At 72.6% G+C, this 57,671-nt stretch carries 44 protein-coding genes, 1 tRNA gene and 2 pseudogenes (1 of these 47 running past the window's edge); 25 read left to right on the top strand and 22 right to left on the bottom strand.

All coding sequences use genetic code 11. The features are described 5' to 3' along the window. From IE107_RS29610 to IE107_RS29575, 8 genes are all read left to right on the top strand, one after another. Positions 1 to 101, top strand: the 3' end of a protein-coding gene (locus IE107_RS29610) for an N-acetylglucosamine kinase (protein ID WP_189547427.1). It extends 874 nt beyond the left edge of the window; 101 of the gene's 975 nt are visible here — the last part of the coding sequence; its start codon lies beyond the left edge, outside the window; it ends in the stop codon at positions 99 to 101. A gap of 350 nt (positions 102 to 451) precedes the next feature. Further along, a complete protein-coding gene (locus IE107_RS29605) occupies positions 452 to 1,843 on the top strand; it encodes a GlnX family signal transduction membrane protein (protein ID WP_373302525.1) in 1,392 nt (463 codons plus the stop codon). A gap of 11 nt (positions 1,844 to 1,854) precedes the next feature. Then, complete coding sequence (locus IE107_RS29600; protein ID WP_189547426.1) at positions 1,855 to 2,910, top strand: glutamate ABC transporter substrate-binding protein; 1,056 nt, start codon at positions 1,855 to 1,857, stop codon at positions 2,908 to 2,910. Positions 2,911 to 3,013: 103 nt separating this feature from the next. After that, complete coding sequence (locus IE107_RS29595) at positions 3,014 to 4,339, top strand: hypothetical protein (protein WP_189547425.1); 1,326 nt, start codon at positions 3,014 to 3,016, stop codon at positions 4,337 to 4,339. A gap of 61 nt (positions 4,340 to 4,400) precedes the next feature. Next, complete coding sequence (locus IE107_RS29590) at positions 4,401 to 7,148, top strand: serine/threonine-protein kinase (protein WP_189547424.1); 2,748 nt, start codon at positions 4,401 to 4,403, stop codon at positions 7,146 to 7,148. Beyond that, a complete protein-coding gene (locus IE107_RS29585; protein ID WP_189547423.1) occupies positions 7,145 to 8,479 on the top strand; it encodes a protein phosphatase 2C domain-containing protein in 1,335 nt (444 codons plus the stop codon). The genes IE107_RS29590 and IE107_RS29585 overlap by 4 nt, the downstream gene beginning before the upstream one ends. A 122-nt stretch (positions 8,480 to 8,601) precedes the next feature. Next, positions 8,602 to 9,960: a vWA domain-containing protein gene (locus IE107_RS29580; protein ID WP_189547422.1), complete on the top strand. Its 1,359-nt coding sequence runs from the start codon at positions 8,602 to 8,604 to the stop codon at positions 9,958 to 9,960. Between the two features lie 130 nt (positions 9,961 to 10,090). After that, positions 10,091 to 11,326: an FHA domain-containing protein gene (locus IE107_RS29575; protein WP_189547421.1), complete on the top strand. Its 1,236-nt coding sequence runs from the start codon at positions 10,091 to 10,093 to the stop codon at positions 11,324 to 11,326. A 20-nt stretch (positions 11,327 to 11,346) separates the two neighbouring features. Here IE107_RS29575 and IE107_RS29570 read toward each other — a convergent pair whose 3' ends face one another. Further along, positions 11,347 to 12,327, bottom strand: a complete 981-nt coding sequence (locus tag IE107_RS29570; protein WP_189547420.1) for a methyltransferase domain-containing protein — start codon at positions 12,325 to 12,327, stop codon at positions 11,347 to 11,349. A 138-nt stretch (positions 12,328 to 12,465) separates the two neighbouring features. Between IE107_RS29570 and IE107_RS29565 the strand changes: the two genes are divergently transcribed. From IE107_RS29565 to IE107_RS29540, 6 genes are all read left to right on the top strand, one after another. Then, entirely contained in the window at positions 12,466 to 12,870 is a 405-nt protein-coding gene (locus tag IE107_RS29565; protein ID WP_189547419.1) for a globin, read from the top strand. Between the two features lie 185 nt (positions 12,871 to 13,055). Then, entirely contained in the window at positions 13,056 to 16,373 is a 3,318-nt protein-coding gene (locus IE107_RS29560) for an FtsX-like permease family protein (RefSeq protein ID WP_189547418.1), read from the top strand. 1 nt (position 16,374) lies between these two features. After that, on the top strand, positions 16,375 to 19,212 hold the full coding sequence (locus IE107_RS29555; protein ID WP_229867341.1) for a permease-like cell division protein FtsX: 2,838 nt from the start codon (positions 16,375 to 16,377) through the stop codon (positions 19,210 to 19,212). Then, positions 19,209 to 20,171 (top strand): ATP-binding cassette domain-containing protein, encoded by a 963-nt coding sequence (locus IE107_RS29550; RefSeq protein WP_189547417.1) that lies wholly within the window; start codon positions 19,209 to 19,211, stop codon positions 20,169 to 20,171. Before IE107_RS29555 ends, IE107_RS29550 begins: the two co-directional genes overlap by 4 nt. A 112-nt stretch (positions 20,172 to 20,283) precedes the next feature. Beyond that, positions 20,284 to 21,834, top strand: a complete 1,551-nt coding sequence (locus IE107_RS29545; protein WP_189547416.1) for an alpha/beta hydrolase — start codon at positions 20,284 to 20,286, stop codon at positions 21,832 to 21,834. Then, positions 21,831 to 23,027, top strand: a complete 1,197-nt coding sequence (locus tag IE107_RS29540) for a serine hydrolase domain-containing protein (RefSeq protein ID WP_189547415.1) — start codon at positions 21,831 to 21,833, stop codon at positions 23,025 to 23,027. Before IE107_RS29545 ends, IE107_RS29540 begins: the two co-directional genes overlap by 4 nt. 89 nt (positions 23,028 to 23,116) lie before the next feature. On the opposite strand, the gene IE107_RS29535 is transcribed toward IE107_RS29540, so the two are convergent. From IE107_RS29535 to IE107_RS29500, 8 genes are all read right to left on the bottom strand, one after another. Beyond that, positions 23,117 to 23,797 carry a DUF8010 domain-containing protein gene (locus IE107_RS29535; protein WP_189547414.1) on the bottom strand — a complete coding sequence of 227 codons (681 nt, stop codon included), beginning with the start codon at positions 23,795 to 23,797 and terminating at the stop codon, positions 23,117 to 23,119. Then, positions 23,794 to 24,216, bottom strand: a complete 423-nt coding sequence (locus tag IE107_RS29530; RefSeq protein WP_189547413.1) for an acyl-CoA thioesterase — start codon at positions 24,214 to 24,216, stop codon at positions 23,794 to 23,796. The genes IE107_RS29535 and IE107_RS29530 overlap by 4 nt, the downstream gene beginning before the upstream one ends. Positions 24,217 to 24,221: 5 nt before the next feature. Next, entirely contained in the window at positions 24,222 to 25,886 is a 1,665-nt protein-coding gene (gene ettA / locus IE107_RS29525) for an energy-dependent translational throttle protein EttA (protein ID WP_189547412.1), read from the bottom strand. Positions 25,887 to 26,017: 131 nt separating this feature from the next. Continuing rightward, positions 26,018 to 26,164: a hypothetical protein gene (locus tag IE107_RS29520; RefSeq protein WP_189547454.1), complete on the bottom strand. Its 147-nt coding sequence runs from the start codon at positions 26,162 to 26,164 to the stop codon at positions 26,018 to 26,020. Positions 26,165 to 26,272: 108 nt separating this feature from the next. Then, entirely contained in the window at positions 26,273 to 27,718 is a 1,446-nt protein-coding gene (locus IE107_RS29515) for a Cys-Gln thioester bond-forming surface protein (protein WP_229867340.1), read from the bottom strand. A gap of 249 nt (positions 27,719 to 27,967) precedes the next feature. Beyond that, positions 27,968 to 28,504: a single-stranded DNA-binding protein gene (locus IE107_RS29510; RefSeq protein ID WP_189547410.1), complete on the bottom strand. Its 537-nt coding sequence runs from the start codon at positions 28,502 to 28,504 to the stop codon at positions 27,968 to 27,970. A 99-nt stretch (positions 28,505 to 28,603) separates the two neighbouring features. Then, positions 28,604 to 30,499, bottom strand: coding sequence for a YfjP family GTPase (locus IE107_RS29505; protein ID WP_189547409.1), 1,896 nt, complete (start codon positions 30,497 to 30,499; stop codon positions 28,604 to 28,606). Continuing rightward, positions 30,496 to 32,148: a dynamin family protein gene (locus tag IE107_RS29500; RefSeq protein ID WP_189547450.1), complete on the bottom strand. Its 1,653-nt coding sequence runs from the start codon at positions 32,146 to 32,148 to the stop codon at positions 30,496 to 30,498. Before IE107_RS29500 ends, IE107_RS29505 begins: the two co-directional genes overlap by 4 nt. Positions 32,149 to 32,476: 328 nt before the next feature. On the opposite strand from IE107_RS29500, the gene IE107_RS29495 reads away from it, so the two are divergent. Both IE107_RS29495 and IE107_RS29490 read left to right on the top strand, forming a co-directional pair. Then, positions 32,477 to 32,549 (top strand) — tRNA-Arg (locus tag IE107_RS29495). A gap of 858 nt (positions 32,550 to 33,407) precedes the next feature. Continuing rightward, a complete protein-coding gene (locus IE107_RS29490) occupies positions 33,408 to 33,815 on the top strand; it encodes a hypothetical protein (RefSeq protein ID WP_189547408.1) in 408 nt (135 codons plus the stop codon). A gap of 226 nt (positions 33,816 to 34,041) precedes the next feature. Here the strand turns inward: IE107_RS29490 and IE107_RS29485 are convergent. From IE107_RS29485 to IE107_RS29455, 7 genes and pseudogenes are all read right to left on the bottom strand, one after another. Continuing rightward, positions 34,042 to 34,140, bottom strand: a pseudogene (locus IE107_RS29485) (4a-hydroxytetrahydrobiopterin dehydratase); the annotation flags it as partial. A 223-nt stretch (positions 34,141 to 34,363) separates the two neighbouring features. Then, positions 34,364 to 35,875, bottom strand: a complete 1,512-nt coding sequence (locus IE107_RS29480; protein WP_189547407.1) for an FG-GAP and VCBS repeat-containing protein — start codon at positions 35,873 to 35,875, stop codon at positions 34,364 to 34,366. Positions 35,876 to 36,213: 338 nt separating this feature from the next. Continuing rightward, complete coding sequence (locus IE107_RS29475) at positions 36,214 to 36,681, bottom strand: anthrone oxygenase family protein (RefSeq protein ID WP_189547406.1); 468 nt, start codon at positions 36,679 to 36,681, stop codon at positions 36,214 to 36,216. 42 nt (positions 36,682 to 36,723) lie between these two features. Then, positions 36,724 to 38,325 carry a vWA domain-containing protein gene (locus tag IE107_RS29470; RefSeq protein WP_189547405.1) on the bottom strand — a complete coding sequence of 534 codons (1,602 nt, stop codon included), beginning with the start codon at positions 38,323 to 38,325 and terminating at the stop codon, positions 36,724 to 36,726. A gap of 132 nt (positions 38,326 to 38,457) precedes the next feature. Beyond that, the gene (locus IE107_RS29465; RefSeq protein WP_189547404.1) at positions 38,458 to 39,336 is read right to left on the bottom strand and encodes an ABC transporter permease; all 879 of its coding nucleotides are present in this window, start codon (positions 39,334 to 39,336) and stop codon (positions 38,458 to 38,460) included. Beyond that, positions 39,333 to 41,993 carry an alpha/beta fold hydrolase gene (locus tag IE107_RS29460; protein WP_189547403.1) on the bottom strand — a complete coding sequence of 887 codons (2,661 nt, stop codon included), beginning with the start codon at positions 41,991 to 41,993 and terminating at the stop codon, positions 39,333 to 39,335. The genes IE107_RS29465 and IE107_RS29460 overlap by 4 nt, the downstream gene beginning before the upstream one ends. Positions 41,994 to 42,144: 151 nt before the next feature. After that, positions 42,145 to 42,867 carry a DUF981 family protein gene (locus IE107_RS29455; protein WP_189547402.1) on the bottom strand — a complete coding sequence of 241 codons (723 nt, stop codon included), beginning with the start codon at positions 42,865 to 42,867 and terminating at the stop codon, positions 42,145 to 42,147. A gap of 220 nt (positions 42,868 to 43,087) precedes the next feature. Between IE107_RS29455 and IE107_RS29450 the strand changes: the two genes are divergently transcribed. Then, positions 43,088 to 44,251 (top strand): DUF3103 family protein, encoded by a 1,164-nt coding sequence (locus IE107_RS29450; protein ID WP_229867339.1) that lies wholly within the window; start codon positions 43,088 to 43,090, stop codon positions 44,249 to 44,251. A gap of 75 nt (positions 44,252 to 44,326) precedes the next feature. Further along, positions 44,327 to 44,509, top strand: coding sequence for a hypothetical protein (locus tag IE107_RS29445; protein ID WP_229867337.1), 183 nt, complete (start codon positions 44,327 to 44,329; stop codon positions 44,507 to 44,509). Between the two features lie 81 nt (positions 44,510 to 44,590). Here IE107_RS29445 and IE107_RS29440 read toward each other — a convergent pair whose 3' ends face one another. After that, positions 44,591 to 45,196 carry a DUF4291 domain-containing protein gene (locus tag IE107_RS29440; RefSeq protein WP_189547400.1) on the bottom strand — a complete coding sequence of 202 codons (606 nt, stop codon included), beginning with the start codon at positions 45,194 to 45,196 and terminating at the stop codon, positions 44,591 to 44,593. A 224-nt stretch (positions 45,197 to 45,420) separates the two neighbouring features. On the opposite strand from IE107_RS29440, the gene IE107_RS29435 reads away from it, so the two are divergent. Next, a complete protein-coding gene (locus tag IE107_RS29435) occupies positions 45,421 to 46,149 on the top strand; it encodes a VC0807 family protein (protein WP_189547399.1) in 729 nt (242 codons plus the stop codon). 123 nt (positions 46,150 to 46,272) lie between these two features. Next, positions 46,273 to 46,695: a hypothetical protein gene (locus IE107_RS29430; RefSeq protein ID WP_189547398.1), complete on the top strand. Its 423-nt coding sequence runs from the start codon at positions 46,273 to 46,275 to the stop codon at positions 46,693 to 46,695. Positions 46,696 to 46,761: 66 nt separating this feature from the next. Here IE107_RS29430 and mmsA read toward each other — a convergent pair whose 3' ends face one another. The 5 genes and pseudogenes from mmsA to iolC form a co-directional block, all read right to left on the bottom strand. Further along, on the bottom strand, positions 46,762 to 48,261 hold the full coding sequence (mmsA, locus tag IE107_RS29425; RefSeq protein WP_189547397.1) for a CoA-acylating methylmalonate-semialdehyde dehydrogenase: 1,500 nt from the start codon (positions 48,259 to 48,261) through the stop codon (positions 46,762 to 46,764). A 12-nt stretch (positions 48,262 to 48,273) separates the two neighbouring features. Next, a complete protein-coding gene (gene iolD, locus IE107_RS29420; protein WP_189547396.1) occupies positions 48,274 to 50,154 on the bottom strand; it encodes a 3D-(3,5/4)-trihydroxycyclohexane-1,2-dione acylhydrolase (decyclizing) in 1,881 nt (626 codons plus the stop codon). Then, complete coding sequence (iolB, locus tag IE107_RS29415; protein ID WP_189547395.1) at positions 50,151 to 51,035, bottom strand: 5-deoxy-glucuronate isomerase; 885 nt, start codon at positions 51,033 to 51,035, stop codon at positions 50,151 to 50,153. The genes iolD and iolB overlap by 4 nt, the downstream gene beginning before the upstream one ends. A 116-nt stretch (positions 51,036 to 51,151) precedes the next feature. After that, positions 51,152 to 52,036, bottom strand: a pseudogene (locus IE107_RS29410) (Cgl0159 family (beta/alpha)8-fold protein); the annotation flags it as partial. Continuing rightward, complete coding sequence (gene iolC / locus IE107_RS29405; RefSeq protein ID WP_189547394.1) at positions 52,033 to 53,028, bottom strand: 5-dehydro-2-deoxygluconokinase; 996 nt, start codon at positions 53,026 to 53,028, stop codon at positions 52,033 to 52,035. The pseudogene IE107_RS29410 and the gene iolC, both read right to left, overlap by 4 nt. A gap of 132 nt (positions 53,029 to 53,160) precedes the next feature. Here iolC and IE107_RS29400 point away from each other — a divergent pair, with 132 nt between their 5' ends. The 5 genes from IE107_RS29400 to IE107_RS29380 all read left to right on the top strand — a co-directional run. After that, positions 53,161 to 54,108, top strand: coding sequence for a sugar phosphate isomerase/epimerase family protein (locus IE107_RS29400; RefSeq protein WP_189547393.1), 948 nt, complete (start codon positions 53,161 to 53,163; stop codon positions 54,106 to 54,108). Positions 54,109 to 54,213: 105 nt separating this feature from the next. Continuing rightward, positions 54,214 to 54,636, top strand: coding sequence for a peptidoglycan-binding domain-containing protein (locus IE107_RS29395; RefSeq protein WP_229867335.1), 423 nt, complete (start codon positions 54,214 to 54,216; stop codon positions 54,634 to 54,636). Between the two features lie 151 nt (positions 54,637 to 54,787). Continuing rightward, the gene (locus IE107_RS29390; RefSeq protein ID WP_189547392.1) at positions 54,788 to 55,774 is read left to right on the top strand and encodes a PrsW family intramembrane metalloprotease; all 987 of its coding nucleotides are present in this window, start codon (positions 54,788 to 54,790) and stop codon (positions 55,772 to 55,774) included. Positions 55,775 to 55,862: 88 nt separating this feature from the next. Next, entirely contained in the window at positions 55,863 to 56,171 is a 309-nt protein-coding gene (locus tag IE107_RS29385; RefSeq protein WP_189547391.1) for a heavy-metal-associated domain-containing protein, read from the top strand. A 121-nt stretch (positions 56,172 to 56,292) separates the two neighbouring features. Next, a partial coding sequence (locus IE107_RS29380) for a heavy metal translocating P-type ATPase (protein WP_189547390.1) occupies positions 56,293 to 57,671 on the top strand: 1,379 nt, incomplete at its 3' end.

Below are 57,671 nucleotides of genomic sequence, written 5' to 3'. Positions count from 1 at the left end.
TGGTGACCCAGCCGCCGGTGCTGGGGGCCGCGCTGCTCGGCCTGGACCACACGGGCGCGGCGGCCGCGGTGCACGAAAGGCTGCGTGCTCAGTACAGCTGACACGTCGGTCAGGATCCGAAGGGGCGTTCCGCCGCGTATTCGCGCGGGGGACGCCCCTCGCGCATCCGTCGCGTTCTCGCGCCACGGGACACCCTCGCGTACGGGAACCGTTCCGTGGTCCCGGACGTGTTCATGGGTGGGGAGATCGGTCCGCTCCGGGTACTGGTCCGTCGATCGGCTTGATCGGCGGCGCAGGCCTTGATCGAATGCGTGTGAGCGCGTCCGTGGGCCGATGCAGGATCCGGACTTCCTGGTGTGGATGTCGGTCCCTGCGGCCATACTTCATGGCCGGGCACCAGTCCCCGATCGGCCGGGGCCGGGCCACCGTCAGTGACCGAGGGGGAGGTCGAGTGACATACCCGCCGAGTGTGCACACGGCGCCGGAGCACGAGCGGGCACAGCCGCCCGTGGCCGCGACCGTACCCGCTCCGTCGCAGCGCGGCGTTCTGTCCGTGACGGCCGACAAGGTGCGGGCCGCGGCCACCACCGAGCCGGGCAGGCTCCAGATCATCGGGGCCGTACTGGCCCTGCTCGTCGTCGCGTTCGGGGCGGTGACGGCCTTCGAGATCGCCGACCGGGCGTCCGCCGCCGACGACGTGGTGGGCCGCAGCCAGCCGCTGAGCGCCGACGCGGCGGCCATCTACCGCTCGCTGGCGGACGCCGACACCGCCGCCGCAAGCGGTTTCCTGGCCGGGGCGCAGGAGCCGCGCGATGTCCACGACCGGTACGAGAAGGACATCCGGGAAGCGTCCCGCCTCCTGGTGAAGGCCGCGGCCAACACCGACGCGTCGACGAAGTCCGGGCAGGAGATCACCACGCTCAACGAGCAACTCCCCCGGTACACGGGTCTGATCGAGCGGGCCCGCGCCGGCAACCGGCAGGGCCTGCCGCTGGGCGGCGCCTACATCCGGTACGCCAATCAGCAGATGAGCAAGGTGCTGCTGCCGGCCGCGGAGCGGCTGTACGCGGCGGAGACCGGCCGGCTCGGCGAGGACAGCGACTCGGCCAGGGCCTGGCCGTTCTTCTCCCTCGGGCTCGGGGTCGTGGCGCTGACCGGGCTGGTCTGGGCGCAGCGGCGCAACTACCGCAGGACGAACCGGGTGTTCAACCACGGCCTGCTCGTCGCGACCGCGGCGTCCACGGTGCTGCTGCTGTGGCTGGCGGTGGGGCACACGGTGGCGCGGGCCGAGCTGCATGCCGCCGATGTCAACGGGCAGCAGTCCCTCGACGTCCTCAATCACGCGCGGATCGACTCGCTGAAGGCGCGCGCCAATGAGAACCTCACTCTGGTCGCCCGCGGCGCCGTGCTCACCGCGGACGGCAGGAACGACAAGTACGAGACCGACTACAACACGAACATGAAGGCCCTCGGCGAGGAGCTGCGGAGAGCCGGGAAGCTTGCCGACGACGACCAGGGGAGCGGACCGGTGGCGAAGGCCGTCGACGCCGTCTCCGAGTGGCAGGGCCGCCACCGGACGGCCCGCTCGGCCGACGACGGCGGCGACTACGAGGGCGCGCTGACGCTGATCATCGGTCCGAAGGACTCGACGGGTGAGTCCTTCGAGCGGGTGGACGACGCGCTGAAGCAGGCACTCGCCCATGAGCAGGGCGAGTTCACCCGGGCCGCGAAGAACGGGCAGGGGGCGCTGGGCGGGCTGCCGACCGGGGCCGCCGCGCTGGCAGCGCTGGCCGCCGTGGCCGCGATCGTCGGAGTCAACCGCAGGCTCTCGGAGTACCGGTGAGAGGGGGAGCGATGACCAGGAAGGGCGCGGGCCGGTGGTCCGCCCGCGGCAGGCTCCGCGGCTGGGGCGGGGTGACGGGCATGGCCGCGGCCTGCGCGATGACGGCCGCGCTCACCCTGCTGCCGCTCTCCCACGGCGGCGCCGAGGTCCTCGGCGGGGATGCCGCTGGGCCGGGCACCGCTCAGGCCGTGCAGATCACGGCCGACAACTGCACGGACCCGGAGGCGAGCCTTCCGCCGTCTTCCGGCAGCGGTCCGAACATCGAGAAGATCAAGAAGCGCGGAAAGCTGATCGCGGGCGTCGACCAGAACAGCTTCAGCTGGGGGTACCGCAATCCGGCGGCCGGCGAGGGCAAGGACAAGCTCGAAGGCTTCGACATCGATCTGGTGCGGGCCATCGCCGAGAACATCCTGGGCGACCGCGACGCGGTGATCTTCCGGGCCATCCCCACCAACCAGCGGATCGCCGCCCTGGAGAACGAGAAGGTCGATGTCGTCGTCCGGACGATGACCATCAACTGCAGCCGGCTCAAGCAGGTCTCGTTCTCCACGGCCTACTTCCAGGCCGGGCAGCAGGTCCTCGCACCGAAGGACTCGACGATCACCGGGTTCGACAAGTCCCTGACCGGCAAGCGGGTCTGCACCGCCGAGGGCTCCACCGCGTACGAGGCGCTGGAGAAGCAGTCGTTCGGCGCGGTCTTCAAGGACCCGCACGACGGCACCGAGGCGGACGAGGACCAGCTCACCGTCCCCAACCAGCTGGACTGCCTGGTGCGGCTGCAACTGGGCGAGGTCGACGCGGTGGTCACGGACAACGCGCTGGCAGCCGGCCAGACCGCCCAGGACCCGGCGGTCGAACTCAAGGGCGGCAAGCCGTTCACCACCGAGTACTACGGCGTGGCGGCGAAGCTCGGCGCCGACGATCTGGTGGCCCGGGTCAACCAGGTGCTGGTCGACTACCGCAGGGGTGGCGCGAACAGCCGCTGGATGCAGTCGTACCAGCGCTGGCTGGAGGACGGTCTGCCGGGGATGAAGTCGCCGCCGGCCCCCAAGTACCGGAGCAACTGACGCCGGGCCGGCCGGGTGGGCGCAAGGGAGCGGACCCGCCGGAGAGACAGTGGTACTGATCCTGCCGGGGCCCGTCCCGGCAGGAAGAGCGGAGAGGTGATCGATGGGCGTCGCGGGCCCCTTTCCCGGCCAGGCGGCCGGGCCCCCCGTCCCGGTCATGGACCGGGACGAGGCGGACCGTGCGCTGGCCCGGCTCGGCGCGGAGCACGAGGCGATCGAGACCTCGCTCCTCGCCCTCCAGGACCATGCGGGCCGCCGGCTCCTGGAGGGCGCCGAGCTGACCGGTGTCACCAGGGAGCGCTGGGCCTCGACCGATCAGGCGATCACGCTGCTGTGGGGGTATTTCGACGCCTACTCGGGGGCGCTCGCCCAGGCACGTGCGGTGCGGGCCCGCCGCCGCTTTCCCAACCGGGACGACCTGGTGGCCCTCACCGAGCTGCTGCGCGGCCAGGGCGTCACCGTGGCGCACGCGGCGGCCCGCCCCGATCCCTCGGTCAACGGCCCGGCGAAGCTCTCCGAGCGGTTCACGCTGGAGGAGCTGGTCGCCCGGATGAACGAGCTGTACGCCCGCTCGCTGGACATGGTCGTCGCCTCCGACTCCGTATGGTCCGCGCTGCCCGCCCGGATAGACCTGCTCGCCGCAGAGCTGCACCGCACCCGTTCGCTGGCGCACTCCGTGGGGGTGCGGCCCGGTGAGCACCCGGCGGGCGACGACCTGGAGGCGATCACCCACGAACTGGCCACGCTCCGGGTGCAGGTGATCTCCGATCCGCTCGCCTTCTGGCTGTCCGGACCCGGCAGTTCGGCGCCCGGCGGCGGCCGCCCCGACACGGCGCGCTACGACCGGGCGGCCCGCGCCCTGGACGACGTGCGCCGTGAGATCGAGGCGGTGCTCGCGGTCCGGCAGGACGCCGAGCAGCGCCTGGTCCAGCTGCGCGACGTCCTCTCCCGCGCGGACCGCACCCTGACCGAGGCCCGCGCGGCGCGCGGCGAGGTGCTGGCGAAGATCGCGGCCTCCGAGGTGCCGGCGGTCAGCGGCCCGGCGACCGTGCTCCAGGAACGGCTGGTCGCCGCTTCGGAGTACCGCAGACGTGCCCAGTGGCACCGGCTGTCCCCGCTCCTGGAGACGCTGGAGCGGGAGGCCGAGGAGGAATTGCTGCGGGCCCGCGAGTCGTTGACCGCGGTCACGGCCCCGCTGGCGGTGCGGGCGGAGCTGCGCGGCAGGCTCGACGCGTACAAGGCGAAGGTCGCCCGGCACGGTCTGGCCGAGGACCCGCTGCTGATCGAGCGGTACGACGCGGCGCGTCGGATGCTGTGGAGCGCGCCGTGCGATCTGCGGGTCGCCGGACAGGCGGTGCTGCGCTACCAGGAGGCGGCGGCCGAACTGCTCTCCCAGCACCGGGCGCCGGGGCCGGAGGACCGGCGATGACCACAGGTGCACGCAAGGCGGAAGGGCCGCTTCGGCGGCGGGGCGATCAGGGGGACCGACGATGAGTACGCAGTGCCAGCGCCCCGCGTGCGAGGGCAGTTACGAGGACATGGGCGGCGGTGAGCTGTACTGCGACACCTGCGGTCTGGCTCCGGTGGTGTCACCGGTCGAGCGGGGCCGGGAACCCGGGGACGGGATGGTGAGCTCGCCGCCCACCGGAATCGCGGTCGCCGGCGCGGGCAGCAGGAGCGGTTCGTGGTCCTCTTCCCGGGCGTCCTCGCGTTCGTCCCGCTCCTCCCGCTCGTCGACCTCCCGGCGTTCGGTGTCGGGGCGGCTCTCGCGTTCGCTGTCCGGCTCCGCCACCGCCCCCTCCGTCTCGGTGCGCTCCTCCGGTTCGTCCTCGGGCGCCTCCGCCCGGAGCAGGCTGGGTGTGGGCCTGGTGCAGGTGCCGGACGTGCCGCGTCCCGATCCGCGCTCGGCGGTGATGGAGAACCCCGAGGTGCCCGAGCGGAAGCGGTTCTGTTCGCGGTCCGACTGCGGGGCCCCGGTCGGCCGCTCCCGCGGTGAACGGGTGGGCCGCACGGAGGGGTTCTGCACCAAGTGCGGTCACCCCTACTCGTTCGTGCCCAAGCTCCGCGAGGGCGACATCGTGCACGGCCAGTACGAGGTGGCCGGCTGTCTGGCGCACGGCGGGCTCGGCTGGGTCTATCTCGCGGTCGACCGCGCGGTCTCCGACCGCTGGGTGGTGCTCAAGGGCCTGCTCGACACCGGTGACCAGGACGCCATGGCGGCCGCCATCTCCGAGCGCCGCTTCCTCGCCGAGATCGAGCACTCCAACATCGTCCGCATCTACAACTTCGTCGAGCACCTCGACCAGCGCACCGGTTCGCTCGACGGCTACATCGTGATGGAGTACGTCGGCGGAAAGGCGCTCAAGGACATCGCCAACGAGCGCCGCACCGCCGCCGGAAAGCGCGATCCGCTGCCGGTGGAGCAGGCGTGCGCGTACGGCATCGAGGCGCTGGAGGCGCTCGGTCATCTGCACAGCCGCAACCTGCTGTACTGCGACTTCAAGGTCGACAACGCGATCCAGACCGAGGACCAGCTGAAACTGATCGACATGGGCGCCGTCCGCAGGATGGACGACGACGAGTCGGCCATCTACGGCACGGTGGGGTACCAGGCGCCGGAGGTCGCGGAGGTCGGCCCGTCGGTCGCCTCGGACCTGTACACGGTCGCGCGGACGCTCGCGGTGCTCACCTTCGACTTCCAGGGCTACACCAACGTCTTCGTGGACTCGCTGCCGGACCCGGACAACATCGAGGTGTTCCGGTCCTACGAGTCGTTCTACCGGCTGCTGGTGCGGGCCACCGACCCGGATCCGGCGCGGCGGTTCGCCTCGGCGGCGGAGATGGCGGAGCAGTTGACGGGTGTGCTGCGCGAGGTGGTGTCGCTGCAGACGGGACGGCCGCGCCCGGCGCTGTCGACACTGTTCGGTACGGAAGTACGGGTCACGGACACGCAGTTGTTCCCCGAGCTGACGGACGATGTGTCCCGGCTGGGGGCCCGGGGCACCGCGTCCGGCCGCTCCGGGCGTCGGGGCGGGACGGGAGGCGCCGCCCCGGCCGCGGTGCCCGCCGCGCCGGGCGTGCTGCCCGCGGGCGCCCCGCCCGTTCCCGGGTACGCCGAGCCGGGGGCCGGTGCGCTGACCGCGCCGCCCACCCATGTCCGGGCCGGCGGCGCGCCGGCCCGAAGCGGCGAGTCCCTCGCGCACACGCAGGCCCGGGCCGCGATTCCGGGCCCGCGGGTCCCGGTCGGCGCCCCCGGCGCGCCGTCGGGGCTCCCCGTTCCGGACGGCCCCCGGCCGACCGGGCTCGACGTACGGTCCACCTCGCTCGCACTGCCGGTGCCCCGGGTCGACGCGAGCGACCCCAACGCGGGTTTCCTGGCCGGGCTGATGACCACCGCCCCGTCCGAACTGATCACCGCGCTGAACGCCGTGCCCGTGGCCTCGCTGGAGACCCGGCTGCGTGAGCTGCGCGCCCGCCTGGAGATGAACGAACTCGGTGCCGCGGGGCGGACCCTGACGGCACTGGAGGGCCAGTACCCCGACGACTGGCGGGTCGTCTGGTGCCGCGGTATCACCTCGCTGGTGACCGGTGACCACGAGAACGCGGCGCTCTCCTTCGACGCGGTGTACGACGCGTTCCCCGGCGAGCCGGCGCCCAAGCTGGCGCTGGGGATCTGCGCGGAGGTGCTGGGCCAGCTGGACAACGCCGCCGAGTACTACCGGCTGGTGTGGACGACCGACCCGAGCTTCGTCAGCGCCGCCTTCGGGCTGGCCCGGGTGCAGATCGCCGCCGGGGACCGGGCCGGGGCCGTCGGGACACTGGAGTCGGTGCCGGAGGCATCGATCCACTACACGGCGGCCCGGGTCGCCGCGGTACGTGCCCGGCTGCGCGGGAGGGCCCCGGACGAGCCGCTGATCGCCGATCTGATGGCCGCCTCCGACCAGGTCTCCGGGCTGGCCGGTCTCGGGCTGGACGCGGTGCGCCGGGAGCAGTTGTCGACCGAGGTGCTGGGCACGGCGCTCGACTGGGTGCTCTCGGGCAGCCCCGGGGCCCGGTCGCCCGCGCCTGCCGGGCCGACCGGGCCGAGAACGCTGCTCGGCAGTGAGCTGGACGAGCGGGGCCTGCGCTTCGGGCTCGAGCGTTCGTACCGGGTGCTCGCCAGGCTTGCGGAGCCCGGCGATGAGAGGATCGAACTGGTGGAGCGGGCCAACCGTTTCCGCCCCCGGACGTGGGTGTGAAAATGTCGCAGAAGCCCCAGGGGACCGCCCTGTCGAACTGTCCCGGCTGCGAGGAGCCGCTGGAGCCGGGAGACCTGTTCTGCGGTGCGTGCGGGTACGACCTGTCGGCCGTGCCCGCCGCCCCGCAGGACCACCCGACGATCGCCCTGAACGTGCCGGCAGAGAGCGGTACGGAGGCCGGCGCGGCGGAGGTCCGCTTCGACCGGCGGGACACGTCGGACGAACCGGCGGAACCGGGTGGACCGGCCGGGTCCGGCGGGTCGGCCGGATCGGGAGCGCCGGGCGAGTCCGGGGACTTCGAGCTGGCCGCGCCCGCGCCGCCGGCCGCCGCCCCGGCGTCCGCGCCCGACCCCCGTACGCCCGCCGCGGAGCCGTTGGCGGCCACGCCGCCGGCCGGTACCCGGGTGTGCGTGGCCTGCCGGGCCGGAAGTGTCGACACCGACGGCTACTGCGAGAACTGCGGTCACGCCCAGCCGCGCGAGCGCGACCACATGGAGCAGGAGCTCGGTTCGGTGGCCGCCGTCAGCGACCGGGGGCTGCGCCATCACCGCAACGAGGACTCGTTCGCGGTGTCGACCACCGCCCTGCCCGACGGTTCATGGGCCGTCGTCGCGATCGTCTGCGACGGCGTCTCATCGGCCAGCCGCCCCGACGAGGCGTCGGCGGCCGCCGCGAGCGCGGCCAACGAGGCGCTGCTGGAGTCGCTCCCGCGCGGCATCCATCCGCAGCAGGCGATGCACGAGGCGATCCTCGCGGCCGCCGAGGCCGTCAACGCGCTGGCGCAGGAGCCCGGCCGGGCCATGGAGCACGAGCGGCACCGCCACCAGAACGCCCCGGCGTGCACCCTGGTCGGCTCGGTCGTGGCGGACGGCCTGCTGGTCGTCGGCTGGGTCGGCGACAGCCGTGTCTACTGGGTGCCCGACGACCGCGCCAACCCGCCCGCCCGGCTGACCGAGGACGACTCCTGGGCCGCGCAGATGGTGGCGGCGGGGCTGATGAACGAGGCCGAGGCGTACGCGGACGAGCGCGCCCACGCCATCACGGGCTGGCTCGGCGCCGACGCGTACGAGCTGGAACCCCACACCGCTTCCTTCAAGCCGGACCGGTCCGGTCTCGTGGTCGTCTGCACGGACGGCCTGTGGAACTACGCGGAGTCGGCGGCCGAGATGGCCGCGGCGGTGCCGGCCGACGCGCACCAACGGCCGCTGCACGGCGCCCAGGTGCTGGTGGGGCACGCGCTCGACGGCGGGGGCCACGACAACGTAACAGTGGCTCTGCTGCCGTTCGCCGTGGAGCCGCAGGGGGCAGGATCGGCGTGCGGTACGCCGTGAGTCCCGTTCCGTAACGCTTGGTTCCCGTTCCGACCGTCCGCCGCGCGACCGCCGCCTTCGCCCGTTTTTCTTCCCTCACAGCTGTCTTCATCCGACACCTGGAGTCCCAAGGAGCCGACCAGATGGCCAACTTCGCCAAGTCGAACGTGCCGCAGTTCTCCGTCGAGGTGTACCAGAACGAATATCTGCCGGAAGGCGGACGCGAGGTCAACGCGATCGTCACGGTCACTTCGACCGGGGGCGGCACCACCGGCGGGGTCCCGCTGTCCGGTGCGGGCGTGACGCCCGCGCGCGCTTCCGGACAGGCACCGAGGGCCGCCGTGGTGATCATGGTCGACTGCTCCGGTTCGATGGACTATCCGCCGACGAAGATGCGCAACGCCCGCGACGCGACGGCCGCGGCCATCGACACCCTGCGCGACGGCACCTCGTTCGCGGTCGTCGGCGGTACGCATGTCGCCAAGGAGGTCTACCCGGGCAACGGCCGGCTCGCCGTGGCCGACGCGCGGACCAAGGCCCAGGCGAAGGAGGCTCTGCGCGCGCTCGGCGCCGGCGGCGGTACGGCGATCGGCACCTGGCTGCGGCTGGCCGACCGGCTGCTCGGCGCGGCCGACGTGGACATCCGGCACGGCATCCTGCTCACCGACGGCCGCAACGAGCACGAGGCCCCGGAGGACCTGCGGGCCGCACTCGACTCCTGCGCGGGCCGCTTCACCTGTGACGCCCGCGGTGTCGGCACCGACTGGGAGGTGAAAGAGGTCACAGCGATCGCCTCCGCGCTGCTCGGCACGGCGGACATCGTCGCCGACCCGGCGGGGCTGGCCGCCGACTTCACGCGGATGATGGAGAACGCGATGGGCAAGGAGGTCGCGGATGTGGCGCTGCGGCTCTGGACGCCCGTCGGGGTCGAGATCAAATTTGTGAAACAGGTCGCACCGACGGTGGTCGATCTGACAGGCCGGCGCACCGGGGCGGGCCCTCGCGCAGGGGACTACCCCACGGGTTCCTGGGGCGACGAGTCCCGCGACTACCACGTGTGCGTGCAGGTGCCGCAGGCCGGGATCGGGCAGGAGATGCTGGCGTCCAGGGTCTCGCTGATCCTCCCCGACCCGTCGGGCGGGGCTCCGCAGACGCTTTCGCAGGGCCTGGTCAGGGCCGTGTGGACCGAGGACATGGCGGCGTCCACCTCGATCAATCCGCAGGTCGCGCACTACACCGGCCAGGCGGAACTGGCACAGGTGATCCAGCAGGGACTCGATGCCCGCAAGTCGGGAGACTTCGACGGCGCGACCGCGAAACTGGGCCGCGCGGTGCAGCTGGCGTCGGCGTCCGGAAACGAGGACACTGCGAAACTGCTTTCGAAGGTGGTGGACGTCGTGGACGCGGCGACCGGTACTGTGCGACTGAAGGCCAAGGTCGCGGACGCCGACGAGATGACACTCGAGACGCGCTCGACCAAGACCGTTCGCGTCAAGAAGTGACCACCGAGCCGTACAGCGAAAAGTACAGAGCCGCATAGTCGAACCCCCCGGCGGAATGCTCCGCCGGGGGCGAAGAGCAGGAAAAATACGCCGGCCCCGGGGCCGGCCCAGGAGAGGGGGAAGCGCCGACATGCCGACCTGCCCGAACGGACACCAGTCGGGTTCCGATGACTGGTGCGAGGTCTGCGGCCATCGCATGACCGGCGCGGGCGCGCCTGCGGGCGCGGTCCCCCCGCCGCCGCCTCCGCCGCCCGCGCCCGGACACGGCTACCCGCCGGGCCCGGGAGCCGACGCGACCCAGCAGGCGGAGCTCTGCCCGCAGTGCCGCACGCCCCGCGAGGCGATGGCGCCGTTCTGCGAGGAGTGCCGCTGGAACTTCCTCACGAGCACCGCGACGTCGTACACGCCGCTGGCCCCGGCCCACGGCGTACCCGGCCCGCCGCCCGGCCTCAATCTGCCGCCCGGCTTCCAGGCACACCGGCCGCCGGCCCCGCAGCCGAGCGATCCGTTCGAGTACCAGGGTTCGCGGCCCTCGCAGGTGAACCGCCCGGCCGAGCCGCTCTCCGCCGGACCGGGAAACCCTCCGGGTCCCCCGGCGCCGGGACCGGGCCCGCAGGTGCCCCCGGCCCCCGGCCCGCAGTCGCCCCCGCCGCCGTTCCAGCAGGGTCCGCCGCCTCCGCCGTCCTTCCAGCAGCAGTCCGCGCCGCCCTCGCCGTTCCAGCAGCAGTCCGCGCCGCCGCCGTTCCAGCAGCAGTCGGCGCCGCCCGCCCCGCAGCCTCCGGCCCCCCAGCCTCCCGCGCCGCAGGGACCGCAGCCTCCGGCCCCGCCGCAGGGGCCGCAGGGTGGCGACGACGACTGGATGCTGTCGCCGCCGTCCCGCACCCAGCCCCCGCAGCAGCAGCCGGCCCCGTCGCAGCAGGAAGAGCCGCCGTTCCCGGGGCAGGGCCAGAACCAGCCGCCCGCGAGCTGGACCGCGGTCATCGCCCCGGACCGTGAGTACTTCCTCGCGATGATGCAGCGCAGCGGCCCCGAGGCGACCGGGCTGAACCTGCCCGCGTACTCCCCGGAGCAGCAGCTTCCGCTCTCCGGCAACCAGATCACCGTCGGTCGCCGCCGGCAGAGCACCGGCGAGTCCCCCGACATCGATCTGTCCGTGCCGCCGGAGGACCCGGGCGTCTCGCACCAGCACGCGGTGCTGGTGCAGCAGCCCGACGGCAGCTGGGCCGTGGTCGACCAGAACTCCACCAACGGCACCACGATCAACGGCGCCGAGGACCCGATCCAGCCCTATGTCCCCGTCCCGCTCCAGGACGGCGACCGGGTGCACGTCGGGGCGTGGACGACGATCACGATCCGCCGGGACTGAGGTCCGTCGGCTGATCCGCGTCACACGGTGGGCAGTGGCCAGGCGTACGGCCCCTCGGGGTCGTCCAGCCAGGCCCACTGCCGCCCGTCCCGGACGGTGATGCCGAACCTCTCCCGCTCGGGGCGCTGCTCGCGCCGCCAGAGGGAGAGGGCCTCGTGCGGATCGAGGGAGCCCTCGGTCAGCTCCAGCATGAACCGGAAGAGATCGTTCTCACTGAAGCGCCTCGGCACCGTGCCGGTGGGCGGGCGCCGTGCCGCCCGCCCCGGGGTGCCGCGCAGCGGTACGAAGTAGGCGGCCGTGTGCAGGAACCGGCCCTCGGCGTATCTGCCGTGTGCCCCGTCCTGTACCCGCAGCGCGATCAGTCCGGTGGCGAACGGGGCCAGTATCCGGGCGCCCGGTACGCACTGCTCCAGCCAGGGCTGCGGTACGCACGACAGGGTGCAGGTCGCGATGATCCGGTCGTACGGACCGCGCCGGGGCCAGCCGCGGGTCCCGTCCCCGGTGATCACCGTCGGGTGGTACCCGGCCGCCGCCAGGTGCCTGCGGGCCGACTCGGTGATCTCCGGGTCGAGGTCGACGGTGGTCACCGCGTCGTCGCCGAGCCGGTGGGAGAGCAGCGCCGCGTTGTAGCCGCTGCCCGCGCCGATCTCCAGGACCCGCTGGCCGTCCTGTACGTCCAGTTCTTCGAGCATCCGGGCCATCAGCGAAGGCTGGCTGCTCGACGAGATCAGTTCACCGTCCTTGATCCGGGTGGCCAGCGGCCCGTCCTGGTACGCCCCGCGCAGCCAGCGGGCCCGCCGGACCGGGTCGGGGTCCTCGCACCACAGGCGGTCGTAGCCGCCGGCCACGAAGTAGTACGGCACGAACAGATGGCGCGGCACCTCCTCGAAGGCGGCCCGCCAGTCGGGATCGCCCAGCGCCCCGCCGGCCACGATGGAGCGCACCATCGCCCACCGCTCCTCGGCGGCGGCCACGGCGAACCGGTCGGTGTGTGCGTCCATACCTCCACCTTCCTGCGCCGAGGTCCCGGGGGCCAGGAACCCGGGCGGGCGAGCCGTTGATCTGCCGGGAGCCGCCGGGAGCTGCCGGGTGGTCCTAGGCCCCCGGTACTCGGCCGGTGCGTCTGCGACGATGGACGGGTGACTGAGATTCCGCGCGACACGCTGCAGGAGCAGACCTTCTACGAGCAGATCGGCGGCGAGGAGACCTTCCGGCGCCTGGTGCACCGTTTCTACCAGGGGGTCGCCGAGGACCCGCTGCTCCGGCCGATGTACCCGGAGGAGGATCTGGGCCCGGCCGAGGACCGGTTCGCGCTGTTCCTGATTCAGTACTGGGGAGGGCCCCGTACCTACAGCGAGCGGCGCGGACACCCCCGGCTGCGGATGCGGCACGTCCCGTTCCGGGTGGACCGGGCGGCGCACGACGCCTGGCTGAGCCACATGCGGGTGGCCCTCGACGAGCTCGGGCTGGCGCCGGAGCACGACCGGCAGCTGTGGGACTACCTGACGTACGCCGCGGCCTCGATGGTGAACACCCAGGACTGAGCTCTCCGCTCTTCCCTCTCCCGCCGTCTCCGGAGGCCCGGAATACGGAATGCGGTCCTCCATCACCGATATACGGTCACAATCGGATCAAGTACGGACGCAAGCGGTTTCCAAGAGCGCATGCGCCTTGAAAGCATCCGAAGAACGCCGGGGGGCGTGTGTGTGATGAGGGCCAGGGGGCGTGAGTGACGGGGTTCGTCTTTCTCCGGGTACGGGCCCATCGGCTCCTGCTCTCCGCGGCCCTCCTGGCCGTGCTGTTGACCACCTCGGTGCTGGCCGCGCTGACCGCCTTCTCCGGCTCCGTCGGCGATGCGGCGCTCCGCCAGGCCCTGACCCACCGTTCGGCGGCCGCCGCCTCCCTCGTGATGTCGGCTCAGGTGGCGCCCGCGCAGCGGGACGCGGCCGACGCGATCGCCCGGAAAGCGGCCCGCGAGGCCTTCGACGGCCTTCCGGTGACCGTCCGGACCCTGGAGACGTCGGGGGCGTACGCGCTGCCGCGCGAGCTGCGGGCCCCGCAGGCCCGGGGCGGCGAACCCGATCTCACCCACTTCGCCTCGATCGACCGCAGCCGGGTCCGTATCACCGAGGGCCGCATGCCGGCGGCGGCCGACGGGAAGCCGGGTGGGAAGTCCGCCGGGCCCGTCCAGGTCGCCCTGCCGCGGCAGGCCGCCGAGGTGCTCGGGCTGAAGCCCGGCTCACGGATCACCGTCACCGACCGGCTGACCGACAAGCCGCTGCATGTCCTGGTGACGGGCGTGTACGAGGCGTCCGACCCGGCCGATCCGTACTGGCAGCTGGACGAGCTCGGCGGGCGCGGCGTCCGCAAGCTCGCCTTCACGACCTACGGTCCGCTGCTCACCGGCCCCGGCCAGGGCGGTTCCGGACGGATCAGTTCCGGAACGGTGTCCTGGCTGGCGGCCGCTGATTTCCGCACGGTCACCACGGACCGCATCGACGCCCTGCACAGCGCCGCCACGGCCGCTCCGAAGACGGTGACCTCGGCCCCCGAGTTCAAGAGCGGTGCCACCGCGCGGACCTCGCTCCCCCGGGTGCTGGAGCAGATCGACCGCGCCCTGCTGGTCTCCCGCTCGACGCTGATGATCGTGGCCGTCCAGCTGGTGCTGCTCGCCGGATACGCGCTGCTGCTGGTGGCCCGGCTGCTGAGCAGCGAACGCGACGGCGAGACCCGCCTGTTGCGGGCCCGGGGCGGATCACGCGGCCGTATCACGGCGCTCGCCGCGATCGAGGCACTGCTGCTCGCGCTGCCCGCCGCGCTCGTCGCGCCGCTGCTCGCCGGGCCGCTCACCCGGCTGCTCGCGAGCCGCGGGTCGCTGTCCCGGACCGGGCTGCGGCTCGACGGCGGCGCAACCCCCACCGTCTGGCTGGTCGCCGTCGTCACCGCGTTCGCCTGCGCGCTGGCCGTGGTGGCGCCCGCGCTGGCCGCGGGCGCCGGGGAGCGCCGGGCCGGCCGGGCCGCATCGCTGCCCGCGCCGCTCCGGGCGGGGGCCGACCTCGGCCTGCTGGTGATCGCGGCGGTGGCGTACTGGCAGCTCGACCGCCGGGCCACGGACGTCGGCGGCGGTGCGCTGAGCGGGGACCGGCAGGGCCGGCTCGGCGTCGATCCGCTGCTGGTCGCGGCGCCCGCGCTGCTGCTGCTCGCGGGCACCGTACTGACGCTGCGGCTGCTGCCGCCCGCGGCCCGGCTCGCGGAGCGCGGCGCGGCGGGCGGCCGGGGGCTGATCGCGGCCCTGTCCGGCTGGCAGTTCAGCCGGCGCCCGCTGCGCAACGCGGGGCCCGTGCTGCTGCTGGTCCTCGCGGTGGCGATGGGCATGCTGGCCGTCGGGCAGCGCGCCTCCTGGGACCGTTCGCAGAGCGACCAGGCGGACTTCAGGACCGGTGCGTCGGTGCGCGTGACGACCGGCGCCGACGACGATCCGGCGAAGGCGGGCAGGTACGCACGGCTGCCGGGGGTACGGGAGGCCGCGCCCGCGTTCCGCACGACCACGGAGCTCTCGGGCGACCGCACCGCCGCGGTGCTCGCCCTGGACACCGCGCACGCCACCGAGCGGATGCTGATCCGCGACGACCTCGGCGACCGGCCGCGCGAGCGGCTGTTCGACCCGCTCGACCCGCCGAGGACCGCGCGGGCAGGGCTGGTGCTGCCGGAGCACAGCGAGCGGCTCCGCTTCGACGTACGGATCACGGCGGCCGGGGCACACCCGGGGACGGCCGACGATCCGGCCCTCGCCGTGCTGCTGGAGGACCGCTACGGTCTGCCCTACCGGGTGCCGGCCGGAACCGTGCCCGTGGACGGCAAGACGCATCCGGTCGACTTCGCGGTGGCGGCCTCGGGTGACCTCGCCGTGGCCGGGTTCGAGCTGAGCGGCAACCGGCCGACCGGCCCGAGCCGATCCCACCGGCTCGGCATCGGCGCCCTGCGGACCGTGACGGCCGACGGCACGGAGCGGCCGGTCCCGGTCCCCGCAGGCTTCGGCTGGCAGGCCGAGCTGACCGGCACCGGATCCGGTGGCGAGGCGGAGCCCGGCGGGGCGGTGGAGACGACGGCCTCCGCGAAGAGCCCGCTGGCCTTCGAGTACGACCCCGGCTCCGCCCCGAACATGTGGGAGTACACGCCGGCCTTCTCCGTACGGGTCACCGTGCCCCGCCCGACGGCGCCGATGCCGAAGGCCATTGTCACCGACGCGTATCTGAAAGCCGCCGGAGCGAAGAAGGGCCAGAGCGTCGATGTCACCCTGGCCGGCGAGACGGTCCGGGTGAGGATCGTGGACGTGGTGCGCCGGCTGCCGACCACCGGCACCGGCGCGGACGACTCCGCTGCCGGGCGCGTCGAGGAGGACCGCGACGGCGGAGCCCTGCTGCTCGACTTCGGGGCCGTCGGCCGGGTCTTCGCGCAGCGCCCCAACGCCGTGCTCACCGCCAACGAGTGGTGGCTGAGCACCGCCCCCGGGAAGGCCGCCGAGGCCGCCGCCGCGCTGCGGGCGCTGCCCGACACCGATCCGGCGCAGGTCCTGGTGCGGGACGAGGTCGCGCGGGAGCTGGTCGGCGATCCGCTGGGCGCCGGACCGCAGTCCGCACTGCCCGCGGTGGCGGTGGTCGCGGCGGCCCTGGCCGCGGTCGGCTTCGCGGTGAGCGCCGTCGGAGCACAGCGGGAAAGGGCCGCCGAGTTCGCCGTGCTGCGGGCGCTGGGCACCCCGCGCCGACGGCTGACCCGGATGATCGCCGCCGAGCAGGGCGTGCTGATCGCGATCGCGCTGCTGGTCGGGGCCGTGCTCGGGGCGGTGCTGAACCGCGCCGTCGTACCGCTCGTCGTACTGACCGGACAGGCCACCGCGCCGGTGCCCGGGGTGCTGGTGCAATTGCCGGCCGGGCAGATCGCGGCGCTGCTGGCAGGCGTGGCCGCGCTGCCGCTGGTGAGCGTCGTGGCGCTGGCTCTGCGCGGCGCCGACCCCGCGACCTCGCTGCGTGTCCAGGGGGACAACTGACATGACTGAGCGTTCCGTTCGTTCCGCTCGCCCCGCTCGTTCCGGCCGGGACGGCGGTGCCCGCGCCGCCGCGCCCTGGGTCCGTACCCGGCTGCGCACCGCTCCCGGCACGGCCTGGGCGCTGGGGCTGCTCGTCCTGCTGACGTCGTTCCTCGCGGCCGCCTTCCCACGCGCCGTCGAGCAGCACGAGAACGAGGGGCTGCGCCACGACATCACCGCCGCGGACCCCCGGCACAGTGTTCTGGAACTGAGCAGTCCGCAGCCCGAGTTGCAGTTCCCCCAGGCACATCGCGAGGAGGCCGTGCGCGAGGCGGCGCTGGCGTCCGTCCACCGGCAGCTGCGGTCCGCGCTGCCCGCCGAGGTGCGGCCCGGCACCGCCGATTCCGCATACGGCTTCCGCACCGGCAAACCGATCCCCGCCCCGGACGGCTGGCTGCCGAGGCCGGACCGCGTCGACCCCCAGCTGAGCTACTCCACCCTGTCCGCCCTCCCGGACCACGCCACCCTGCGCGCCGGGAAGTGGCCCGCCGTCCACGGCGAGGTCTCCGAGAACACCCCCGAGGTGGAGGGCGCGGTCACCGAGGAGACGGCGAAGGCCCTGGGGGCGAAGCCCGGTGCGGCCATCTCCGTACCGACCCAGAACGGGAAGCGGCTGACCGTCCGGATCACCGGCATCGTCGCCCCGAAGCACCCCCGGACGGTCTACTGGTCGACCCAGCCGCTGCTCCGGACCCCGGCGCTGGTCCCCGAGCCGAATCTGATCCCCCCGCGTCACTACTGGACCGCGGCCGTCCTGCTGCCGCCGGACGCCGCGCCCGCACTGCTCGCCACGACGGGCGAGCCGGAGATGTTCTGGCGGTTCGCACCGGACCCCTCCGGTCTCACCACCTCCGGCGTGGCGGGGCTGCGCTCGTCGATCGCCTCGCTGGAGGGCGGCCCCGGCCTGGTGCGGATGCGCGCGGTGGCCGGCCCCAACGCCACCTTCGCGACCGACCTGGACACGGTCCTCACCGAGTACGACACGGTCCGTACGGCGATCGGCCCCGTCGTCACGGTCGCCGCGGTGGGCATCGGGGCCGTCGCCGTCGTCGTCCTGCTGATGACCACCGGGCTGATCGGTGGGCGGCGCCGCGCCGAACTGGCGCTGCTACGGGCACGCGGCGGGTCGATGCGCGGCATCTGCGGCAGGCTGTTCGCCGAGACGGTGGTGATCGCGGTGCCCGCGGCGGCCCTGGGGCTGCTGATCACCGTGCCGTTCTTCGACGGGAGCCGGCTGTGGCCCTCCGTCGTGGGGCCCGCCGCCGTCGCCGCGCTGGTCTGCCTCGCCCAGCCGCTGGGTGCGGTGCCGGCGCACCGCAGGCCGCGACCGCCCGGGGCCCGCGAGGATCTGATGGACGCCCGCCCGTCACGGCGGCGCACGGTCGCCGAACTCACCGCACTGGTGCTGGCCGTCGCCGCGGTCGTCGCTCTGCGCCGGCGCGGTACGGGCGGCGACGGCGGCGACCTGCTGGTCAGTGCCGCCCCCGTACTCGTCGGGCTGATCGCCGCCCTGGTCCTGGTACGGCTCCTGCCGCTGCCGCTGCGTCTCGCCTCCCGGGCCGTCGCCCGGCGGCGCGGTGCGGTCGGCTTCCTGTCGCTGGCCCGCGCCGGACGGACCTCGGCGGGCGGTGCGCTGCCGCTGCTGGCGCTGCTGCTCGCGCTGACCACGGCGGCGTTCGGCGGCTCGGTGCTCACGGGTGTCGCGGACGCGCGGGACCGGGCGGCCCTGCACGCGGTCGGCGCGGACGCCCGGATCAGCGGCCTGCTCGACGCCGTGCCGCTGCCGGACCGCCTGATCCGGGAGGTACGGGCGGCAAAGGGCGTACGGGAGGTGGCGGCGGTCCAGGTGGTGTACAGCGTGCCGCTGCCCACCGACCCGGCCGGGAACAGCCGCATGAAGAGCGCCGCCGTGCTGGGCGTCGAGCCGGCGGCGTACGCGCGGCTGGCCCGGTCGACGGGCCTCGGCCCGTTCCCCGCCGACCGGTTGAGGGCCACGGGCGGCGCGGCGGCGAAGGGGTCCGCCCCGTCGAAGGACGCGGTGCTGCCCGTGATCGCGTCGCCGTCCGTCGCCGCGGAGCTCGGCGACGGGCCGCGCGAGCTTTCCACGCCTGCCGGGGACCTGCGGGTGCGCGTGGCGGGCGTCGTCGCGCGCACCGCCGCCGTCCCCGACAGCGACTTCCTGATCGTCGACTCCGCGTCGCTGACCCGCAGGCAGACCACCGCCCTGCTGGTCACCGGCGCCTCCCCGGACGCGAAGGCGCTGCGGGCGGCGGCACACCGCGCGGGCGAGGGCCTCTCCGTGAGGCTGCGCTCCGAGGAGCGCGAGGCATTCGTCGACACCCCCCTGCAGCGGGGTGCCTGGGAAATCTACGCGGCGGCGATCGTGGCCGGCGCGGGCTATGCCCTGCTCGCCGTCCTGCTGTCGCTGCTGCGGACCGCGCCGGAGCGCACGGCGCTGCTGGCCCGGCTGCGGACCATGGGCCTCACCTCCCGGCAGGGCCGACGGCTGCTCGGTCTCGAATCACTGCCGCAGGCACTGCCGGCGGCGTTCGGCGGGGTGCTGGTCGGCTGGGCGACGATCGTGCTGCTGGCACCGGGCGTCGATCTGGTGGGCCTCGCACTCTCCGCCGGGCCCGGACCCACCGCACCCGAAACCGCCGCGCTGCGGGCCGACCCGTGGTCGCTGACGCTTCCGGCGCTCGGCGTGGTCGTCCTCACCGGCGCGGTGGCCGCCGTCCAGGCGTGGTGGGCCGGCCGCCGCCGACCGATCACCGAACTCAGGTCAGGAGACCCCCGATGACCTCGCCCGACACCACACTCGCCGAGCTCGAACAGCGCGCCGTCGCGCGCCGCGACCGGCCCTCGTACGGGCACGACGCGCTGATCGCCTGCGACCGGCTGGTCCGCATCTTCTCCGCGGACGGGGTGGAGGTGCAGGCCCTCCAGGGCCTCGATCTCCTGGTCACCGAGGGCGAGTTGATGGCCCTGGTCGGCGCGTCCGGCAGCGGCAAGTCGACCCTGATGAACATCCTGGCGGGCCTCGACGTGCCGACGGCGGGGGCGGCGAAGGTCGCCGGCTGCGACCTGCTGTCGATGGGGCCGAAGGAGCGGCTGCGCTACCGGCGGGACGTCGTCGGCTTCGTCTGGCAGCAGACCGCCCGGAATCTGCTCCCGTACCTCACCGCCGTCCAGAACGTCACCCTGCCGATGCAACTGCGCGGCCGGGGCCGGATCCGGGGTGCCGAACGGGCCGCCCGCGCCGAGTCGTTGCTGCGGATCCTGGAGGTCGCGGACTGCCGCGACCGGCGCCCGCAGCAACTCTCCGGCGGGCAGCAGCAGCGGGTGGCGATCGCGGTCGCGCTCGCCAACAATCCGTCGGTGCTGCTCGCCGACGAACCGACCGGCGAGCTCGACTCGGCCACCGGCGAGCAGGTCTTCGCGGCGTTCCGCCGGGCCAACGAGGAGCTGGGCACCACCATCGTGATCGTCACGCACGACCAGGCGGTGGCCGACGAGGTCCGCCGTACGGTCGCCATCCGCGACGGCCGTACCTCCTCCGAGGTGCTGCGCCGCACCGAGGTGGACGCCGCCACGGGCCTGGAGTCCCAGGTGGCCCGGGAGTACGCGATGCTCGACCGGGCGGGCCGGCTGCAACTGCCCGCCGACTACACGGAGGCGCTCGGGATGGAGCACCGGGTGATGCTGGAGCTGGAGCACGACCACATCGGGGTCTGGCCGGACGAACAGCCGCACCCGTGACGGATGTTGGTGGGGCTGGCCCCAGGTCGCTTCGGCCGGGTGACCCGATGTTCTCGCACCGCGTACGCCCCTAGCGTCGTGCGGGAGTCATCCACCTGATCCGAGGAGCACGATGCGCGTCGCCCCACTGCTCACCGCCGGCATCGGCCTGACCGGCCTACTCGCGGGCGGTGTGCCCGCGTCGGCCACCCCCGCCGCGCCCGCCGCGCCCGTCCACCAGCGGCTCGTCTGGGGCCCCTGCCCGCCCCGGCAGCAGGAGCTGAACGAGGCGGGCGCGCAGTGCACGAAGGTGACCGTTCCCCTCGACTACGCCGACCCCGGAGGTCCGACGATCAAGATCGCCGTCTCCCGCATCAAGGCCGGCACCGAGCACGGCGGGCGGCGGGGCGTCCTGCTGTCCAACCCGGGCGGTCCGGGCGGCACCGGGCTCGCCAACACCCTTTATCTGCGCCCCGCGTTGAAGGACGTCGCGGACCGCTACGACCTGATCGGCTTCGATCCCCGATTCCTCGGCGAGTCCACTCCGATCGCCTGCGGACCCGCCGCCCCGGCACCCGCGCCCGGCCCGACCACGACCCGCCGCGAGGACTTCGAGCAGTCGGTGCGGTCCGCCCGCGACACCGCGCGCCGCTGCCTGGAGCACGGGGACAACGCACGGCTCCTCCCGCACGCCACGTCCAGGAACGTCGCCCGCGACATGGACGCGATCCGCGCGGCACTGGGCGAGCGCAGACTGTCGTACTACGGCGTCTCGTACGGTGCCGATCTGGGCGCCGTCTACACCCAGATGTTCCCCCGCCGCGCCGACCGCATCGTCATCGACTCCTCGACCGACCCGGCGGCCACCCAGTACGAACTCTTCCAGCGGGCCGGCCGGCCGCTCGAAGAGGCACTGGACGCCTGGGCCGGATGGACCGCACGGCGGGACGGCACCTACCGGCTCGGCAGCACGCCGGCCGAAGTGCGGTCGAGCGTCCAGCGCCTGCTCGACGGGGCCGAGCGGCGCCCGGTCACCGTCTCCGGCGTCCGGCTCGACGCGCCGTTGCTGCGCCTGGTGCTGAGGCAGCTCATCCAGCACGAGGAGTACGACCCGGCGCTCGCCGGTACGGTGCGCGACCTGGCCGACGCCGCCGCGGGCAGGCCGGTCGAGCCCGGCCCGGAGCTCGCCGCCATGCTCGAACTGCTCGCTTCGCCCGAGCTGGCGGACAGCATGCTGGGCGGGGCCCTCTTCATGTGCGGCGACAGCGGCTGGCCGGCCGGTGGCTGGCCGAGGAACCCGGAGACGTACTGGCAGAACATGGAGCGCAGCCGCACCACCCAGCCCGTCTTCGGCCCGCTCGTCAACAGCATGGTGGCCCCGTGCGCGTTCTGGACGAGCACCTCCCGCGAGCCCGCCACGGTGATCGGCAACGACGTACCGGTGCTGATGCTCCAGGCCCGGCGCGACAACAACGTCCCCTACGAAGGGGCCTTGGCCCTGCACCGCCGGCTGACCGGTTCACGGCTGGTGACGGCGGACATCCGCTCGCACGGGGTGTACGGGCGCGGACTCGACGGCCTCACCCCCGTCCCCTGCGCCGACGAGGCCGTCAACGGCTACCTGCGCGACGGCACGCTGCCCGGCGCCGACCTGACCTGCTCCCGCACCGGGGAGGGCCGGTGATCAGCAGACGTACGGGCCTGGCGGCCACGGCGGCGGCCCTGCTCACCGGGGCGTCCGGACCCGCGGCGAAGGCCGCCGCACCCCACCGCGCCGACCGGATCGGCGGCCGTCTCCAGAGCGATGTGGACGCGATCCTGGCCACCGGCGCCACCGGCGTACTGGCCGAGGTCCAGAGCGCCCACGGCCGCACGACGGCCCGTGCCGGAACCGCCGGCCTGCGGACACCGCACCACCCGGTCCCCTGGGACTCCTCCTACCGGATCGGCAGCGACACCAAGACCTTCACGGCCACGCTCGCCCTCCAGCTGGCGGGCGAGGGGCGGCTCGCGCTCACGGACACCGTCGAGCGGTGGCTGCCCGGCGCCGTGCGGGGCAACGGCAACGACGGCCGCAGGATCACGATCGCCAACCTGCTGCGCCAGACCAGCGGGCTGAACGACTATCTCGCCGTCTCACCGGACGCGGCCGACGCGTTCACCCCGGACGGCTACCGCCGGGCGCGGTTCCGACCCACGACCCCCGAGAACCAGCTGAAGGCGGCCCTGAGCCGGCCGCCCCTGTGGGTACCGGACGCCGAACACCCCGCCCGGGAACGGCGCTGGGGCTACTCCAACACCAACTACGTGCTGGCGAGCCTGATCATCGAGCAGGTGACCGGCAATCCCTGGGCGCAGGAGATCCACGACCGGATCATCGAACCCCTGGGCCTGCGCCGCACGTTCACACCGGGGACCTCGCCGTACCTGCCCCGGCCCACGGCCACCGCGTACACCTGGTTCCCCGGCTGCGCCCGGCCGACCGACACGACGCTGGCCTTCGGCGGCGGAGCGGACGGCTCCGTCATCAGCACCACCCACGACCACGGGGTCTTCCTGCGCGCCCTGATGAGCGGCCGGCTGCTGCGCCCGGCCCAGCTGTCCGCGATGAAGGAGACGGTCGTGGCCGAGGACTGGGTGGCGGCGCCGGGGGTCCGTTACGGACTGGGCATCGCCTGGCGCCCGGTGGCGGGGAGCGACGGCGGGATCTGGTTCCATGGCGGAACCCATCTGGGGATCGTCTCCGAGAGCGGGGTGACGCCGGACGGTGCGCGGGCCGCGACCAGTGCCACGTTCACCCTGCGGATGGGCGACCCGGCACAGGACGCCCAGAACCTGGCCGCGCTCCGGCTGGTGGACAGGGCCCTGACCGGTTAGGCCCCTCCGGCGGATCAGGGGCGGACCGGGGGCGGACCTGCCTCAGTCCTCCCGGTCCGTCCGGACGGTTCCTGTCGCGGGCCTCTCGTTCAGCCCGCGCCCACCGTCACGGCGAGCGTGCCGAGCCCGCTGCCCGCTCCGCGCACGGCGATCGAGCCGAACGGGGTGCGCAGCCGCAGCCAGGACCCGGCCGCGAGCAGGGCGACCGGAAAGTCCGGCGCCGGGCGGAGGAAGCCGAGGGACTGGGCGGCGTGCACGGCCCGCAGCGGAAGTCCGGTACCGGCGAGCGTGCGCGACCAGATCTCGCGGCCGATCCGGTCCCGCTCCGCCCGGGTGCGGCGTTCCTCGGGCAGGGCCTCGTCGCGGGAACGGAACTCCGCCACCGCGGCGGTGACCGCGGTGCGCAGGGAGACCGGGCCGGGCAGGCCCGGCAGTTCGTGCCAGCCGCCGCGCGGCGGGAGGACACCCGTCCACGGCGGCCCGGTGACGGGTGCCGGGATCACTCCGGCGTCGGTGGACTCCCCGAGGGATTCGAGGAGTTCACCGGCGGACACGGTGAGGTCGAAGTCGTCCGGCACGGCCAGCCGCGCCGCCCGGATCGCCAGCACCTCGAACGACGGCGGCCTGCCGAAGACGGCCAGCGCACCGCCGCCCGCCTGCATCCGCACCGCGGCGGCCCGGTCGTAGTGGAGCAGCCGGCCGAGGAAGGCCGCGAGATCCGCGGCCTCCCTCGGGTCGGCGAACTCCAGCGACCGTACGGGCACCGTCATGCTGCGGCCGGCTCCTCGGCCAGGAACTGCTGGAGGTAGAGCTTCTCCTCGGCGGAGATCCGCCGGGGCCGCTCCTCGGCCAGGTTGTACGGCACGACGACGGTCGACGCCCGTACGTACACCTGGTCCGGGTCCTTGATCTCGTACGCGATCGTCAGCGACGCCGCGCCGATCTTCGTGACCCACGACTCGACGGTCACCGGCTCGTGCCGGTGGACCAGCGGACGCACGTAGTCGATCTCGTGCCGGGCCACGACGGAGCCGCCCGAGAAGGACGGCGAACCGTCCCCCGGCGCCAGCCGGAACATGAAGTCGATGCGTGCCTCCTCCAGGTAGCGGAGGAAGACCACGTTGTTCACATGGCCGAAGGCATCCATGTCCGACCAGCGCAGCGGGCAGCTGTAGATGTGACGAGCCAAGACGATCAGCCTCGCGTGAGCTTCTTGTACGTGGCGCGGTGCGGGCGGGCCGCGTCCGCGCCGAGGCGGTCGACCTTGTTCTTCTCGTACGACTCGAAGTTGCCCTCGAACCAGTACCACTTGGATTCGCCCTCGTACGCCAGGATGTGCGTGGCGACGCGGTCCAGGAACCAGCGGTCGTGGGAGATGACCACCGCGGCGCCCGGGAACTCCAGGAGGGCGTTCTCCAGCGAGGACAGGGTCTCGACATCGAGGTCGTTGGTGGGCTCGTCGAGGAGCAGCAGGTTGCCGCCCTCCTTGAGGGTCAGCGCCAGGTTGAGGCGGTTGCGCTCACCACCGGACAGGACGCCGGCCGGCTTCTGCTGGTCCGGGCCCTTGAAGCCGAACGCGGAGACATAGGCCCGCGAGGGCATCTCGACCTGGCCGACGTTGATGTAGTCCAGCTCGTCCGAGACGACGGCCCAGAGGGTCTTCTTCGGGTCGATGTTGGCGCGGGACTGGTCGACGTAGGAGATCCTGACCGTGTCACCGATCTTGATGGAGCCGGTGTCGGGGGTCTCCAGGCCCTGGATCATCTTGAACAGCGTGGTCTTGCCCGCGCCGTTCGGACCGATGACGCCGACGATGCCGTTGCGCGGCAGCGTGAACGACAGGTCGTCGATGAGGACCTTGTCGCCGAAGGCCTTCGAGAGGTTCTCGACCTCGACGACGATGGAACCGAGCCGCGGGCCCGGCGGGATCTGGATCTCCTCGAAGTCCAGCTTCCGCATCTTCTCCGCCTCGGCCGCCATCTCCTCGTAACGGGCGAGTCGGGCCTTGGACTTGGTCTGCCGGCCCTTGGCGTTGGAGCGGACCCACTCCAGCTCTTCCTTGAGGCGCTTGGCGCGCTTCTCGTCCTTGCGGCCCTCGACCTTGAGGCGGGCGGCCTTCTTGTCGAGGTACGTGGAGTAGTTGCCCTCGTAGGGCAACGCGCGGCCGCGGTCGAGTTCGAGGATCCACTCGGCGACGTTGTTCAGGAAGTAGCGGTCGTGCGTGACGGCGACGACGGCGCCCGCGTACTTCGAGAGGTGCTGCTCCAGCCAGTTCACCGACTCGGCGTCGAGGTGGTTGGTGGGCTCGTCGAGGAGCAGCAGGTCGGGGGCCTCGATCAGCAGCTTGCAGAGGGCGACGCGGCGCTTCTCACCACCGGAGAGGTTGACGACGGGCCAGTCGCCGGGCGGGCAGCCCAGGGCGTCCATGGCCTGCTCCAGCTGGGCGTCCAGGTCCCACGCGTTGGCGTGGTCCAGGTCCTCCTGGAGCTTGCCCATCTCGTCCATGAGCTCGTCGGAGTAGTCGGTCGCCATGAGCTCGGCGACCTCGTTGAAGCGCTTGAGCTTGCCCATGATCTCGGCGGCGCCGTCCTGGACGTTCTCCAGGACCGTCTTCGCCTCGTCGAGCTGCGGCTCCTGCATGAGGATGCCGACGCTGAATCCGGGCGACAGGAACGCGTCACCGTTGGAGGGCTGCTCCAGGCCCGCCATGATCTTCAGCACCGTGGACTTACCGGCACCGTTGGGGCCCACGACACCGATCTTCGCGCCGGGCAGAAAGTTCAGGGTGACGTCATCGAGGATCACCTTGTCGCCGTGCGCTTTGCGCGTCTTGCGCATGGTGTAGATGTACTCAGCCAAGAGAAACCGTCCGGCTATCGATGTGTGGGCAGATACACCCCATCTTGCCTGACGGCCGCCTCTCTACGGAAACCAGTCTCACCGGGGGCCTGCGACCTGCCCCTTCACCGTCCCCGCTCGTGGCGGATCCATCACTGGCCGTCGCCGCCGGTCACTGAGGCCTCGTAGGTGCCGCGGACCTGCCCGTCGGCGGTGTTGAGGACCGAGGGGGCCATCCCCGCATCGTCGCGGACCCAGGCACCGCCGTCGGTCGGCGAGAACAGGGGTGCGGCCGCCATGCGAAGGCCCCGGTGCGCGTCGGCGTACCGGGGCCTTCAGCAGGCGGACGTGGCAGTCCGCTCCTGTTCGTCACCCCCTGGATCCGGCTGCGGGGCGACGGTGCGGGATCACTGTGCGGAGGTCTGGTCCTTGCGCTTGCGGAGGAGGAAGACCGCGCCGCCGCCGACGACGACGAGGGCGATCGCGACGCCCGCGATGACGGGGGTGGCGCTGGAGCCACCGGTCTCGGCGAGGTCACCCGAGCCGCCGGTCGAGCTGCCGCCGGACGTGGCCGGGGTCTTGTCCCCACCGGTCTGGGTCTCGGTGCCGCCCGTGGCGCTGCCGCTGGTCTTGCAGTCCAGGACGCCCTTGAACGTCTTCGTGAAGCCACCGGGGCCGGTGATCGTGAAGTCGTACGCCTGGTCCTCGGCGACCGGGACGGTGACCGTCTCGGACTTGCCCGCCTCGATGGTGTGCTTCACACCGGCCAGCTCGAAGGTGAAGGCCTCGTCGCCCTCGTTGGACGCGGTGACGTCCACGCCGCCCTTGGCGCAGTTCTTCTTCGCCGAGACGGCCGGGATCGCGCCCTTCTTGGCCCAGGTCCCGGTGGCGACCGCGGAGACCGTGGTCTCGCTGGAACCGGCCAGGATCATGGTCTGGCTCTTGGTCACACCGGCGAAGGCCCGGCCGACCGGCACCGAGGTGGTGGCCTGGACGGTCAGCGAGGCGGTGCCGTCGGCGGCGCCCTCCGGCACGTCGAAGTAGAGCTCGGCGCCGTTGGCCGCGGCGGTGAGGGGCTTGCCGGCCTTGTCGGTGACCTTCACACCGCTGGCGGCGTCGGCGGGCGGGGTCACGGAGACCTGGCCGGCGTTGGTGCGGACGGTGACCGGGCCGAGCCGCTCACCGGACTTGCCGGAGACCGCGGCCGGGTCCAGGGCGAGGGACGCCTTGGGCTCGGCCTGATCGACGGCGCTGTCCTCCAGCCAGTCGGCGAGCTTCTCGGCCTGACTGTCGCTGGCCTCGATGTCGACGTTGTCCGAGTAGCGCCAGATGGCGACCTGCGTGCCCGCCGCCGCGGTCTTCTCGGTGAGCGGCCCGGTGCCGGCCTTCTGGGCGAGCTCCGCGAGGTCGTCGACCTGCGGGTAGGAGTGCTCCAGGATCCAGCGGATCTTGCCGGCGTTCTTGTTGCTGCCGAGCGAGGTCTGGTTCCAGGGGGTCTCCAGGTACTTCGCCTGGTCCTGGGTGGGGTTGTGGATGTCGATGCAGTACGTCTTGAGCTTGCCGCCGCCGTCGACGGTCATCTCGAAGAGGCCGGCGGGCAGCTCCTGGTTCCTGCCGTCCGCGTGCAGCACGGCGCGGTCGAAGGTCTTCAACCCGTCCAGCACCGCTGCCGCGCCGCCCTGGTGCTGCGGCGTCTCGTCTGCGACCGCGCCGCCCGCGCCGACGAGGGCGCCTGCCATGACCAGACCCGATGCCACCACTGATGCGGCCAGCCGGGCCATGCCGCGCCGCCTCGGAGAACTGGCCGTCGTCTCCAAGGACGACGAAGCGGTCGCTGAAGAAGCAGAAAACACAGAATTCCCCTCCGGGCGGGACCTTCCGCGCCTGATGCGCGTGTGGGGACTGCCCCGCCAGTCGACTCAAGTGCCCCGTGAGTACTGGGGAATCCTAAGGACGAAGCGATGAACAGTCCCCCGTCGTACCGTCGTACAACCATTCCGAATCGGAATCGTTATCGCCGGTATCACTCGCGTTCGCCACCCCGGCCCAACCCAGTCTATTTCCGGCCCTTTTTCAGCCCCTTTTCAGCCACTGTCGGCCTGTCACGGCACCGACACCAGCTCCTGCGCGGCTTTCTGACGCCCCGTCGACCGCTTGTTCCCGGAACGTTCCGCCTCTCCCCCGGGCCCCCCGGGATCGCCCGGCCCGTCGCCCGGCCCGTCGCCCGGCCTTTCGTCCGGCCTGTCCGCGCTCCCCACCCGCGCCGTCAGCGCGGGGTCCCCCCGCATGACCCGTCGGAACGCGGCGGTCCCCCGTGTCAGATCGTGACCCACCGCGACCGCCTCGATGTCCACGAACGTCCGCCGCTGCCCCTCGCGTTCCTCCTCGCGCACCTTCAGCCTGCCGTGCACGACGAGTGGCTCCCCGACCGAAACGGAACCGGCCAGATTCAAGGCCAGGGTCCGCCAGGCCCACACGGTGTAAAAGCTGGTGTGCCCGTCCGTCCAGAGCTGTTTCTCGCGGTCCCAGCGGCGCGGCGTCACCGCGAACCGGAATCGCGCCATTCCTCCGGTCGCGGTCTCCCGGAATTCCACGCCCGTTGCCGCATTGCCCACCAATGTCACCAAGGTGTCGTTCATGACTCCGCCTCCCCTTCGGCCTTCGGATCAGCGATCGCGTCCACGCGGTCACTGGTCCCAGGTTGAAGGGGAGGCGGAAATCCTGCCGGCGCCTGTGGACTACCCGCCGGTTGTGGAAATCTCCGTCACCGCCGCGTACCTCTCCCGCACCTCGCGGTACCGCACGTGTTCGGCGGCCACCGGATCGAGCACCCGGGCCCGGCCGCAGGCCGCCGCCGCCTCGCGCAACTGCCGCTCGGCCTCCTGCCCGTACCGTCGCGCCGGCCCACGCGCCGCGGCCGCGCACGACCACTCCACCAGGGGGCCGCCGACGATCCCTGCCATCATCACCAGGGCGGGCGTGAGGTACCCCGGTTCGAGTACGCCGACGATCTGGCCGACCAGCCAGAGACCGCCGAAGATCTGCAGCAACGTCATCGACGCCTGCGCCAGCACCGCGGCGGGCCACCACCTCGGCCGCGGCGGCTTCCCGCCCACCCGGCCGCTGTGCGCCGCACCGGAGGCCCCGGCCACCCCCGTCACCACGACCGCCGCACCGTCCGGCACCTGCTCCGCGCCGGCCCTTTCCGCCAGCGCGTCGAGCGCTTCCGGCAGCCCCTCGGCACCCTGCACCGCGGCCTCGCGGACCGCCTGCGCCCAGGGGCCCGGCAGCCCGTCGGAGGCCTCGTCCGCCACCGCCCGTACCGCCTGCTCGACGCACTGGCGGGCGGTGAGCTGCTCCTCGGGCGGATCGGGCAGCGCCGGGTGCTCCAGACTCCCGGACCGCCGGGTGGACTCGTACCAGCGCCACAGCCGCAGCCAGGGCGTGCCGCACGCCCGTCCTGCGTTCCTGCGCCACTCGCGCTCGGCCGCCTGCCCCGCCGCGGACGCGCCGACGGCGTCCGCCAGCCGGTCGGCGAACTCCTCGCGGGCCCGTTCGCCGAGACCGGGGCGCCCCTCGGCCACGTACACCGGGCGGAGCCCGGCCGCGGCGGCGTCCACGTCCGCGGAGAGTCTGCGCGCCGCCGCGGTGCGCTCCTGGACGAACCGGCCGAGCACCTCGCGCAGTTCGCCGACGCCCTCGCCGGTGAGCGCGGACAGGGACATGACGGTGGCGCCGGGTTCGCCGTGCTCGCCGAGGGCCATGCCGTCCTCGTCGAGCAGCCGGCGCAGATCGTCGAGGACCAGGTCGGCGGCGTCGCCGGGCAGCCGGTCGATCTGGTTGAGGACGACGAAGGTGATCTCGGCGTGCCCGGCGAGCGGCCGCAGATAGCGCTCGTGCAGGGCCGCGTCCGCGTACTTCTCCGGGTCGACGACCCAGATCACGGCGTCGACCAGCCCGAGCACCCGGTCGACCTGTTCGCGGTGTTCGGTCGCCGCCGAGTCGTGGTCGGGGAGGTCGACGAGGACGAGCCCCCGGAGGGCCTCGTCGGCGTCCGCGCCGCCCTGCTGCGGCCTGCGCCTGAGCCGGCCGGGGATGGCGAGCCGGTCGAGCAGTCCGGCGGCCCCGTCGGTCCAGGAGCAGGCGAGGGGGGCGGCGGTGGTCGGCCTGCGCAGCCCGGTGTCGGAGATCTGGGCGCCGGCGAGGGTGTTGAAGAGCGTCGACTTGCCGCTGCCGGTGGCCCCGGCGATGGCGACGACGGTGTGCCGGGAGGAGAGCCGCTGTCGGGCCGCCGCTTCGTCCAGCACCCGGCCCGCCTCGGCGAGGGTGTCCCCGTCGAGCCGGGCCCTGGACAGCCCGACGAGTTCGCGCAGCGCGTCGAGCCGCGGCCTGAGCGGTCCGCCGGAGGGCACGTAGGCCTCGACCTGGGGCGGCCGTACGTCGTCGTCCGGAGCGGTTTCGAGCTCGGGATCCGCCGCCCTGGCCTTCGCCCGCCGTGCGATGAGCCCGTCGTTCCACTCCCGGCCCGCCTCGGGGATCCGGCCCGCGTCCGGGACCTGACCCGGCCCGTCCGGTTCCTCGTGGGAAGCGGGACCGACGACCCGGCCGGGCCCCTCGTCAGTGACGGCAGTCATCGCTGCCTCCTCTCCTTCTGCAGTACGGACAGCGCGGCGATCAGTTCGGCCTGCGGCTCGGGGGCCACGTCGAGCGCGTCGAGCGGTGCGAGCCGCCGGTCGCGCTCGCCGTTCAGCACCCGGTCGAGGCAGTCGGTGAGCAGCGCCCCGCCCTTGTCGCGCAGCCGCAGCGCGCCCTGGGCGCCGATCCGTTCGGCGAGCTGCTCCCCGGCGCCCCGGGCGCGGCGCCCGCCGAGCAGTGCGGCGGCCAGCAGCGCGGCCACGGTCTCGGCGTCGGGGGCGGCGTTGCGTTCCAGGCTGCGCACCTCTTCCTCGGCCAGCTCCTCCAGGACCCGCCACCACCGCCGCACGGCCATGGTGATCCGGCCCCGGATGTCCTCGGCGGGCCCCCAGCCCCCGGCCTCCCGGCCGATGCCCTCGAAGCCGAAATTCCCGGCCGCGGGCTCGCGCTGCCAGGTCGTGCGGATCTGTTCGTCGGCGGCGGCCACGGCGCACCGGAGGAGCGCGGAAAGGCTTTCGACCAGTGCTTCGAGGAGTTCGCCGGAGGTGCTGTACAGCGGGTATCCGCGCCATCTGGTGCGGGCGTCCCCGGCGAGCACGCCGCCGTTGCGCAGCCTGCGCCGGACCCGGGCGCCCTCCGTGCGGTACGCGTCCTCGACCACGCCGGTCAGCCGCACGGCCGCCGCGTACTGCGCCGCGACGGCCCCGGCCAGCTCTGGCATCCGTACGTCCAGCGAGTCGATGACCCCGGCCGCCGTGCGCCCCACCGCCTGCTGGCGGGCCGCCGGATCCTGGGCGCGGTGGGTGAGCCAGGCCCGCAGCGGGGCGACGGCCGTAGTGGGCAGCAGCCCGCTGCCGCCGCCGGCCGATTCGGGCAGCTCGGGAATGGTGAAGCGCGGCACCTCGCCGAGACCCGCCCGGGTGAGCAGCGCCCCGTACTGCCGCGACACCTCGGCGATCACCTGGTGCGGCACCCGGTCGAGAACGGTGACGAGCGAGGCGTCGTACTCCTTGGCGGTACGCAGCAGATGCCAGGGCACCGCGTCCGCGTACCGGGAGGCGGTGGTCACCATCACCCACACGTCGGCGGCGCAGATCAGCTCGGCGGCCAGCATCCGGTTGCGCACCACGAGCGAGTCGATGTCGGGGGCGTCGAGCAGCGCGAGCCCGCGCGGCAGTCCGGGCGAGGTCTCGACCCGCAAGGCGGTCCCGTCCTCCTTCTCGCACCCGTCGAGCCTGTCGAGGTCCTCGCGCCGGCCGGGCGCCCGGGACTCCTCCGGCGGCAGCCAGACCCGGGTCAACTGCGGCAGGATGCGTACCCCGGCGAACCAGTGGTGATCATCCGGATGGCAGACGAGCACGGGTGTCCGGGTGGTCGGCCGCAGCACCCCGGCCTCGCTGACCGGCCGGCCCACCAGCGAGTTGACCAGCGTCGACTTGCCCGCCCCGGTCGATCCGCCGATGACCGCGAGCAGGGGTGCTTCGGGATCCCTGAGCCGGGGAAGCAGATAGTCGTCGAGCTGGGCGAGCAGCTCTCCCCGGGTCTGCCGGGCGCGCGCGGCCCCGGGCAGCGGAAGTGGAAGACGCACGGCGGCGACACGGTCGCGCAGGGCGGAGAGTGCGTCGATGAGCTGAGGCCGTACGTCCAAGGTCACCACATGCGAAGAATGCCCAATTTTGGAGCCTTTTTGAAGCGTATAGCCACCCCTGCGCGCCGGTTCTCCCTCAGGGACGAAGTCGGGACAGAGGGGACGAGTGGGGCGCAGGCATAACGAGTGCACAACACCCGGGGCGCGAGGCGCGAAAAGCGCTGCGCAAATCCCACCCACCTGCGATTATCGGTTCGCTTCACCGAACCTCCACATCGTGCCACGCAGGTGAAGCAACCAGGTCGAGGCGATCGGAGCCCTATCCTTGTCCCGGCAGGTCACCGACCGGCCCGGCCCCAGGGCTCCAGGCCGCCGAGGCCACCACCCGGCCCCCGTAGCTCAGTGGATAGAGCAGGCGCCTTCTAAGCGCTTGGCCGCAGGTTCGAGTCCTGCCGGGGGCGCACACATGGCCTCACCTGCGGAAACGCCGGTGAGGCTTCTTTTTGGCGCGAAGCACATCGCTTATGCGCCAAGCGCCTCGACTGCCCACGATAGCGGGCAGCATGGGATCGACACTGCCGCCCGCCGCGCTGACGACCTCGCGACCGAGGCGAACCGACGCGGGTCGGCGGTGTCGACACTGACGGGCGACGTGCGGGTGCTGCGCGCTCAGATCAAAGCGAAGGGCGAGACACCTGCAGCGCCGCATCCTGGCCGTGCAGTGGCGGATCTACCGGACCGGGCGCAGGCCCCGGTTCCGATCCCTGGCCCGGCTGGTCCCCGCGGTGAGCAGGGTGCTACCGGTCCGGCGGGCAAGGACGCGCCGACGCCCACACCGGTACCCGGCCCGTCTGGTCCGCCGGGAGCGGCATGGGCGACGGCCACCGGGCCGCCCGGTCCAGCAGGCGCGGACGGGAAGAATGGGGCCAACGGCGCCGACGGGCGTGACGGCGCAGACCTGCCCCGACGGAGACTCGCTCCGGCCGCCGCCGGCGATCCGGACGGACTGATGTGTCGCCGGACCGAGTAGCCCGGACTCCTCACCGTCCCCGACTGTCGCTGGCCTGCCTGCCGACCGTCGCCGCTCCTGACCTCTGGGTTTCGCTCCGCTTCTGCCGCTCCGGAAGGGAACGTAATCGCGTTGCGATCGGCAGCCAGCCACGATCGGCGCTGCCCGTCGACGAAGGCATGGTCAACCAGGAGGTGCGACATTCCTTCGCCTGGGGGGTATGTGCCGTAGTGCTCACAAACGGCTGCCCGCGACCCCCAGACTGTCGCTGTTTGTAATCGCTCGACAGCAAAGGGCTGTGAAAGAGAAAATGCGCACCACAACTCGAGGTACCAGCCGCGTCCTCGCGCTCGCTCTCGGCGCAGCGACGTCTCTGACCGTTCTGTCCGGCACCGCCTCGGCTGCCGACATCGACGCCCCCTACGCCCGCGCCGCCGCGAAGGTGGCCGGCAACGCCACGCTCCTGGGCGGCAAGAACGTCCAGTCGGTCACCCGGGGCAGCGGCGTTGGCGTCTACTGCATCAAGGTCCCGTCCCGTGCCGTGAGCGACCTTTCCACTGCGGCGATCGTCGCCACGCTCAACAACTTCCGAGGAGAGATCACCGCCATCGGTGCGCCGCACTCCTACTGTGGCAACGACGCCAACACCATCACCATCGTCACCAGCGACAGCAGCGGCAAGGGCGCAGACCGGCCGTTCACCGTAGCCGTCCTGTAACGGCCCACCACCACCGTGGGGCGCAGACCGTGCGCCGTGCCCCCGTAAGAGGGCTGCGCAGTCATCGGCGGGTGACAGGCAACGCGTGCACCCCCTCCGCCGGCGGCTCCATGATGGTCGAATGCCCGGTTCCGGCCCGCTCTCTCAGTGCACAACAGTCGTAACCCATGACACGCCCCCTGCCTGGCCTCGGCCGGTGCAGGGGGCGGTTCTTGTGCGCCCGGTTTCAGTCGAGAGGCGTGGACTGGTGTGCCGCCGCGATGGCATCGATCCGAGCGGCAAGGTCAAAGTCAGCCTCAGTCAGCTTGTAGCCGGCATCGTGCGTGGGTCGCGACACCGGCGTGATACCGGCCAGAGCGCCGCTGATCAGGTGATTGGCCGACCGCCAGGGCCAGAAGGACAGCGGATAGCGGGGCGACGGCAGGGCCTGCCACACGGTGCGGGGGTGCATGGCCTCACCGTAGGAGGCGGTCCCCGGGGCGGGGACATACCCGCTGCCCGACTTCCGGGGGTGGGGCCGGCCCCACCCCCGGGGCCTGGACGCGAGGTCAGCGGTTGAACGACGATCCCAGCGTCGCGGCCGTTCCCACCGTGCCCAGCGCTCCGTGGCCGAAGGTGAACGAGCCCTTGGCCGTCAGGCCCTTCTCCGTGGTCGGGAAGACCCACAGGGAACCGGAGTTGCCGTTCTCGCCGGGGGCGCCGACGGCCAGTTCGCTGCGGCCGTCGCGGTTGGCGTCGACCAGCTTGGCCGCGGCGCCGAACAGGTCGCCGGCCTCGGCCGCCCCGGGGACGTCCGTCGTGTCCTGGTTGAAGCCCACCGTGCCGGTCCCGGTCGGGCCGGACGCGGTGCCGGGGAGGACCAGGACCGAACCCGCGTCCTTCTTCGTGCCGATGTCCTCCCGGGGGACGCCGACGGCGATGTCGCCGTAGCCGTCGCCGTTCATGTCGCCGATCGACAGCGAGCTGCCGAATCCGTCGTGCACCTCGGCGGCGCCGGGGACACCGGCGCTGTCCTGGTTGAAGACCTTGGCCCGGTCGCCGCGCGGGCCGGTGGCGCTGCCCGGCACGTAGGTGATCATGCCGCCCAGGGCGAGCGGATAGTCCAGATCGCTGTCGTAGCCCTCGACCGTGCGGCCCACGACGAGGTCGGCGTACTTGTCACCGTTGATGTGGCCGGCCGCGATGGTCTCGCCGCCCTGGAGACGGTAGCCGTTGGGCCGGTTGACGGTGGTGTAGTTCTCGGCGAGGCCGGTGGCGCCGCCGTTGCGGACGATGATGCGCCGGGCGTCGTACTCGTCGCCGTCGTGGACGACTGCCGCCAGGTCGTCGCGGCCGTCGCCGTTGAAGTCGCCCGCGGCGATGTCCATGAAGCGCAGATCGTCCATGTCGGGGATCTTCCGGACGGGGGCCGCCGCGCTGCCGTCGCGCTTGAACGGGCCGGACAGGACCCGGATGTCGCCCCCCGAGAAGGTGACGACGTCCATGGCGCCGTCGCCGTCGAAGTCGCCGACTGCGGTCTTGGAGCCGACCCCGGCGTACTGTTCCTCGCCGTTCAGGAGGGTCGCGCCGCCGGAGAGTCCCTGCGCGCCGCCCCAGATGACGGTGAGCGAACCGGACTGCTTGGACGTGCCGGTCTGTTCGTTGCCCGCGCCGACCACGAGGTCGCTGAAGCCGTCCTTGTCCAGGTCGGCGGAGACCATCGAGCTGCCGAACGCGTCACCGGTCTCGGCGTCGTCCGGTATTCCGGGCGAGTTCTGGGTGAAGACCTGCTTGGTGGAGGTCTGCGGTCCGTTCTTGGAGCCGAACACCACGCCCACGTATCCGGCCTTGGCCTTGCCGTCGACCGTGGCACCGGGCGCGGTGAACGCCAGGTCCGGGTAGCCGTCCCCGTTGAAGTCGTCGCGTCGCGGGGCCGGTGCGGGCACGGCCCCGTTCGCGGACGCCGACACCGAGGACGTGGCGCGGTCGGGCGTCGACGCCTGGGCGGTGGGGAAGGTTGTCACGGCGGTCGCCACGGCGATGGCGAGGACCACGGTGGTTCCTAGGACACGGGATGCCACGTGGACTCCTTCGTTCAGATTTCGGAAGGTTCGGGTGGACAGTGCGGTGCGTCGGTGGAGCACCGGCGCTGTGCAGAATCAGACAGGCCTCGGCGCGCGACGGTTGCCTCCCGGAAGCGACCGTTACAGCTCTGCCACTCGAACGACCGGCGAACCCCGGATGACGAAATCCCATCGCCGTGGCCGGAGTTGAACGGCGGGATGCCCGCCATGACGACTCCGGCTCCCGCCGGAGCGCTGTCCGGCTCCGCCTGCCCCGCGCGGCGGCGGCCCGCCGGTCCCCTCCGGCCCGTGTCCGCGCGGCCGGGTCCTGTCCGGCGGATCAGGGCCGGGCAGGCCTAGAACTCCGCCCCGACCACGGCCAGCAGGGCGAACGCGGCGAGGGACAGCAGCGTCCTGACGCGGTGGAGCCGGTTCCAGCGGGACTCGAACGCCGCGCGGGCCGCACTGTCGTCGCCGCCCTCGGACTTTGCGAGTGCCTGGTTGAGCGGGATGTTTCCGGCGATCGTGATCAGGTGGCCGGCGATGGCGCAGACCAGTGCCGCGACGGCGAGCATCCGGTCCGGGCCGCCGTCGCCGCCGACGACCACGGCGGCCGGGAAGGCGATCACACCGAGGAAGAGGACCAGGAAGGCCGGTCCCGGCACCTTTTCGTTGAAGCGGCGCATGGCGGCCGTGAACCGCTCGTCGGGCAGTGCCCCGATGCCCGGCATGATCGCGATCAGGAAGGTCAGCATGAATCCGGCGTAGAGGCCCGTGGTGATCACGGCGAGTGCCAGGAACAGGGAGGACAGGGTGGAGGACATGAGGCACATCATGTCCTCGGCGGGCGCGCCGCCGCTCCCCGTTCAGCCCAGTTCGCCTTCCGGCACTTCCCCGGAACCTCTGCCTCCCGGGCCGTTCTTGAGCCGGTCGGCCCGGCCGATCATGATCGCCAGCTTCTGTACCGACGCGTCCTCGGTCTCGGCGGCCAGCTTCCTTGCGTGCGCGGAGAGTTCACCGAGTCCGGGCGCGCCGGGCAGCCGGCCGCCGCGCAGTTCTTCGGCGAAGTACGCGGCGGTCGCGGTCACTTGGAGGCGCTTGCTGTCGCCGCCCCACAGCGGTCCGTCGATCGCGTCCGTGGTGACCGTGCCCTGCTGCTCGTGCGGCGCCCGGGTCCTGGGGTCGAGCCAGCGCACGGTCGCCGTCGCCACATGGCCCGAGGCACCGGCCCTGAGGCGTACGGCGTACAGCGCGGTCACCGTGTGGCCGGGGCCGACCTCGCCGCCGTCGACGCGGTCGTTGCGGAAGTCCTCGTCGGCGACCTTGCGGTCCTCGTAGCCGATGAGCCTGAACTGCTTGACGGTGTCCCGTTCGAAGGCGACCTGGGCCTTGGCGTCGCGGGCCGTCAGTTCGAGGTGGGCGGGCAGCTGGTCGACGAAGACCTTGCGGGCCTGCTCCTCGTCGGCGACGTACGTGGTGTGGCCGTCGCCCCTGTTGGTGAGCTGCTCCATCAGCGCGTCGCCGTATTCGCTGCCGACGCCGACCCCGAAGAGGGTGATGCCGTGGTCCCGGCGGGCGGAACCGATGCGCTCCAGGATGGCTTCGGCGTCGGTCTCGCCGGTGTTGGCGAGGGCGTCGGAGAGCAGGACGACCCGGTTGTTGGCGCCCTCGACGCGGCCGTCGAGAGCCTCGTCGTAGCCGCGGCGGACACCGGCCTCCACATTGGTGGAGTCGGTGGCCTCCATGGAGTCGATCCGGTCGCGGATCCGGCCGCGGTGGTCCCGCAGCCGGGTCATCGGCAGCAGGGTCTTCGCCTCGTCGCTGAAGGTGACCAGGGAGACCGAGTCGTCGTCGCGGAGTTCGTCGGTGAGGATGTCCAGGGACTTCTTCACCAGGTCGAGACGGCCCGTCTCGGCCATCGAGCCGGAGATGTCGACGACGAAGGTGAGTGCGGCGGGCGGGCGTTCCTCGCGGGCGGGAGCGGCGCGGGTGGCCAGCCCCACCCGCACCAGCGACCAGTCGCCGCCCTTCGCCCCCGCGCGGGCCCCGTCGACGTTCACGCTGAAGCCGTTGCCGGCCGGGCGCCGGTAGCCCTGGCGGAAGCTGTTGACGAACTCCTCGGGCCGCACCGTGGACGGATCCGGCAGGCCGTTGTCGTCGAGGGTGCGGCGGGCGTAGCCGTAGGAGGCGGTGTCGACGTCCAGGGCGAAGGTGGAGAGGTAGTCGGGCGGTGCGGACTCCCGCAGCCCGTCCCGCTTCTTCGTCCCGTCGCTGTCGGCCGCGCCGCCCGGCGCGGCGGGCTCCGGAGCCTGGCGCGGGCCGTCGCCCCGGCCGTCGGTGGCGGCCTTGTTCACGCTCGACGTCCCGGAGCACCCGGTGAGCAGCACCCCGCCCGCCAACAGCACCCCGAGTGCGCCCTGCCATCTCCGCCCGTGCTTCTTCGCGTACGTGCCTGTCCGGCGTTCCATCGCCTGCCCCCAACGTCCTCGTGCCAGCACTTGTGAATGTGACGTGCGGGACGGCGCCCAGGAGCCGACGAAGACATTGCGGATGGATCTCGATGCGGCAACGGAGGCCGGAAGGCCGGCGGAACGTCGGGCTCAGGACACGATGTCCTTACGACTGAACCCCCGGAAGGCGAAGGCGAACAGGATCAGGGCATACGTCACCGAGATCGCCGCACCCTTGACCATGCCGCCCCATTCGATGCCGGGCTGGAGCGCGTCCGCCCAGGCGAACTGCCAGTGCGCGGGCAGGAATTCGCGCCAGGAACCCAGCGCGGTGACGGCGTCCAGCACATTGCCGACGATGGTCAGCCCGACCGCGCCGCCGACCGCGCCCAGCGGGGCGTCGGTCTTCGTGGACAGCCAGAACGCCAGCCCGGCGGTGACCAGTTGGGACACGAAGACGAACGCGACGACGAGTGCGAGCCGCGGCACGGTCTCCGAGGCGGCGAGCGCTCCCCCGGTGGGCAGTTCGAGCGGCCCCCAGCCGTAGGCGACGGCTCCCGCGGCCAGTGCGACGAGCGGCAGCAGCACCATCGCGGCCAGGCTGAAACCGAGCGCCACGACGAGCTTGCTCCACAGCAGCCTGGCCCGCGGCACCGGCGCCGCCAGCAGATAGCGCAGCGACGACCAGCTCGCCTCGGAGGCGACGGTGTCCCCGCAGAACAGTGCGACCGGGACCACGAGCAGGAACCCGGCGGAGACGAACAGGCAGGTCGCGGCGAAGTTCGCGGCGGAGGCGGTCGCGGTGTCCATCAGGGTGATCCGGTCGCTGCCGCCGCCCCGCGAGTCCGGGGTGCCGCCGATCGCGAACGCGATGATCAGGACGAACGGCAGCGCGGCCAGCACCCCGCCCATGAGCAGGGTGCGGCGCCTGCGCAGCTGGCGTACCGCCTCGACGCGCAGCGGCAGGGTGTGCCGGGCCCGGTAGCCGGGGGCTTCGGCGCTCCCGGCGAGGTCGACTGCGGCACTCATGCGGAGCCTCCGGAGATCAGGGTGAGGAACGCGTCCTCCAGGCGGCGGTGCGGTCCGACACCGGTCAACGGCACGTCCAGCCGGACGAGTTCAGCGATCAGTCCGGCCGGGGTGGCGCCGTCGAGCCGGACCAGCAGCCCGAGGCCGTCACCGGTGCGGGCCGCCGAGCCGATCCCCGCCAGTGCGGCGATCTTCTCCACGAGCGGTTCGGCGACCTCCTGCGCGGTGGTGACGAGCAGCATGTCACCGGAGCCGGTGATCTCGGCGACCGGGCCGGCCTGGACGAGCCGGCCGCGGTCCATGACCACGAGGTGGGTGCAGGACTGCTCGACCTCGGAGAGCAGATGGCTGGAGACGATGACGGTCCGGCCCCCGGCCGCGTAACGGATCATCACGTCACGCATCTCGCGGATCTGGGGCGGGTCGAGGCCGTTGGTCGGTTCGTCGAGGATGAGCAGGTCCGGCAGGCCGAGCATGGCCTGGGCGATGGCGAGACGCTGCCGCATGCCCTGCGAGTACGTGCGGACGGCGCGGGCCAGTGCGTCGCCGAGCCCGGCGATCTCCAGTGCCTCCGCCAGGTGCGCGTCCTCGACGGGGCGCCCGGTGGCTTGCCAGTACAGCTCCAGGTTGGCGCGCCCGGACAGGTGCGGCAGGAATCCGGCGCCCTCGACGAACGAACCGACCCGGGACAGCACCGGGGCGCCCGGCCGGATGGCCTGTCCGAAGACCCGGATCTCGCCGTCGTCGGGGGTGATGAGCCCCATCAGCATGCGCAGCGTCGTGGTCTTGCCCGCGCCGTTGGGCCCGAGGAGGCCGAGCACCTGTCCCTTCTCGACCCGGAAGGACAGGTCCTGCACGGCGTACCGGTCGGTGGACCCGGCGTACTTCTTGGCCAGGCCGGTGATCTGGAGGGGCACGCCGGCGAGCGCCGGGTCGGGGGCGGGCGTGGCGGTGCGGCGGCGCGCGGTGAGCAGCAGCAGGGCGGCGATCACCGCGGCGGCGGCCGGGAGCCCCCAGGTCCACCGGGGCAGGCCGGCCGGTGCGGTCCTCAGGCCGGGGGCGGTGGGGACGGTCAGCGGGCCGGCGGGGGTCACGGTGTACGTCGTCGGCTCGGCCGGGGAGGCGTAGCCGAGGTCGGTGGCGGAGAGGACGAGGCGGAGCCGGTGCCCCGCGTCGAACCGGTGGTCGATGGCGGGGAGGGTCAGCACGACCGGCTCGCCCTGCCGGTCCGGGGTGATCCGGAAGGGGGCGACCAGCTGGGCGGGCAGCAGCTGCTGCTTGCCGTCCGGGGACACGTCGTACACCTTGCCGAACAGCACCGCGTCGCCCCGCCCGGCCTCGACGTCGACCCGGACGGCCGGTGAGCCGGTGATGTCCAGCGGCTCGTCCAGCGGTGCCGAGTCGAAGCGGGCGTGCTGTCCGGGGAAGTCGATCGAGAGCCCGACGCCGAGGGACGAGAGCCGGGCGAGGCCGACGCCGGCCCCGGGCACGGCGGAGATGGCGGGCGGGCCCGCCCCGGCGGGGTTGCGGAACGTCTGCGTACGACGGCCCAGCTCGACGCTCCGTGCGCCGCTGCTCAGTCCGGGGTACGTATCGCTGCTCGCCCCGCGCGTGAGGGCGGCTCCGTCGGTGGAGTCGATGCCTCCGGTGCGGGTGACGCGGAAGCCGGGCCCGGTGCCGGTGCCCTTGTCCTCCTTGAGATACCGGTCGAACCAGTCGCCGATCCGCCGCTGGACCCGGTCGGTCTCCAGGTCGCCGCCGTCGTGCCCGCCGGCGATCCAGTCGACGGCGACGGGTGCGCCGTTGCCGCTGATGGCCTCGGCCATGGCGTCGGCCTGGCCGAGCGGGAAGAGGGAGTCGGACTGTCCCTGCACGATGAGCGCGGGCACCCTGATGCGGTCGGCGACGGCGCTCGGCGAACGTTCGGTCAGCAGCGCACGCGCGGCGGCGTCCGGCTCTCCGCCGACAGCGACCCGTTCGTACATCTCGCAGAGCCGCTTCTCGAACTTCTGGCAGCCGCCGCCGGTGGTGACGAAGATCCCGGCCCAGAGCTTCTTGAACACCCCGCCGGGGAACAGTGCGTCGGCGAGGTTCCAGTACGTGATCTGTGGTGCGACGGCGTCGACGCGTTCGTCGTATCCGGCCGCGAGGAGCGAGACGGCCCCGCCGTAGGAGGCTCCGGTGATCCCGACGCGTGGGTCGCCCTCGGCGTCGAGCCGCACCTCGGGCCGGCCCGCGAGCCAGTCGATCAGCCGGGACACGTCCTTGACCTCGCGGTCGGGGTCGTTGAGCCCGATGTCGCCGCCCGACTTCCCGAATCCGCGGGCGGACCAGGTCAGCACGGCGTACCCGGAACGGGCCAGCCGCTCGGCCTGTGCCCGCACATCGTCCTTGCTGCCGCCGAAGCCGTGCCCGATCAGCACGGCGGGCCGGCGCCCGCCGCCACCGGCGGTGAAGTACGAGGTGTCGATGGACACCCCGTCGGCCTTCATCGTCCGGTCCTGGCGGTGCACCGCGGGCCCGCCGCCGTCGGCCGCGGCGTTCCAGGTGCCGGCACCGGCCAGCACGGCGAGCGCCGCCAGGCCCGCGGCCCACCGGCCGCGCCGGCGGGGCAGCAGGCGCCGCCACCGGGGCGTACGCGCGAGAGGGGTCTCCATGGTTGTCGACCCTAAGCGGACCGCCGCCGTGCGCGGGCAGCCCCCGGGGTGAACTCTCCGGCCTCCTCGCGGAGTACCGCGCTCCCCGCCGTACTCCGTTCGCGGTATGCCGGGTCGTTCGCATGCGGCGGGCCGCCGGACACCGGGTGGCTCACATGGTGTTGACGATGAGGCCGATGTGGGTGAAGTAGTTGAGCCCGCCGAAGAGCAGGAACGCCAGACCGGCCAGGCCCCAGACGACGCCGATCACCGGAGCCATCCAGCTCGACGGCCGGCGCAGCACGAACGGGAACAGCACCGCGCCGATGCCCACCAGGACGTAGAGCCCGGACATGAAGCTCGCCTCCAGGATCGGCCACTGCGCGAACTCGCCCGAGACGGGTTCCTCGGGCGGTGCGGCGAAAAGGGTGTACTTCCAGCCCGCGGCGGCGATGCCGAAGCAGGCGAGCCCGAGACCGAACACGAAGACGGAGATGGGCATGGCGGTGCGGGCCGACCTGGCGATGCGGTCCGCGCTGTTGAGTCCGGCTCCGCGTCTCCAGAGGTAGAAGGAGGCGGCGAAGAGGAAGACACCGAAGGCGAGCGCCGGTTCACCGAAGATGATGTTGTCGAACGGGAAGCCCTGTCCGGCGAGTGGCCAGGTCAGGGTCATGTGGAGGCCCGTGGTGACCAGGATGAAGCCGAGGGCCCCGAACGCGAGGACCCAGCCCTCGGGGTTGATGGTGTGTCCGGACGTGAGGACCTGGCGCCCCAGCGCCACCACGAGCAGCAGCCCCGCGCCGGCGGCCACCGACATGATCGTGTTGTACGTCGGCATCCTGGCCCAGTCGATCTTCAGGCCGGATGCCGCCAGGGGGATGACATGGTGAATCATCTCGGGAGCGTATCGGCGTAAATGCCCTCGATGCGGCATTTGACCGATCGTCCGGGCCGACGGGGCGGCGTCCGGCCAGGACCTTGGGGGTCTTGTCATGGACACCCAGTCACGGTCTACTCGCATAGACCGATGCGATCGCCCCCTCCACAGCTCACCGGATGCCGGTGGTCGTCTCGCCCTTCCCGTAGTGCTCCAACTGTCGGCAGGAGAGCTCCCCTTGAGTACATCCACACCGCTGCGCACGGCCCTGATCGGCGTCACCCTGGCCGCCACCGCCCTGATCCCGCTCCAGGGCACCGCGCTGGCAGCACCGACCGGAACGAACACGGCTGCCACCGCCACCGCCTCCTCGGTCTCCTTCTCCTCCTCGGTCTCCGGCATCGAGGACGCCACCGCGCTCGCCCTCGCCCGGTCCTTGGCCGATCCGGACTGGAGCAGAGAGGTCCGCAGAGCCGCCCTGGCGGCGGATTCGGTCGGCCTCGGCAAGCTGACCGGCGACGCCGCCGCCCCGGCCGGCCGGAAGCTCGCCGCCGGGATCACCGCGGCCGACCGGGGCGTCGCCGCCGCCAAGGGCCTGGGCAGCGGCGCGGGTTCGCTGCTGCGGCTCGGCCTGGCGGACGCGTCGATGCAAAGCCGGCTCGCCTCGGGCACGGCCCCGCTGGTGGCCGCCGCTCCGTCGGACGACGGCGGCTCGGCCTTCACCGCGTACGACAGCAGGGGCGCGGCCCACGAGCTGTCCCTGGACAGCGTCCCCGACCGGCCCGTCTACCTCGTCGACATCGATGGCGCGAAGGCCGTCGCCGAGGGGCTGAAGGTCATCGACAAGGCCCTGGAGTCCAGGGGCCTGAGCGTCGCCGCACCGGCCGCCGGGACCAGCACCCAGGCCGCCGCGGGCATCGACACCACCCGGATCGACTCGGTGCGGATCGGCGACGTCAAGGAGCCGTTCTTCAAGGGCGACGCCGAGATCTTCACGCTCGTCACGGGCTTCGGCAAGGACGGCAAACCGCGCGTCGACACCGTCGAGATGCCCTATCTGAACGAGGAGGACACGACCTGCTACCCGGGCCAGGTCCTCGTGAACTGGTCCAACTACAAGTACGACCTGGCCGACGCGGTCATGATGGAGGACGACGGGGACACCAACTACCAGGCCCTGGCCAAGGCCATCGCCACGGTCCTGCTCACCATCACCGACCAGGGCGCGTACATCCCCCTGGCCGACGCGCTGCTCGACGCCATCCCCACCAGCTGGTGGACCGACGACCCGGACTATGTCGACTCCTGGTACACCCTCGCCAGGAGCAGCAGCGGCACGCGCAACGGAGCCGCGGGCAACGGCTGGATGACCGTCTCGCCGTACCACGTGCCGGAGCTCTGACCACCCGCGCCCCGACGCGCCGGAGCATGCGCGGAGCGCGACGCCGCGCATGCGCCCGGGGCCAGACTGCCGCCCGTGCCGGAAGAGCGGGACGCTTTCAACGAGGCGCTGCTCTCCACCGTGGGCACTCCCGAGCAGACCGAACTTCTGGACAGCAGTCCGCGGTCACGGGTGTGGCGGGTGCGGCCGGCCGGCCGGCAGCTGCTGATCGTCAAGCAGATCACCGACGGCGGGGACACGGGCGGGAACGATGCATGACGCTGGGCTGATCGTTCGGTGCTGACCAGCCGCCCGGTGCCCGCCTGTCTGCTTCTTGGCCGACAGGCGCCTTCCCGCTGGTCAGGCCGCCCCCCGCGCCGGGAGCGGGACGCCGCCCGGCGGGTACGGCGTCTCCACGGGCAGGAGTGCCGCCGCGTCGTCGAGCCGTCCCTCACGCACCAGGCCGTGGATCTGCCGGGCGAGCGGAGTGACGTCGCGGATCGACACCGTCCATTCGTCCGCGTACCGCCGGGACGCCTCGCCGGAGAGCCCCAGCTGGAGCGAGCGGTACGGCAACCGGTTCAGGCGCAGGTCGCGCTCGGGGTCCCACTGGACGCGGGCCGGGGCACGGCGCAGGTTCCGCTGCCAGGTCGCGCGGTCCGGGTGGACTCCCCTGACGTAGTGCGAGAGTTCGGCATGCTCCAGGGCCCAGTCGAAGCCCTCGCGGGTGATCTCGACGGCCAGCACGGTCTCCTGACCCTCCTTCAGCCCCCAGCCGCAGCGGTACATCATCCACAGGAAGCTCGGCTTGATCCATGTCATGCGGTCACGCTTCCAGGCTTCGGGGAAGCGCCCGTCACGGACGGCGGGAAGACCGAGGGAGGGGGTGTACGCCTGATACACGGTGACGGTGGTGCCGGTGTGCTGGGCGCGGATCTCGTACTGCGGCCTGGTCGGAGCGGTCATGGCCCCATCAGAACACCGGCCCACCGGGCGCGGCGAACGGTTTACGGCGTACCGGAGTCCAGGGCTCCGCAGGATGGTGAACAGGCCTGGCACCGACGGGCACTGACATTCGTCATACGGAGCCCGGTACACGCGGCTCTGCCGGGCACCGGGCCCCGGCGGCCAGTCTGTACGTATCGAGAGCGGGGCCGCGAAGGCTCCCGCCGATACGGGAGGAACCCCTCATGACCAGCCCGGCCGCCACCGTCACCGCCCCGGTCGCAGATGCTCCGGCCGCCCCCGCTCCGTACGCGCCGCGCAAGGCTCTGCTGGACAGCATGGCGCCGCTGCTCGTGGATGTGGGGGTGCCGCTCGTCTCGTACTACGCGCTGAAGGCGGCGGGTCTGAGCACCTTCGCCGCGCTGGCCTGGAGCAGTGTGCTGCCGGCCGTGCGCACCGTGTGGAGCGTGGTGCGCGAGCGGCGGCTCAACGGGCTGGCGGCGCTGATGGTGTCGGTCAACGCGGTCAGCCTGCTGACGAGTCTGGCGGTCGGGGATCCGCGGCTGATGCTCGCCAAGGACAGCGGGGTGAGCAGCATCATCGGGCTCGTCGTCCTGGTGGCCGCGCTGAAGGGGCAGCCGATGATGAGCGCGGGGGTGCGGCCCGTGCTGGTCAAGGGGGACGCGGCCAAGGACGCCGCCTGGCAGCGGCTCTCGGCCGGCTCGGCGGCGTTCCGGCAGGCGGAGATCCGGTTCTCGGCGGTGTGGGGTGCGGCGCTGCTGGGCGAGTGCGTGGTGCGGGCCGTGGGCGCGTACACGGTGCCGGTGGAGACGATGGTGTGGCTCGGCACGGTGATCACGTCGGCGACGATGGTGCTCGCGTTCCTGGTCTCGGGGCGGATGGGCGCGGTCCCGATGGAGCGGATGATCGCCGAGGAGGTCGAGGCGGGGCAGGCGGCGCGGACCGCGCTCTGACCGGACCTGGGTACCCGCTCGATTACCCCGGAGGTAATTGAGCGGGCACCCCCCGTGTTCCTACCGTTCCCGTACAGCCATGCGATCCCCTGTGCGGCCGCATGACAACGGAAGGAAGACCTCATGATGTCGTCCCAGAACGCCAGTGCAGTCCGGCCGGCGGACACCGCCCGCTCCGACCGTCTGCTCCGGTTCGCCCTCGTCGCGGACGTGGTCCTCACCGGGGCGAACGGCATCGGCTACCTCGTGCTCGCCACGGTCCTGGACCCGTTCCTCGGAGTGCCGCGCTCGGTGCAGTACCCGGTGGGAGTGTTCCTCACGGTGTACGCCCTGTGGGTGCTGACCGTCGCCCGCCGGGAGGAGATCGGCCGCGGCGCGGTCGGCGTGATCATCGCCCTGAACACGGCGTGGGCGGTGGCCGGTGTGGTGGCCGTGGCCGTGGACGCGCTGACCGCCACGGGCGCGGGCAACGTGTGGATCGTGTTCCAGGCCCTCACGGTCGCGGGGATGGCCGGACTCCAGTACATGGGGCTGCGGCGGCTGTGAGGAGCACGGCGACGGCCCGTACGGATGCGCGGTGCATCCGTACGGGCCGTCGGGCCGGGACGCTGATCAGTGGTTGCGGGGGAAGCCCAGGTCCACGCCCGCCGGGGCGTCGGCCGGGTCCGGCCAGCGGGTGGTGACGACCTTGCCGCGGGTGTAGAAGTGCACGCCGTCGTTGCCGTAGATGTGGTGGTCGCCGAAGAGGGAGTCCTTCCAGCCACCGAAGGAGTGGTAGCCCACCGGCACCGGGATCGGCACGTTGACGCCGACCATGCCGGCCTCGATCTCCAGCTGGAAACGGCGGGCGGCGCCGCCGTCGCGGGTGAAGATCGCGGTGCCGTTGCCGAACGGCGAGGCGTTCATGAGGGCGACGCCCTCCTCGTAGGTCTCGGTGCGCAGCACGCACAGGACCGGGCCGAAGATCTCGTCCTTGTACGCGTCCGAGTCGGTGGACACGTTGTCGAGGAGGGAGAGGCCGATCCAGTGGCCGTCCTCGAAGCCCTCGACGGTGAAGCCGGTGCCGTCCAGGACGACGTCGGCGCCCTGGGCCGCGGCGCCCGTGACGTAGGAGGCGACCTTGTCGCGGTGGGCGGCGGTGATCAGCGGGCCCATCTCGGAGGTCGGGTCGTTGCCGGGGCCGATCTTGATCTTCTCGGCCCGCTCCTTGATCTTCGCGACGAGCTCGTCGCCGATGGCACCGACCGCGACGACCGCGGAGATCGCCATGCAGCGCTCACCGGCGGAGCCGTACGCGGCGGAGACGGCGGCGTCGGCCGCGGCGTCGAGGTCCGCGTCCGGCAGCACCAGCATGTGGTTCTTCGCGCCGCCGAGTGCCTGGACGCGCTTGCCGTTGGCGGTGGCGGTCGTGTGGATGTAGCGGGCGATCGGGGTGGAGCCCACGAAGGAGACGGCGGCGACGTCCGGGTGGTTCAGCAGCCCGTCGACGGCGACCTTGTCACCGTGCAGGACGTTCAGCACACCGTCCGGCAGACCGGCCTCGGCGGCCAGCTCGGCCAGCAGGTTGGCGGCCGACGGGTCCTTCTCGCTGGGCTTGAGGACGAAGGTGTTCCCGCAGGCGATGGCGAGCGGGAACATCCACATCGGCACCATGGCCGGGAAGTTGAACGGGGTGATGCCCGCGACGACGCCGAGCGACTGGCGGATCGCGGAGACGTCGACCCGGCTGGAGACCTGGGTGGACAGCTCGCCCTTGAGCTGGGTGGTGATGCCGCAGGCCAGCTCGACGATCTCCAGGCCGCGGGCGACCTCGCCCAGCGCGTCCGAGTGCACCTTGCCGTGCTCGGCGGTGATCAGCGCGGCGATCTCGTCGCGGTGGGCGTCCAGCAGCGCGCGGTAGCGGAAGAGGATCGCGGTGCGGGTGGCCAGCGAGGACGTGCCCCAGGTGGCGTAGGCGTCCTTGGCGGCGGCGACCGCGGCGTCGACCTCTTCGAGGGAGGCGAGCGCGACCTGGGTGGTGACGGCGCCGGTGGCCGGGTCGGTGACCGGGCCGTAGTTGCCCGACGCGCCCTCGACGGTCTTGCCACCGATCCAGTGGTTGACGGTCTTCATGACAGAACTCCTTCAGAGGTGGTGGCGTCGGTCGGCGACGTGGCGCTCGTACTCTTCCCGGGCTTTCACGGCCGACGGCCGGGCGGCCGTTTCGGCTACGGGAACATCCCACCACGCCTGTGCCGGAGGGGGGCCCGACACAGTGTCTGCCGTTTCGGTCTCGACGTAGACACAAGTGGGACGGTCCGCCGCGCGCGCCTCGGCGAGGGCTTCGCGCAGGTCACGCACGGTCTTGGCGCGCAGCACCCGCATGCCGAGCGACCCGGCGTTGGCCGCGAGATCGACGGGGAGCGGAGGGCCGGTGAACGAGCCGTCCGCGGCGCGGTGCCGGTAGGCGGTGCCGAGGCGTTCGGCGCCGACCTGCTCGGAGAGGCCGCCGATGGAGGCGTAGCCGTGGTTCTGGAGGACGACCAGTTTCACGGGGAGTTCCTGCTGCACCGCGGTGACGATCTCGGTGGGATTCATCAGATACGTGCCGTCGCCGACGAGCGCCCAGACGGGCCGTCCGGGGGCGGCCAGCTGGACGCCGATCGCGGCCGGGATCTCGTAGCCCATGCAGGAGTAGCCGTACTCCACGTGGTACTGCTGCGGGGAGCGGGCCCGCCAGAGCTTGTGCAGGTCGCCGGGGAGCGAGCCGGCCGCGTTGATCAGGATGTCGTCCTCGGTGACGAGGGCGTCGAGGAGGCCGAGGACCTGGGCCTGGGTGGGCCGGGCGTGCGGGTCGTCGGCGGTGAACGCGGTGGTGACGCGCTGCTCCCACCGCTCCTTGGCGTCGGTGTACTCCGTCTCGTACGCGGGGTCGACGCGGTGGCCACGGGCGGCGAGCGCGGCGGTGAGGGCTTCGAGGGCGGCGCGGGCGTCGGCGACGAGCGGGAGGGCGCCGAGCTTGTGGGCGTCGAAGCCGGTGATGTTGACGTTGAGGAAGCGGACCGCCGGGTTCGAGAAGAGCGTGGCGGAGGCGGTGGTGAAGTCGGAGTAGCGGGTGCCGATGCCGATGACCAGGTCTGCGGTGCGGGCCAGCTCGTCGGCGGTCGCGGTGCCGGTGTGGCCGATGCCGCCGACGTCGGCGGGGTGGTCGTGGCGCAGCGAGCCCTTGCCGGCCTGGGTGGAGGCGACGGGGATGCGGGTGGCGGCGGCGAACGCGGCGAGGGTCTCCTCGGCGGCGCTGTGGTGGATCCCGCCGCCCGCCACGATCAGCGGCCGGCGAGCGGTGCGCACCGCCCGTACCGCCCGGTCGAGTTCGTACGGATCGGGGGCGGGGCGGCGTACGTACCAGACGCGCTCGGCCAAGAACTCCTCCGGCCAGTCGTACGCCTGGGCCTGCACGTCCTGCGGCAGCGCGAGCGTCACGGCGCCGGTCTCCGCCGGGTCGGTCAGGGTCCGCATGGCCTGGAGGGCGGCCGGGACCAGGGCCTCGGGGCGGGTGATCCGGTCGAAGTAGCGGGAGACGGGGCGCAGGCAGTCGTTGACGGAGACGTCGCCGGCGGCCGGGACCTCCAGTTGCTGGAGCACGGGGTCGGCGGGCCGGGCCGCGAAGGTGTCCCCGGGCAGGAGGAGGACGGGGAGGCGGTTGACGGTGGCGAGGGCGGCGCCGGTGACGAGGTTGGTGGCGCCGGGGCCGATGGAGGTGGTGACGGCGTGCGCGGAGAGCCGGCCCGACTGGCGGGCGTAGCCGACGGCGGCGTGCACCATGGCCTGTTCGTTGCGGCCCTGGAGGTAGGGCATCGTACGGCCGGACTCGACGAGGGCCTGGCCGATCCCGGCGACGTTGCCGTGGCCGAAGATGCCCCAGGTGGCACCGATCAGGCGCCGGCGGCGGCCGTCGCGCTCGGTGTACTGGCGGGACAGGAAGGTCATCAGGGCCTGTGCCGTGGTGAGGTGACGGGTACTCATGGGCGTGCCTCCGTCCGGTGGAAGGGGAGTCTGGGGTCCACCGGCTGCGCGGGCCAGGTGTCGCGGATCCAGCGGTGGTCGGGGTGGTCGGTGATCAGCCACTCCCGCTGCTCCCCCGGGCCCGCCATCACATTGAGGTAGTAGAGGGTGCGGCCGGGCGGGGCGATGGAGGGGCCGTGCCAGCCGTCGGGGATCAGGACCGCGTCGCCGTCGCGGATCTCGGCGAGGACGTCGGTGCCGCCGTCCCGGGACGGCGAGACCCGGTGGTAGCCGAGGCCGCCGTGCTCCACCTCGAAGTAGTAGATCTCCTCCAGCACGGACTCGGCTCCGGGGCGGTGCTCGTCGTGCTTGTGCGGCGGGTAGGACGACCAGTTGCCGCCGGGGGTGAGGACCTCGACGGCGATCAGCCGGTCGCATACGAAGGTGTCGGCGGCGGCGAAGTTGTTGACCTGGCGGGAGCAGTTGCCGGAGCCGCGCAGCTCGACGGGTACCTCCGGCGCGGGGCCGTAGCGAGCGGGGAGTCGTCGCTCGCACTTCGCTCCTGCCAGGGCGAAGCGGCCTCCAGCGCCGGAGGCGATCTGTGCCCGGGTGTCACGCGGTACATAGGCGAAGTCGGATACCCCGCTGAACACGCTTTCCCGGCCCAGCAGTTCAAAGATCTCACCCGAGGAGTGCACCGTACAGCCACCGGTCAACGGCAGAACGATCCACTCGCTCTCCCCGGTGACGAGCGTGTGGACTCCACCGGGTGCGAGCTCCAGCACCCGCAGGCTCGATCGGTCCCAGCCGGCCCGCTCCGGGTCGATGTCGAGGGTGTACGGGCCGCTCGCCGTGCTCCCGGCCTTCAGGTGGTACCGCGATCCGTCGTCGCCCGTCGTCATGCTCCCGGCTTCCTCTCTCCCGGAGCCGGCTCTCTGTGCCCCGCCCCTCCCTGGTCCGTTGTTCTCTGGTCCGTTGTTCTCTGGTCCGTTGTTCTCTGGTCCGTTGTTCTCGGCTCCAGCAGCGAAACAGCCGTGTCGACGGCCGCGGCCACCTCTCCGTCGGCCGGATAGAGCAGCGAGCGCCCCACCACCAGTCCCTGGACGGTCGGCAGCCGCAGCGCCGTGCGCCATTTCTCGAACGCCCCGTCCAGGTCGTCGCCCACCTCTCCGCCCAGCAGCACGGCGGGCAGCGTCGACGCCTCCATCACCCGGGCCATGTCGTCGGGGTTCTCGGTGACGGGGACCTTGAGCCAGGTGTACGCGGATGTCCCGGCCAGCCCGGACGCGATGGCGATCGAGGTGGTGACCGCCTCGGCGCCGAGGTCGTTGCGGACCCGGCCGTCGGTGCGGCGGCAGAGGAAGGGTTCGACGAAGACCGGCAGCCGGTGCGCTGCCATGGCGTCGATGGCGCGGGCGGTGGCGTGCATGGTGTCGAGCGAGCCGGGGTCGTCGTAGTCGATGCGGAGCAGCAGCTTGCCGGCGTCGAAGCGGAGGCGGGCGAGGTCCTCGGGTCGGTGGCCGGTGAAGCGGTCGTCGAGTTCGAAGGCCGCGCCCGCGAGTCCGCCGCGATTCATCGAGCCGATGACGACCTTGTTCTCCAGCGCGCCGAGGAGCAGCAGGTCGTCGAGGATGTCGGCGGTGGCGAGCACCCCGTCGACGCCGGGCCGGGAGAGGGCCAGCCGGAGCCGTTCCAGCAGCTCGAAGCGGTTGGCCATGGCCAGTGCGCGGTGGCCGACGGCGAGGGAGCCGCGGGCCGGATGGTCCGCCGCGATGATCATCAGCCGTCCGCCGCGGCCGACCAGGGGGCGTCTGCGGCGTCGCGCGGCGGCTTCGGCGACGGCCTCGGGGTGGCGCATGCGCAACTGGACGAGTTCGGAGACGGAGGAGGCCGGGGGCGTCATGGAGTGGCTCCGGTGGGGCGGGAGGTGACGGCGCCTTCGGTCAGGGCCGCTTCGACTTCGTACGGGAACGGCATGGCGGACGAGCAGGCGAGCCGGGAGGCGACGATGGCCCCCGCCGCGTTGGCGTACCGCATGATGCGCCCGGTCTCCCAGCCCGCGAGGAGCCCGTGGCAGAGCGCCCCGCCGAAGGCGTCGCCGGCGCCGAGGCCGTTGACCACCTCGACGGGCAGCGGCGGCACTTCGGCCACCGCGCCGTCGCGGTGGACGGCGAGCACGCCCCCGGGTCCTTGCTTGACGACGGCGAGTTCGGCGCCCGCGCCGATCAGGGCGCGGGCGGCCGCGTGCGGTTCGCGCTCGCCGGTCGCGATCTCGCACTCGTCGAGGTTGCCGACGGCGACGGTGGCGAGGGCGAGGGCCTCCCGGTAGCGGGCGGCGGGGGCGTTCTCCGGTGCGTCGTCCGCGGTGTCCCAGAACATCGGGCGCCAGTCGAGGTCGAAGACGGTGACGGAGCGGCGGTCGCGGGCGCGCAGTGCGGCGAGGGTCGCGGTCCGGCTCGGTTCGGCGCACAGCCCGGTTCCGGTCATCCAGAAGACCCGGGCGGACCGGATCGCTTCGAGGTCAAGTTCCCAGGTGTGGATCTCCAGATCGGGGGCCTTGGGCTGCCGGTAGAAGTAGAGGGGGAAGTCGTCGGGCGGGAAGATCTCGCAGAAGGTGACCGGCGTCGGATACGCGTCGACGGGCGTCACCCACCGGTCGTCCACGCCGAACTCCCGCAGTTGGTGGTGGAGATACTCCCCGAAGGCGTCCCGGCCCGTCCGTGTCACCACCGCCGTCCGCCTCCCGAGCCGGGCCGCGGCGACGGCGACATTGGACGGCGAGCCGCCGAGGAACTTCCCGAAGGTGTCGACCCGGGCCAGGGGCAGACCGGTCTGGAGAGGGTAGAGATCCACACCGATGCGGCCCATGGTGATGACGTCGTACCGCTCAGGCATGACCGTCCCTTCGACCGCCGTCCGGGGTGACTGCCCCCAGGTCTAGCCCTCCCCCGGAACCCTGTCAATGCTTTGTCCGGACATAAGGACGAATGATTGACACCCGCCCCTCCGGCCGGAAGTCTGGACGCCATGACCTCCTCCGCAGGGGCCCCGGCCCGTATCCGTATCGGTTCGGCACCCGACTCGTGGGGGGTGTGGTTCCCCGACGATCCGCGCCAGGTGCCCTGGCAGCGCTTCCTCGACGAGGTCTCCGCGGCGGGTTACGAGTGGATCGAGCTCGGCCCGTACGGCTACCTCCCGACCGACCCGGCCCGCCTCTCCGACGAGACCCGCCGCCGCGGGCTGTCGGTCTCCGCCGGGACCGTTTTCACCGGATTGCACCACGGACCGGATGTCTGGGAACGGACCTGGGCGCATGTCGCCGGCATCGCGGCACTCACCCGGGCGATGGGCGCCGGGCATCTGGTGGTCATCCCCTCGTTCTGGCGCGACGACAGGACGGGCGAGGTGCTGGAGGACCGCGATCTCACGGCTGAGCAGTGGCGCCACCTCACGACCCAGACGGAGCGGCTGGGGCGCGAGGTGCGGGACCGCTTCGGGCTGCGCGTCGTCGTCCATCCGCACGCCGACACCCATATCGACACCGAGGAGAACGTGAGCCGCTTCCTCGACGCCACCGATCCGGACCTCGTCTCGCTCTGCCTGGACACCGGGCACTACGCCTACTGCGGCGGCGACAGCGTCGAGCTGATCGAGACCTACGGCGAACGGATCGGCTATCTGCACCTCAAGCAGGTCGATCCGGCGGTCCTGGCCCAAGTCGTGGCGGACGAGGTGCCGTTCGGTCCGGCCGTGGCGCGCGGGGTGATGTGCGAGCCGCCGGGCGGGGTGCCCGCGCTGGAACCCGTGCTGGCCGCCGCCCGCGCGCTGGACGTCGATCTGTTCGCCGTCGTCGAGCAGGACATGTACCCGTGCCCGCCCGACAAGCCCCTCCCCATCGCCCGCCGCACCCGGGAGTTCCTCCGCTCCTGCGGGGGCCCGGGGCGCCCGGACACGCCGACCGGCCCGGAGAAGTGACGTAGCGGCACCGTGCGGTGTTGTCCTCGGTGAGAAGTCGGGGGGCGCGGCCCCGGTCGCGCCCCGCCGCCGTACGCCACATCACCGCACAAGGAGCAGCTCACCATGATCCGAAAGATGTCCGCGTCCCGCAGGACGACCGCATCCCGGGCGTCGGCCGCGGCCGCCCTGGCCACGGTCTCCCTGGCCGTCGCCCTCGCCTCCGCGCCGGGGGCCTCGGCCGACGAGAGCAACCCGGTGCCGCCGCCCGGCTCCAGCCCGGTCTGCGCCTTCTACGACGGAGACCGGGCGACCTCCTTCGGCGAGCGGGGCGACCGGGTCTCCCAGGCGCAGTGCCTGCTGGCCAACCGTCACTATCTGCGCTGGTCCGCGGTGGACGGGACGTTCGGGCCCGAGACGCTCGTCGCCGTGCAGCGCTTCCAGGCGGACCACCCGCCGCTCCTGCCGGACGGCCGCGTCACCCCGGCCACCTGGTGGGCGCTCTGGCACTCGGGGCCGAACCAGGTGACCCCGCTGCCCTTCCCGTAGCCCGCCCTTCCCGCGATCCGCCCTCCTTTCCGGCCCCGTACGGCGGCGAGTACCCCGTACGGGGCAGCCCTCGCCCGAATGCCCCACGACGCCACACACCATAGGATTCGGACAAATTAGGAGATATGTACGAGACATAGAGGGAGTCCACGTGAACCGGCACAGCGAGCCCGGCGGCCCGTCACCCGCCGCCCCTTCCGCCCCGCCGCACCCACAGGGCCCGCCCGCCCCGCAGCAGCCACGTCCCGGACTCTGGAAGCGGTGCCTGTGGGGCGGCATCGCGCTCTGGCTGCTGACCGCGGTCGTCACGTACGCCACCCGCAACACCAACCTGCTGCCGACCCTCATCCTGCTGGGCAGCTTCCTGGTTCCCGCCGTCTTCGCCCTGTGGGCGTACGAACGGCACGGCCGCGACCTCGGCGTGAACCTCATCCTCGGCTGCTTCCTGACGGGCGGAATCCTGGGCGTGCTCGGCGCCTCCGTCATGGAGTCCTATCTGCTGCATCCGTCCGTCTGGATATTCCTGGGCGTCGGCCTGATCGAGGAGGCCGTGAAGCTCCTGGCGCTGATGTTCGTACTCCGCCGACACCCCGGCGTCCACGGCGTGCGGGCCGGACTGGTGCTCGGCGCGGCGGTCGGATTCGGCTTCGCCGCCTTCGAGAGCGCGGGCTACGCCTTCAACGCCGCCGTCACCATGAAGGGCATCGACCTGCGCGCCCTGCTGGAGACCGAGGTGCTGCGCGGGGTGCTCGCGCCGTTCGGGCACGGGCTCTGGACCGCGATCGCCGGTGGCGTACTCCTCTCGTTCCGGAAGCCGAACGGACGCTTCCGCTTCACCGCGCCCGTGATCGGCACCTATCTCGGCGTCGCCGTGCTGCACGCGCTCTGGGACTCGATGCACGGCATCGCGATCTGGCTGGTCGCCAGGATCACCGACACGGGACTGAGCCGTGCGCTCTTCGCCCAGGGCTACATCCTGACCCCCACCGCCGAGCAGCAGCACCTGTTCACCCTCTTCTCCGTCGGCGGCATCGTCGTGATCACGCTCGTCGCGCTCGCGTGGCTGCGGTCGTTGGCCCGCAGTGCGCGGATCTTTCGAGCAAGCGATCGGCAGGGCGCTCGCATTTATACCCCCTAGGGGTATACAGTGAATCGTGTCGGGCGCACCGGGCCCTCCCGGGTCTCCGACGCCGCAAACTTTTGTGCTCGTCGAAGAGGAGAACACCATGACCACCGAGACCCAGCTCCCCCAGGCCACCGGTTCCTGCTGCTCGCCCAGCGGCTCCTGCCACGACAGCGCGGACGCGGGTGCGCAGGCGGGCGGCGTGACCACCGTCTACCAGGTGTCCGGCATGACCTGTGGACACTGCGAGGGAGCCATCTCCGAGGAGATCTCCGGCATCGAGGGTGTCACCTCGGTGAAGGCCGTGGCCTCCACCGGCCAGGTGACCGTGGTCTCCGCGGCCCCGCTGGCCGACGAGGCCGTGCGCGCCGCGGTCGACGAGGCGGGCTACGAGCTCGTCGGCCGGGCCTGAACACCGTCGGGGCACGCCCCGATACGCCGGATGCACCGGCATCACCCCCTTTGCCGCCGGGCCGGACCGACCAGCAGATACTGGTGGGGAACGGCCCGGTCGGCATTTCAGGAGTTCGGACATGCACAGCGCCACAGAGGCCGGTACCCGGGCGGCGGAGGGCTCGACCGCTGAACTCGTGATCGGCGGCATGACCTGCGCCTCCTGCGCGGCCCGTGTCGAGAAGAAGCTCAACCGGATGGACGGCGTCACCGCCACCGTCAACTACGCGACCGAGAAGGCCAAGGTCGCCTTCGGCCCGGGGACGGGCCTCGCGGATCTGATCGCCACGGTCGAGAAGACCGGTTACACGGCGCAGCCGGTTCACCACCGACCCGAACCACCCCCGTCCGCCCCCTCGTCGGCCACCGCGTCACCGGACGCAAAGCGGCCGGCCGCGACATCGCCGGACACCACGTCACCGTCCACGACGTCACCGGAGGCGACCGGGGTTCAGCCCGAACCCGGGGGCGAGGACCCCGAAGAGCGCGACGCCGCCCGGGCCCTCGCCTCGCTGCGGCAGCGCCTGACCGTCTCGGCCCTGCTCGCCGTCCCCGTCGTCGTGCTCGCGATGGTCCCGGCGCTCCAGTTCGACTACTGGCAGTGGCTCTCGCTCGCCCTCGCCGCTCCCGTCGTCGTCTGGGGCGGGCTGCCCTTCCACCGTGCGACCTGGACCAACCTTCGGTACGGCGCGGCCACCATGGACACCCTGGTCTCGATCGGCACGCTGGCCGCCTTCGGCTGGTCCCTGTGGGCGCTCTTCCTCGGCGACGCGGGCATGACCGGGATGCGGCACGGCTTCGACGTCACCGTCTCGCGCGACGGCGCCTCGTCCACCATCTATCTGGAGGTCGCGGCCGGCGTCGTCACCTTCCTCCTGCTGGGCCGCTATCTGGAGGCGAGGTCCAAGCGGAAGGCCGGTTCCGCCCTGCGTGCGCTGATGCACCTGGGCGCGAAGGAGGCCTCCGTCCTGCGCGACGGCAGAGAGGTACGCGTCCCCGTCGCCCGGCTCGTCGTGGGCGATCTCTTCGTCGTCCGCCCCGGCGAGAAGATCGCCACCGACGGCATCGTCGTCGAGGGGGCCTCGGCCGTGGACGCCTCGATGCTCACCGGTGAGTCCGTGCCCGTGGAGGCCGGCGTCGGCGACTTCGTCACCGGGGCCACCGTGAACACCTCCGGCCGGCTCGTCGTCGAGGCCTTCCGGGTCGGCGCCGACACCCAGCTGGCCCGGATGGCGAAGCTCGTCGAGGACGCGCAGAGTGGCAAGGCGGAGGTGCAGCGCCTCGCGGACCGGATCTCCGCGGTGTTCGTGCCCGTGGTGCTGGTGATCGCGCTCGCCACCCTGGCCGTGTGGCTGCTCGTCACGGACGACGTGACCGCCGCCTTCACCGCCGCCGTGGCCGTGCTGATCATCGCCTGCCCCTGCGCCCTGGGCCTGGCCACCCCCACCGCGCTCATGGT

The organism is Streptomyces gelaticus (genome assembly GCF_014649535.1).
Classification (GTDB): domain Bacteria; phylum Actinomycetota; class Actinomycetes; order Streptomycetales; family Streptomycetaceae; genus Streptomyces; species Streptomyces gelaticus.
The sequence above is the reverse complement of the archived record's forward strand: the minus strand, read 5'-3'. Positions and strand labels throughout refer to the sequence as shown.

What these genes read in the sequence shown, in the direction of transcription:
- IE107_RS29600 (WP_189547426.1), top strand. Translation starts at nt 1,855, where the DNA reads ATGACCAGGAAGGGCGCGGGCCGGTGGTCCGCCCGCGGCAGGCTCCGC.
- IE107_RS29595 (WP_189547425.1), top strand. Translation starts at nt 3,014, where the DNA reads ATGGGCGTCGCGGGCCCCTTTCCCGGCCAGGCGGCCGGGCCCCCCGTC.
- IE107_RS29590 (WP_189547424.1), top strand. Translation starts at nt 4,401, where the DNA reads ATGAGTACGCAGTGCCAGCGCCCCGCGTGCGAGGGCAGTTACGAGGAC.
- IE107_RS29580 (WP_189547422.1), top strand. Translation starts at nt 8,602, where the DNA reads ATGGCCAACTTCGCCAAGTCGAACGTGCCGCAGTTCTCCGTCGAGGTG.
- IE107_RS29575 (WP_189547421.1), top strand. Translation starts at nt 10,091, where the DNA reads ATGCCGACCTGCCCGAACGGACACCAGTCGGGTTCCGATGACTGGTGC.
- IE107_RS29570 (WP_189547420.1), bottom strand. Translation starts at nt 12,327, where the DNA reads ATGGACGCACACACCGACCGGTTCGCCGTGGCCGCCGCCGAGGAGCGG.
- IE107_RS29555 (WP_229867341.1), top strand. Translation starts at nt 16,375, where the DNA reads ATGACTGAGCGTTCCGTTCGTTCCGCTCGCCCCGCTCGTTCCGGCCGG.
- IE107_RS29550 (WP_189547417.1), top strand. Translation starts at nt 19,209, where the DNA reads ATGACCTCGCCCGACACCACACTCGCCGAGCTCGAACAGCGCGCCGTC.
- IE107_RS29545 (WP_189547416.1), top strand. Translation starts at nt 20,284, where the DNA reads ATGCGCGTCGCCCCACTGCTCACCGCCGGCATCGGCCTGACCGGCCTA.
- IE107_RS29535 (WP_189547414.1), bottom strand. Translation starts at nt 23,797, where the DNA reads ATGACGGTGCCCGTACGGTCGCTGGAGTTCGCCGACCCGAGGGAGGCC.
- IE107_RS29520 (WP_189547454.1), bottom strand. Translation starts at nt 26,164, where the DNA reads ATGGCGGCCGCACCCCTGTTCTCGCCGACCGACGGCGGTGCCTGGGTC.
- IE107_RS29510 (WP_189547410.1), bottom strand. Translation starts at nt 28,504, where the DNA reads ATGAACGACACCTTGGTGACATTGGTGGGCAATGCGGCAACGGGCGTG.
- IE107_RS29505 (WP_189547409.1), bottom strand. Translation starts at nt 30,499, where the DNA reads ATGACTGCCGTCACTGACGAGGGGCCCGGCCGGGTCGTCGGTCCCGCT.
- IE107_RS29490 (WP_189547408.1), top strand. Translation starts at nt 33,408, where the DNA reads ATGCGCACCACAACTCGAGGTACCAGCCGCGTCCTCGCGCTCGCTCTC.
- IE107_RS29475 (WP_189547406.1), bottom strand. Translation starts at nt 36,681, where the DNA reads ATGTCCTCCACCCTGTCCTCCCTGTTCCTGGCACTCGCCGTGATCACC.
- IE107_RS29470 (WP_189547405.1), bottom strand. Translation starts at nt 38,325, where the DNA reads ATGGAACGCCGGACAGGCACGTACGCGAAGAAGCACGGGCGGAGATGG.
- IE107_RS29465 (WP_189547404.1), bottom strand. Translation starts at nt 39,336, where the DNA reads ATGAGTGCCGCAGTCGACCTCGCCGGGAGCGCCGAAGCCCCCGGCTAC.
- IE107_RS29460 (WP_189547403.1), bottom strand. Translation starts at nt 41,993, where the DNA reads ATGGAGACCCCTCTCGCGCGTACGCCCCGGTGGCGGCGCCTGCTGCCC.
- IE107_RS29455 (WP_189547402.1), bottom strand. Translation starts at nt 42,867, where the DNA reads ATGATTCACCATGTCATCCCCCTGGCGGCATCCGGCCTGAAGATCGAC.
- IE107_RS29440 (WP_189547400.1), bottom strand. Translation starts at nt 45,196, where the DNA reads ATGACCGCTCCGACCAGGCCGCAGTACGAGATCCGCGCCCAGCACACC.
- IE107_RS29435 (WP_189547399.1), top strand. Translation starts at nt 45,421, where the DNA reads ATGACCAGCCCGGCCGCCACCGTCACCGCCCCGGTCGCAGATGCTCCG.
- IE107_RS29430 (WP_189547398.1), top strand. Translation starts at nt 46,273, where the DNA reads ATGATGTCGTCCCAGAACGCCAGTGCAGTCCGGCCGGCGGACACCGCC.
- mmsA (WP_189547397.1), bottom strand. Translation starts at nt 48,261, where the DNA reads ATGAAGACCGTCAACCACTGGATCGGTGGCAAGACCGTCGAGGGCGCG.
- iolD (WP_189547396.1), bottom strand. Translation starts at nt 50,154, where the DNA reads ATGAGTACCCGTCACCTCACCACGGCACAGGCCCTGATGACCTTCCTG.
- iolB (WP_189547395.1), bottom strand. Translation starts at nt 51,035, where the DNA reads ATGACGACGGGCGACGACGGATCGCGGTACCACCTGAAGGCCGGGAGC.
- iolC (WP_189547394.1), bottom strand. Translation starts at nt 53,028, where the DNA reads ATGCCTGAGCGGTACGACGTCATCACCATGGGCCGCATCGGTGTGGAT.
- IE107_RS29400 (WP_189547393.1), top strand. Translation starts at nt 53,161, where the DNA reads ATGACCTCCTCCGCAGGGGCCCCGGCCCGTATCCGTATCGGTTCGGCA.
- IE107_RS29395 (WP_229867335.1), top strand. Translation starts at nt 54,214, where the DNA reads ATGATCCGAAAGATGTCCGCGTCCCGCAGGACGACCGCATCCCGGGCG.
- IE107_RS29385 (WP_189547391.1), top strand. Translation starts at nt 55,863, where the DNA reads ATGACCACCGAGACCCAGCTCCCCCAGGCCACCGGTTCCTGCTGCTCG.